The organism is Cellulomonas sp. (assembly GCF_017744555.1).
Lineage (GTDB): Bacteria > Actinomycetota > Actinomycetes > Actinomycetales > Cellulomonadaceae > Cellulomonas.
This window is the reverse complement of the sequence record NZ_JAGIBD010000011.1, coordinates 69,304-119,805: the sequence shown is the minus strand read 5'-3', so window position 1 is coordinate 119,805 and position 50,502 is coordinate 69,304. Positions and strand designations below refer to the sequence as shown.

General features: G+C 73.9%; 47 protein-coding genes and 4 tRNA genes (1 of these 51 only partly in view). 28 read left to right on the top strand and 23 right to left on the bottom strand.

Annotation, left to right across the window (positions count from 1 at the left end; genetic code table 11):
• Positions 1–156 precede the first annotated feature (156 nt).
• Both J7523_RS09595 and J7523_RS09590 read right to left on the bottom strand, forming a co-directional pair.
• Positions 157–600 (bottom strand): PTS glucose transporter subunit IIA, encoded by a 444-nt coding sequence (locus tag J7523_RS09595; protein WP_363266761.1) that lies wholly within the window; start codon positions 598–600, stop codon positions 157–159.
• Positions 601–643: 43 nt separating this feature from the next.
• Positions 644–1,048 carry a PTS glucose/sucrose transporter subunit IIB gene (locus tag J7523_RS09590; RefSeq protein ID WP_291885468.1) on the bottom strand — a complete coding sequence of 135 codons (405 nt, stop codon included), beginning with the start codon at positions 1,046–1,048 and terminating at the stop codon, positions 644–646.
• Between J7523_RS09590 and ptsP the strand changes: the two genes are divergently transcribed.
• The 3 genes from ptsP to J7523_RS09575 all read left to right on the top strand — a co-directional run bounded on the left by ptsP (position 1,023) and on the right by J7523_RS09575 (position 4,047).
• Positions 1,023–2,714, top strand: a complete 1,692-nt coding sequence (ptsP, locus tag J7523_RS09585; protein ID WP_291885442.1) for a phosphoenolpyruvate--protein phosphotransferase — start codon at positions 1,023–1,025, stop codon at positions 2,712–2,714. The genes J7523_RS09590 and ptsP overlap by 26 nt on opposite strands.
• Positions 2,715–2,792: 78 nt before the next feature.
• A complete protein-coding gene (locus tag J7523_RS09580; RefSeq protein ID WP_291885439.1) occupies positions 2,793–3,176 on the top strand; it encodes a globin in 384 nt (127 codons plus the stop codon).
• Positions 3,177–3,180: 4 nt separating this feature from the next.
• Positions 3,181–4,047: an acyl-CoA thioesterase II gene (locus J7523_RS09575; RefSeq protein ID WP_291885436.1), complete on the top strand. Its 867-nt coding sequence runs from the start codon at positions 3,181–3,183 to the stop codon at positions 4,045–4,047.
• 49 nt (positions 4,048–4,096) lie between these two features.
• On the opposite strand, the gene J7523_RS09570 is transcribed toward J7523_RS09575, so the two are convergent.
• A complete protein-coding gene (locus J7523_RS09570) occupies positions 4,097–4,759 on the bottom strand; it encodes a hypothetical protein (protein WP_291885433.1) in 663 nt (220 codons plus the stop codon).
• A 122-nt stretch (positions 4,760–4,881) separates the two neighbouring features.
• Here J7523_RS09570 and J7523_RS09565 point away from each other — a divergent pair, with 122 nt between their 5' ends.
• Both J7523_RS09565 and J7523_RS09560 read left to right on the top strand, forming a co-directional pair.
• Entirely contained in the window at positions 4,882–5,880 is a 999-nt protein-coding gene (locus J7523_RS09565; protein ID WP_291885428.1) for a DNA topoisomerase IB, read from the top strand.
• Positions 5,877–7,526, top strand: coding sequence for an SDR family oxidoreductase (locus tag J7523_RS09560; RefSeq protein WP_291885425.1), 1,650 nt, complete (start codon positions 5,877–5,879; stop codon positions 7,524–7,526). The genes J7523_RS09565 and J7523_RS09560 overlap by 4 nt, the downstream gene beginning before the upstream one ends.
• Here the strand turns inward: J7523_RS09560 and J7523_RS09555 are convergent.
• The 7 genes from J7523_RS09555 to J7523_RS09525 form a co-directional block, all read right to left on the bottom strand.
• Positions 7,504–7,998 carry a thioesterase family protein gene (locus J7523_RS09555; protein ID WP_291885422.1) on the bottom strand — a complete coding sequence of 165 codons (495 nt, stop codon included), beginning with the start codon at positions 7,996–7,998 and terminating at the stop codon, positions 7,504–7,506. The two genes, J7523_RS09560 and J7523_RS09555, sit on opposite strands and share 23 nt — an antisense overlap.
• Positions 7,999–8,050: 52 nt before the next feature.
• A complete protein-coding gene (locus tag J7523_RS09550; protein ID WP_291885419.1) occupies positions 8,051–9,832 on the bottom strand; it encodes a dynamin family protein in 1,782 nt (593 codons plus the stop codon).
• Positions 9,829–11,697: an ABC transporter gene (locus J7523_RS09545; protein WP_291885417.1), complete on the bottom strand. Its 1,869-nt coding sequence runs from the start codon at positions 11,695–11,697 to the stop codon at positions 9,829–9,831. The genes J7523_RS09550 and J7523_RS09545 overlap by 4 nt, the downstream gene beginning before the upstream one ends.
• Before the next feature lie 184 nt (positions 11,698–11,881).
• Entirely contained in the window at positions 11,882–13,564 is a 1,683-nt protein-coding gene (ettA, locus tag J7523_RS09540) for an energy-dependent translational throttle protein EttA (protein WP_291885415.1), read from the bottom strand.
• Between the two features lie 213 nt (positions 13,565–13,777).
• Positions 13,778–14,296: a single-stranded DNA-binding protein gene (locus tag J7523_RS09535; RefSeq protein WP_291885412.1), complete on the bottom strand. Its 519-nt coding sequence runs from the start codon at positions 14,294–14,296 to the stop codon at positions 13,778–13,780.
• A gap of 148 nt (positions 14,297–14,444) precedes the next feature.
• A complete protein-coding gene (locus J7523_RS09530) occupies positions 14,445–16,016 on the bottom strand; it encodes a GTPase (protein WP_291885410.1) in 1,572 nt (523 codons plus the stop codon).
• On the bottom strand, positions 16,013–17,770 hold the full coding sequence (locus J7523_RS09525; RefSeq protein ID WP_291885408.1) for a GTPase domain-containing protein: 1,758 nt from the start codon (positions 17,768–17,770) through the stop codon (positions 16,013–16,015). Before J7523_RS09525 ends, J7523_RS09530 begins: the two co-directional genes overlap by 4 nt.
• 159 nt (positions 17,771–17,929) lie before the next feature.
• Between J7523_RS09525 and J7523_RS09520 the strand changes: the two genes are divergently transcribed.
• From J7523_RS09520 to orn, 5 genes are all read left to right on the top strand, one after another.
• Positions 17,930–18,002 (top strand) — tRNA-Arg (locus J7523_RS09520).
• A 57-nt stretch (positions 18,003–18,059) separates the two neighbouring features.
• Complete coding sequence (locus tag J7523_RS09515) at positions 18,060–18,503, top strand: META domain-containing protein (RefSeq protein WP_291885406.1); 444 nt, start codon at positions 18,060–18,062, stop codon at positions 18,501–18,503.
• 131 nt (positions 18,504–18,634) lie between these two features.
• A complete protein-coding gene (locus J7523_RS09510) occupies positions 18,635–18,838 on the top strand; it encodes a hypothetical protein (RefSeq protein WP_291885403.1) in 204 nt (67 codons plus the stop codon).
• A 199-nt stretch (positions 18,839–19,037) separates the two neighbouring features.
• On the top strand, positions 19,038–19,289 hold the full coding sequence (locus J7523_RS09505; RefSeq protein WP_291885400.1) for a hypothetical protein: 252 nt from the start codon (positions 19,038–19,040) through the stop codon (positions 19,287–19,289).
• A gap of 61 nt (positions 19,290–19,350) precedes the next feature.
• Entirely contained in the window at positions 19,351–20,022 is a 672-nt protein-coding gene (gene orn, locus J7523_RS09500) for an oligoribonuclease (protein ID WP_291885398.1), read from the top strand.
• A 67-nt stretch (positions 20,023–20,089) separates the two neighbouring features.
• Here orn and J7523_RS09495 read toward each other — a convergent pair.
• From J7523_RS09495 to J7523_RS09485, 3 genes are all read right to left on the bottom strand, one after another.
• A tRNA-His gene (locus J7523_RS09495) sits at positions 20,090–20,165 on the bottom strand.
• 76 nt (positions 20,166–20,241) lie between these two features.
• On the bottom strand, positions 20,242–21,168 hold the full coding sequence (locus J7523_RS09490) for a hypothetical protein (RefSeq protein WP_291885395.1): 927 nt from the start codon (positions 21,166–21,168) through the stop codon (positions 20,242–20,244).
• Positions 21,165–22,295, bottom strand: a complete 1,131-nt coding sequence (locus tag J7523_RS09485) for an ABC transporter ATP-binding protein (RefSeq protein WP_291885392.1) — start codon at positions 22,293–22,295, stop codon at positions 21,165–21,167. The genes J7523_RS09490 and J7523_RS09485 overlap by 4 nt, the downstream gene beginning before the upstream one ends.
• A 145-nt stretch (positions 22,296–22,440) precedes the next feature.
• Here J7523_RS09485 and J7523_RS09480 point away from each other — a divergent pair, with 145 nt between their 5' ends.
• The 8 genes from J7523_RS09480 (at position 22,441) to J7523_RS09445 (ending at position 33,210) form a co-directional block, all read left to right on the top strand.
• Entirely contained in the window at positions 22,441–23,112 is a 672-nt protein-coding gene (locus J7523_RS09480) for an ABC transporter permease subunit (protein WP_291885389.1), read from the top strand.
• Between the two features lies 1 nt (position 23,113).
• Positions 23,114–23,926, top strand: coding sequence for an ABC transporter permease subunit (locus tag J7523_RS09475; RefSeq protein WP_291885386.1), 813 nt, complete (start codon positions 23,114–23,116; stop codon positions 23,924–23,926).
• Between the two features lie 36 nt (positions 23,927–23,962).
• Positions 23,963–24,967: a glycine betaine ABC transporter substrate-binding protein gene (locus tag J7523_RS09470; RefSeq protein WP_291885383.1), complete on the top strand. Its 1,005-nt coding sequence runs from the start codon at positions 23,963–23,965 to the stop codon at positions 24,965–24,967.
• Between the two features lie 160 nt (positions 24,968–25,127).
• Positions 25,128–28,874: a nitrate reductase subunit alpha gene (locus tag J7523_RS09465; RefSeq protein WP_291885380.1), complete on the top strand. Its 3,747-nt coding sequence runs from the start codon at positions 25,128–25,130 to the stop codon at positions 28,872–28,874.
• A 3-nt stretch (positions 28,875–28,877) separates the two neighbouring features.
• The gene (gene narH / locus J7523_RS09460; protein WP_291885377.1) at positions 28,878–30,584 is read left to right on the top strand and encodes a nitrate reductase subunit beta; all 1,707 of its coding nucleotides are present in this window, start codon (positions 28,878–28,880) and stop codon (positions 30,582–30,584) included.
• Complete coding sequence (narJ, locus tag J7523_RS09455) at positions 30,581–31,237, top strand: nitrate reductase molybdenum cofactor assembly chaperone (RefSeq protein WP_291885374.1); 657 nt, start codon at positions 30,581–30,583, stop codon at positions 31,235–31,237. The genes narH and narJ overlap by 4 nt, the downstream gene beginning before the upstream one ends.
• Positions 31,234–31,977: a respiratory nitrate reductase subunit gamma gene (narI, locus tag J7523_RS09450; protein WP_291885372.1), complete on the top strand. Its 744-nt coding sequence runs from the start codon at positions 31,234–31,236 to the stop codon at positions 31,975–31,977. Before narJ ends, narI begins: the two co-directional genes overlap by 4 nt.
• 15 nt (positions 31,978–31,992) lie before the next feature.
• Positions 31,993–33,210 carry an MFS transporter gene (locus J7523_RS09445; protein WP_291885370.1) on the top strand — a complete coding sequence of 406 codons (1,218 nt, stop codon included), beginning with the start codon at positions 31,993–31,995 and terminating at the stop codon, positions 33,208–33,210.
• Positions 33,211–33,214: 4 nt separating this feature from the next.
• Here J7523_RS09445 and J7523_RS09440 read toward each other — a convergent pair whose 3' ends face one another.
• Positions 33,215–34,651, bottom strand: coding sequence for an NAD(P)/FAD-dependent oxidoreductase (locus tag J7523_RS09440; protein WP_291885367.1), 1,437 nt, complete (start codon positions 34,649–34,651; stop codon positions 33,215–33,217).
• Positions 34,652–35,133: 482 nt separating this feature from the next.
• Here J7523_RS09440 and J7523_RS09435 point away from each other — a divergent pair, with 482 nt between their 5' ends.
• Both J7523_RS09435 and J7523_RS09430 read left to right on the top strand, forming a co-directional pair.
• Complete coding sequence (locus tag J7523_RS09435; protein WP_291885366.1) at positions 35,134–35,856, top strand: hypothetical protein; 723 nt, start codon at positions 35,134–35,136, stop codon at positions 35,854–35,856.
• Between the two features lie 5 nt (positions 35,857–35,861).
• Positions 35,862–36,044: a hypothetical protein gene (locus tag J7523_RS09430; protein ID WP_291885365.1), complete on the top strand. Its 183-nt coding sequence runs from the start codon at positions 35,862–35,864 to the stop codon at positions 36,042–36,044.
• Between the two features lie 188 nt (positions 36,045–36,232).
• Here the strand turns inward: J7523_RS09430 and J7523_RS09425 are convergent.
• From J7523_RS09425 to J7523_RS09415, 3 genes are all read right to left on the bottom strand, one after another.
• Positions 36,233–36,305 (bottom strand) — tRNA-Lys (locus J7523_RS09425).
• A gap of 66 nt (positions 36,306–36,371) precedes the next feature.
• Positions 36,372–36,575: a hypothetical protein gene (locus tag J7523_RS09420; RefSeq protein WP_291885364.1), complete on the bottom strand. Its 204-nt coding sequence runs from the start codon at positions 36,573–36,575 to the stop codon at positions 36,372–36,374.
• 67 nt (positions 36,576–36,642) lie between these two features.
• Positions 36,643–36,984, bottom strand: coding sequence for a co-chaperone GroES (locus J7523_RS09415; RefSeq protein WP_363266750.1), 342 nt, complete (start codon positions 36,982–36,984; stop codon positions 36,643–36,645).
• A 65-nt stretch (positions 36,985–37,049) separates the two neighbouring features.
• On the opposite strand from J7523_RS09415, the gene bcp reads away from it, so the two are divergent.
• The 3 genes from bcp to J7523_RS09400 all read left to right on the top strand — a co-directional run bounded on the left by bcp (position 37,050) and on the right by J7523_RS09400 (position 38,180).
• On the top strand, positions 37,050–37,517 hold the full coding sequence (gene bcp, locus J7523_RS09410) for a thioredoxin-dependent thiol peroxidase (RefSeq protein ID WP_291885362.1): 468 nt from the start codon (positions 37,050–37,052) through the stop codon (positions 37,515–37,517).
• Between the two features lie 48 nt (positions 37,518–37,565).
• Positions 37,566–37,651: transfer RNA gene (locus J7523_RS09405), tRNA-Leu, on the top strand.
• Positions 37,652–37,676: 25 nt separating this feature from the next.
• Positions 37,677–38,180 (top strand): nucleoside kinase, encoded by a 504-nt coding sequence (locus tag J7523_RS09400; RefSeq protein ID WP_291885359.1) that lies wholly within the window; start codon positions 37,677–37,679, stop codon positions 38,178–38,180.
• Positions 38,181–38,199: 19 nt separating this feature from the next.
• On the opposite strand, the gene J7523_RS09395 is transcribed toward J7523_RS09400, so the two are convergent.
• Complete coding sequence (locus J7523_RS09395; RefSeq protein ID WP_291885357.1) at positions 38,200–39,330, bottom strand: ATP-binding protein; 1,131 nt, start codon at positions 39,328–39,330, stop codon at positions 38,200–38,202.
• Complete coding sequence (locus tag J7523_RS09390; RefSeq protein WP_291885354.1) at positions 39,327–39,989, bottom strand: response regulator transcription factor; 663 nt, start codon at positions 39,987–39,989, stop codon at positions 39,327–39,329. The genes J7523_RS09395 and J7523_RS09390 overlap by 4 nt, the downstream gene beginning before the upstream one ends.
• Before the next feature lie 163 nt (positions 39,990–40,152).
• Between J7523_RS09390 and J7523_RS09385 the strand changes: the two genes are divergently transcribed.
• Genes J7523_RS09385 through J7523_RS09370 form a run of 4 tightly spaced genes read left to right on the top strand, consistent with a single transcriptional unit; the run spans position 40,153 to position 43,753 of the window.
• The gene (locus J7523_RS09385) at positions 40,153–40,764 is read left to right on the top strand and encodes a hypothetical protein (protein ID WP_291885352.1); all 612 of its coding nucleotides are present in this window, start codon (positions 40,153–40,155) and stop codon (positions 40,762–40,764) included.
• A gap of 3 nt (positions 40,765–40,767) precedes the next feature.
• Positions 40,768–41,823, top strand: a complete 1,056-nt coding sequence (locus J7523_RS09380; RefSeq protein ID WP_291885350.1) for a peptidoglycan-binding protein — start codon at positions 40,768–40,770, stop codon at positions 41,821–41,823.
• Positions 41,820–42,515: an ABC transporter ATP-binding protein gene (locus tag J7523_RS09375; protein WP_291885347.1), complete on the top strand. Its 696-nt coding sequence runs from the start codon at positions 41,820–41,822 to the stop codon at positions 42,513–42,515. The genes J7523_RS09380 and J7523_RS09375 overlap by 4 nt, the downstream gene beginning before the upstream one ends.
• Positions 42,512–43,753, top strand: a complete 1,242-nt coding sequence (locus J7523_RS09370; protein ID WP_291885345.1) for an ABC transporter permease — start codon at positions 42,512–42,514, stop codon at positions 43,751–43,753. The genes J7523_RS09375 and J7523_RS09370 overlap by 4 nt, the downstream gene beginning before the upstream one ends.
• A 100-nt stretch (positions 43,754–43,853) precedes the next feature.
• Here J7523_RS09370 and J7523_RS09365 read toward each other — a convergent pair whose 3' ends face one another.
• Positions 43,854–47,012: a glycosyl hydrolase gene (locus J7523_RS09365; protein ID WP_291885343.1), complete on the bottom strand. Its 3,159-nt coding sequence runs from the start codon at positions 47,010–47,012 to the stop codon at positions 43,854–43,856.
• Positions 47,013–47,197: 185 nt separating this feature from the next.
• Positions 47,198–47,563, bottom strand: coding sequence for a thioredoxin (trxA, locus tag J7523_RS09360; RefSeq protein WP_291885342.1), 366 nt, complete (start codon positions 47,561–47,563; stop codon positions 47,198–47,200).
• Between the two features lie 117 nt (positions 47,564–47,680).
• Here trxA and J7523_RS09355 point away from each other — a divergent pair, with 117 nt between their 5' ends.
• Positions 47,681–48,235, top strand: coding sequence for an NUDIX hydrolase family protein (locus J7523_RS09355; RefSeq protein WP_291885340.1), 555 nt, complete (start codon positions 47,681–47,683; stop codon positions 48,233–48,235).
• Positions 48,236–48,242: 7 nt separating this feature from the next.
• Here J7523_RS09355 and J7523_RS09350 read toward each other — a convergent pair whose 3' ends face one another.
• The gene (locus tag J7523_RS09350; protein WP_291885338.1) at positions 48,243–50,012 is read right to left on the bottom strand and encodes an ATP-binding cassette domain-containing protein; all 1,770 of its coding nucleotides are present in this window, start codon (positions 50,010–50,012) and stop codon (positions 48,243–48,245) included.
• Between the two features lie 6 nt (positions 50,013–50,018).
• Positions 50,019–50,502, bottom strand: the 3' portion of a protein-coding gene (gene rdgB / locus J7523_RS09345; protein ID WP_291885462.1) for an RdgB/HAM1 family non-canonical purine NTP pyrophosphatase. Its footprint extends 143 nt past the window's final position; 484 of the gene's 627 nt are visible here — the last part of the coding sequence; its start codon lies beyond the right edge, outside the window; its stop codon occupies positions 50,019–50,021.

The following is a 50,502-nucleotide window of genomic DNA, read 5'->3' as shown; positions in this document are numbered from 1 at the left end:
GGTGCGGTCGGGCTGGTGCGGTCGGGCTGGTGCGGTCGGGCTGGTGCGGTCCGGCCGGTGCGGCGCGGCCGGCCCGGTCGGACCGGTCCCGTCGGGCCGGTCCGGTCGCAGGCGGATCGGTCCAGGTCGACTCAGGTCGGCGCCGGTCGAGCCGGGTCAGTGCCAGTCGAGCAGCGGGTCTCCGGCCCGGACGGTCGCGCCGTCCTCGACCAGCAGCTCGAGCAGGTCGCGGTCGGCCTGGAGCGCCACGACGGGGCACACGGTCGCGAGCCCGGCGGCCGCGACGTCGACGGGCGACCACGTGACGAGCGGGTCCCCCGCGGACACCCGCGTGCCACGCTCGACGTGCAGCGTGAACCCCTGCCCCGCGAGGCGCACGGTGTCGATCCCGAGGTGCACGAGCACCGACCTGTCGTCGGGGAGCTCGAGCGCGAACGCGTGGGCGTGGAGGGCGCCGACGATGCCGTCGGCGGGGGCGACGACGACCTGGGACTGCGTCCGCAACGGTTCGACGGCCACCCCGGGTCCGACGATCTCGTCCGCGAACACAGGATCGGGGACGGCCGACACGGGGCGCACGACACCGGCCAGCGGACTCACGATCCGCAGCGTGCTCATCGGGGGGCGACCCGGGTCGGGACGGTCAGCGCAGCGTGTCGAGCTCGGCTGCGAGGTTGTCAGCCTCGGGACCGACGATCACCTGGACGATGCGACCGGAGCGGACCACACCGAACGCACCGCTGGCCTTGAGGGCCGCCTCGTCGACGAGGTGTGCGTCGGTGACCTCGACGCGCAGCCGCGTGATGCACGGCTCGAGGTCGACGACGTTCGTGTCGCCACCCAGCGCTGCGAGGATCTGCTCTGCCTTGCTCATGGAACTCCCCGGATCGACCGGCGCCGGCTGGTCGGCGCACGGTGTCCAGCGTAACCCTGACCTGCCGGTCCTTCGCGGTCGTTCCGGCTTTGCACCGGCGCGGCCGGAAGGGCGAGACTGCCTCAGGTCGACGAGGAGGTCAGTCCAGGTGAGTCCGCACCCCGCCACGGTCATCAGCGGCATCGGTGTGAGCCCGGGTCGCGTGGTCGCCCCCGTGGCCCTGCTGCCCGACCCGGTCGCGGAACCCCCGTCAGGCCGCCGCCTGCCGCCGGGCACGGACTACGCCGCCGAGGCCGCGCGCATCGCCGTGGCGTCCACGCGCGTGCAGGCCGAGCTCGAGGCCGCGGCCGACCGCGCGACCGGCGACGCCGCGGGCGTCCTGCGGGCGACGGCCGCGATCGCCACGGACCCGACGCTCGTCGCCGACGCGACGCAGCGCGTGGTCGACGACCGGCTCGTGCCGGAGCGTGCCGTGTGGGAGGCCGCGGACGCGGTCGCCGCGCAGTTCGAGGCGCTCGGCGGCCATCTCGCCGACCTCGCGCGGGACATCGCCGACGTCCGGGACCGCCTGGTCGCCGACCTCACGGGGCGTCCGGCGCCGGGTCTGCCGGTCCGCGACGAGCCGTACGTCCTGGTCGCGACCGACCTGGCGCCGGCGCTCGTCGCGACGCTCGACCCGAGCACGGTCCGCGCGGTCGTCACGTCCGAGGGTGGTCCCACGTCGCACACCGCGATCCTCGCGCGCTCCCGCGGCATCCCCGGCGTCGTGGCCGCCCGCGGCGTCGACGTGCTCGTCGGCGAGGGCGACGTCGTGCTCGTGGACGGCAGCGCGGGGACCGTCACGCTCGCGCCGGACGACGACCAGGTCGCTGCCGCGCTCGCGCTCGCCGGTCAGGTGCGCACGTTCGACGGGGTGGGCCGCACCGCGGACGGGCACCGCGTCGAGCTGCTGGCCAACGTGGGCGACCCCGCGGACGCGGCGCCGACCGCCGCCGCCGGCGCCGAGGGCGTCGGGCTGTTCCGGACCGAGTTCGCGTTCCTCGACCGTGCCGAGGCTCCCACGCTCGACGAGCAGGTCGCGGCGTACCGGCAGGTGCTCGCCGCGTTCCCGGGCCGCAAGGTCGTCGTGCGGACGCTCGACGCGGGTGCCGACAAGCCGATGCCGTTCCTCGCGGGCGACCCCGAGACGAACCCGGCACTCGGCGTGCGCGGCCTGCGCACCGCCGTCGGGCACCCGCGTGTGCTCGAGGACCAGCTCGCCGCGATCGCCCAGGCGGCGAAGGCCGAGTCCGCGCAGGTATGGGTCATGGCGCCGATGGTGGCCACGGTCGACGAGACGGAGCATTTCGTCGCCGCGTGCGCGCGGCACGGGCTCACGACCGCCGGCGTGATGGTCGAGGTGCCCAGTGCGGCCCTCCTGGCAGGCCCGATCCTCGCGCACGCGGGGTTCGCGAGCATCGGCACCAACGACCTCACGCAGTACGCGATGGCGGCCGACCGGATGCTCGGCGCGGTCGCGCACCTGTCCGACGCGTGGCAGCCGGCGGTCCTGCAGCTCGTCGCCGCGACGTGCCGGGGAGGTGCGGCCCAGGGCCGCCCGGTCGGCGTCTGCGGCGAGGCCGCGGCGGTGCCGGCGCTGGCCGTCGTGCTCGTCGGGCTCGGGGTGTCGTCGCTGTCGATGACGCCGCGAGCGCTGCCCGACGTCGCGGCGGTCCTGGCGTCGACCACGATCGACGAGTGCCGTCGCCTGGCGCAGCTCGCGCTCGCGTCCCCGACCGCGCAGGACGCTCGGGCGGTCGTCCGTCAGGGTCTGCCGGTGCTCGAGGAGCTGGGCCTGTAACGGGGCTCACGGTCGTGGCCACCGGTTCGCCCTCCCGGGGCGCCGGACGGGTCCTGCGCACGTGTGAGGATGGTCGCCGTGAGGCCTGACTCCTTCTACGACGCCGTCGGTGGTCACGCCACGTTCGTCAAGCTCGTCGACGAGTTCTACCGCGGTGTCGCCGACGACCGGGTGCTGCGGGACATGTACCCCGAGGACGACCTCGGCCCGGCGGCCGAGCGGCTCACGATGTTCCTCGAGCAGTACTGGGGCGGCCCGACGACGTACTCGGACCAGCGCGGCCACCCGCGCCTGCGCATGCGGCACGCCCCGTTCAAGGTGAACCCCGACGCCCGCGACCGCTGGCTGCTGCACATGCGCGCCGCCGTCGACTCGCTCGACCTCGCCCCCCTGCACCGTGCGGAGCTCTGGGACTACCTGGAGCGCGCGGCGCACTCGATGCTCAACACCTTCGAGGACTGACCCGATGACGATCGACCCCACCGCTCCCGTGCTCGACATCCTCGACCTCGAGGCCGACGCGGGGTCGCCGGACACGTTCACCGGGCGAAGCCTGCAGCAGCCGGGCGGGCGGGTGTTCGGCGGCCAGGTGCTCGCCCAGGCGCTGCTCGCCGCGGGGCGCACGCTCGACGCCGACCGGCTCCCCCACTCGATGCACGGCTACTTCCTGCGCCCCGGCGACGTCCGGGAGCCCATCTGCTTCGCGGTGGAGCGGCTGCGGGACGGACGGTCGTTCTCGGCCCGGCGGACTCACGCGCTGCAGGGCGGGGTGCCGATCCTGTCGATGATCGCGTCGTTCCAGGAGGAGCAGCCCGGCCTCGACTACGCCGACGAGATGCCCGCCGACGTGCCGGGGCCGGAAGGGCTGACGTCGGTGCACGAGCGGCTCGACGGCATCGACCACCCCGTCGCGCGGTTCTGGGCGCACGAGGCGGCGTTCGACGTGCGGCACGTCGGCGACAACGTGAACCTGCGGCCCGCGCGCGACACGTCCGGACAGCAGAAGGTGTGGTTCAGGTCGCGTGGGCCGGTGCCCGCCGGCGACCAGCTGCTGCAGCGCGCGCTCCTGGCGTACGCGTGCGACCAGGTGATGCTCGAGCCGATCCTGCGCCGGGCCGGCCGTTCGTGGATCTCGCCCGGGCTGTCGATCGCGAGCCTCGACCACGCGATGTGGTGGCACCGCGACGTGCAGGTCGACGAGTGGTTGCTGTTCGTGCAGTCGACACCGAGCGCCCAGGGCGGGCGCGGGCTCGGTGCCGCGCGCGTGTTCACGCGGGACGGCGTGCTCGTCGCGTCGATCGCCCAGGAGGGCATGGTCCGCTTCGCCGACTGAGGTCGGGTGAGGTCGATCGCCGCGGACCGACCGCACGCCCGCACCGTCGTCAGCCCGCGACGACGGACCCGTCGGGCGCCTCCAGGTGGGCGTCGAGCAGGCACACCCACCCGTCGTCGTGCAGCGAGTACCAGTAGCCCGGCACCCAGGCGGCGAGGTCCTGCGGGCAGCACGCCGGGTCGTCGATCGAGCGTTCGACGACGACGTCGTGCGGCGCGACGCACAGGACGAGGTGCACGTACTCGTCGACGACCGCGCACGTCCCGTCCGTCGGCTCGAGCAGAGCCGTCTGCACGACCACCGCGCCCGCACCGACGCCCACGACCACCACGACCGAGGTCGCGACCGCGAGCGCCCACCGCAGCCCGCGTCCGGGCCGCGGAGCACCGTCCAGGCGGACCCCGCGCAGCTTCCGGACGCCGACGACCGTGACCGCGACGCCGAGAACGGCGAGCACGACCCAGCCGAGCCAGGACTCTCCGCGCAGCGCCGCCACCGCGGCACCGATCACGCCCGCGAGCGCGACGGCCTCGCCGGCGCCGAGCACGGCGGCCGCACGGAGCTGGTCGCGCCGGAGGACCACGTGCGGCTCGTCGGGCAGCCAGGTCCGCCAGCCGGCGGGCGGTCGTGGCCACGCAGGGTCGGGCTCCCAGCCGCGCGGCGGCGTGAAGCCGGGCTCGACCGGCCAGTTCGGCGGTGGGTTGAAGCGCACCGCGCCACCGTCCCGTCCGTCGTCCGTCGGCCCCGCGGCCGACCCCCGTCCCGACGGTGGCGGCGCGCAGCCTAGCAGCGGCCGACGCGCGCTCCGGACAACCGCAGGTGACACTGAGCGGCATGGCCAGGCTCCGACGTGTCCGCATCGACGCGCCGGGGTGGACCCGCCGCCGGGCGGGCCGAGGTTTCGTGTACCTCGACCTGGACCGCGCGAGGATCACGGACGACGAGCACCTGGACCGCATCGTCGCGCTCGCGATCCCGCCGGCCTGGAAGGACGTCTGGATCAGTCCCTGGCCCAACGGCCACATCCAGGCCGCCGGCCTCGACGACGCCCTGCGCCGGCAGTACCTGTACCACCAGCAGTGGCGCGTCCGGCGCGACCGGCTCAAGCACGACCACGTGCTCGACGTCGCGCGGCACCTGCCGGCCGCCCGGCGGCGCGTGCGCCGCGAGCTCGCGCTCGACGGCATGCCTCGGGAGAAGGCGCTCGCCCTGGCGTTCCGCCTGCTCGACCTCGCATACCTGCGCGTGGGCGGCGAGGGGTATGCGGCCCGGCACGGTTCGTACGGCCTCGCGACGCTGCTGCGTGAGCACGCGACGGTGCTGCCGCCGGCACCGGACGGGACGGAGGGCCGGGTGCACCTGCAGTTCCCCGCGAAGTCCGGGCAGGTGCGGGACACGGTCGTGGAGGACGACCAGGTCGCGGCCGCCGTGCGGCTCCTGGTGCGGCGCGACGACCCCGGGGCCGAGCTGCTCGCGTGGCAGGACGGGTCGGGCTGGCACGACGTCACGAGCGCCGACGTCGGCACGGCCGTCAAGGAGCGGCTCGGCGCCGACGCCACACCGAAGGACTTCCGCACGTGGCACGCGACCGTGCTGGCCGCCCGGGGGCTCGCGGCCGCCGGCGCGCCGCCGCGGTCGGAGCGCGGTCGCCGACGCGTCGTCACGCAGGTCGTCAAGGACGTGGCCGAGGAGCTCGGCAACACGCCGGCCGTCTGCCGCGCGTCGTACATCGACCCGCGCGTCGTGGACCTCTGGGCGCAGGGCACGACGATCCGGCCGACCCGCTCGCAGGCCGTCGCCGAGCGCGAGACGTTGAGGATGCTGACGCCATGAACCACGCCGATCCCGCTCGTCCGCCGCGCACCGGCGTCGTCGCTCCCGACGACCTCGCACCCGAACCGGTGGCACGGACGCTCACCGGCCTCGCCCCCGGTCCCGGACCGGACGGACGGCCGCGGCCCGACGCCCCGCTCGCGGCCGTCACGGGAGTCACCGGGTACGTCGGCGGGCGGCTCGTGCCCGAGCTGCTCGCCGCCGGGTACCGGGTCCGCGCCGTGGCACGCAACCCCGACCGCCTGCGCTCCCAGCCCTGGTACGACGACGTGGAGGTGGCGACGGCCGACGCGTCGGACCTCGGTGCGGTCCGGCCCGCCCTGGAGGGCGTCGACGTCGCGTACTACCTCATCCACTCGCTCGGGTCGGGCCGCTCGTTCGAGGCCCGCGACCGGCACACCGCGCTCGTGTTCGCGCAGGCGGCGCGGGAGGCGGGTGTCGGGCGGATCGTGTACCTGGGCGGGCTCCACCCCGAGGGCGAGGAGCTGTCGCCGCACCTGCAGTCACGCACCGAGGTCGGCGAGATCCTGCTCGCGTCTGGCGTCCCGACGACGGTGCTGCGAGCCGCCGTCATCCTCGGCTCCGGCTCCGCGTCGTTCGAGATGATGCGCTACCTCACCGAGCGGTTGCCTGCGATGACGGTGCCGCGGTGGGTCGACAACCGCATCCAGCCGATCGCCATCCGCGACGTGCTCCGGTACCTCGTCGGCAGCGCCGCGATGCCGCCCGACGTGAGCCGCGGCTTCGACATCGGTGGGCCCGACGTGCTCACGTACCGCGACATGATGCAGCGGTACGCCGCGGTCGCCGGCCTGCCGCGTCGGGTCATCGTGGGGGTCGGCGTGCTGACGCCCCGCCTGTCGAGCCTGTGGGTCTCGCTCGTGACGCCCGTGCCGTCGGGCCTCGCCCGGCCGCTCGTGGAGTCCCTGGTGCACGAGGTCGTGTGCGACGAGCACGACATCGCCGACCACGTCCCCGACCCGCCGGGCGGCCTCGTCGGGTTCGACCGGGCCGTGCGGCTGGCCCTGCAGCGTGTGCACGACGCGGCCGTGGCGACCCGGTGGACGTCCGCGTCCGTCGCGGGCGCGCCGAGCGACCCCCTGCCGACGGACCCCGACTGGGCGGGCGGGTCCCTCTACGTCGACGAGCGCCGCACCGAGGTCGACGCGTCCCCGGCCGCGCTGTGGCGCGTGCTCGAAGCTCTGGGCGGCGAGCGGGGCTGGTACTCGTGGCCGCTCGCGTGGCAGGTGCGCGGCCTCGCGGACCGGCTCGTCGGCGGTCCCGGCCTGCGGCGCGGGCGGCGCGACCCGTGGACGCTCCTCGTCGACGACGCGGTGGACTTCTGGCGCGTGGAGGCCGTCGAGCCTGTCGCGCTGCTCCGGCTGCGTGCCGAGATGCGGGTCCCGGGCCTCGCGTGGCTCGAGCTGCGCGTCGAGGGCGACGACCCGCGCCGCGCGCCGACGACGTTCGTCCAGCGCGCCCTGTTCCATCCGCGCGGGCTCGCCGGCCAGCTCTACTGGTGGTCCGTCTACCCGTTCCACGGGATCGTGTTCGGCGGCATGCAGCGCAACATCGCGCGGGCCGCGGAGCGCGTCGAGCGGGCCCGCACCGACGTCGGGCCGGTCAGCGCCGCCGACGGAACGTGAGCGGCTCCTCGACGAACGGCTCCCACGCCGCCCGCTCCGCGGGGCCGATCCGCTGCGGCCGGCCGGTCGTGGTGTCGACCAGCACGATCGTCGTGGTCGCACGCGCGTGCACCGCGCTCCCCTCCTCGGCCGCGGGACGGTCGCGCACCTCGTAGCAGACCTCGAGGCTCGCGCCGCCGAGCCGCCCGATCCACATCTCGACGACCACCGGGCGGCGCTGGTAGCCGAGGGGCAGGAGGTACTCGATCTCCTGGTGCGCGATGAGCGTCGACATCGTGGCCCGCGGCCCCGCGTCGAGCACGGCCGTCGACCAGGCACCGTCGGGGCGCGTGCCGTCCGCGTCGACCGGGTGGCTCCAGAACGCCTCGATGCGCGCTTCTTCGAGGAGCCGCAGCATCTCCACGTTGTTGACGTGCGCGTACGCGTCCATGTCGGACCAGCGCAGCTGCACCGGGACCTCGAGCCGAGCCATCCGACCTCCTTCGACCGGCCGATCCTATGCGGGGTCGTCGGTCCTGCCGCGCTCAGCGTCGGCCGGCCGCCCGGGCCGCCGCCTGACGGCAGCCGTCACGTGCCGCCTGGTCGGCCGCGAGGGGGTCGACGACCAGTCGGCCGGCGACGTCGTCCACCGCGGCCCGCAACGCCCGACGGACGCCGGCCGCCCGGCGCCGCGCACCGACCGACGCCGCGACGCGGGCCACCAGGGCGACGAGCACGCCGAGCGCCGCGCCACCGACCGCGAGCACGGTGGGCCACGGGACCGTGCCCCACGTCGGCGTCGGCGGCTCGGGCAGACGCAGGTACCCGACGACGGCGAGCGCGACGAGCCAGAGGACACCCGCGAGCGCGACGCCCAGCACGGCCCACTGCACGACAGCCACCGCCCGCCACCACCGCGGGTCCGGCCCGGACGCGGCGTCGACGCGGACGACGGCCTGGTCGAGCGCGTCGACGAGGTCCTCGGCCCCGACCGTGCCGCGCGCCTCGAGCACCCACGCGTCGGGTGCGCCCGCCGTGGCTGCGTCGACGTAGCCCCGGACCGCGAGGGCCGCGCGCGCCCGTGCCGGAGCGCCGGGACCGGGGAACGAGCTCCGCCGGGTCGCCGACGTGTCGGGTGCGCCGTCCGGCGTTCCGCGGCGCGCGACCGGCGACCGGCGGGCACCGCCCAGGCCGAGCCGTCGCAGCGGGTCCGCCCGCCAGCCACCGATCCAGCGCGTCGGCGGCCATCCGGTGGCGGCGCGGGCCCGACGGACGGACGAGACTCTCGTCGCCTCGACGACGGCCCGCACGCCGGCCGCATCCTCGAGCGCGTCGACGAGGGCCGCCCGCGCCTGTCGCGGGACCGACTGCCGGGGTGCGTCGCCGCACGCCTCGACGACGGCCTCGGCGCTCGACCGGACGTCCGCGAGCACCCGGTCCGTCGCGGCTCGGCGCCGACGCGCGGCCTCCGCGAGCAGCGCCCGGAGCTCGTCGACGCCCTCGCCGGTCGTCGCGCTCACGCCGAGCACCCGGGCACCCGCGAGGCCGTCGGCCGCGACGATGCGCCGCAGGTCCGCGAGGCACGCGCGCGCGTCGTCCGGGGCCAGCCGGTCCACCTGGTTGAGCACGAGGACGACGACCGTCTCGTGGCCCGCGAGCGGCCGCAGGTACCGCACGTGCAGGGCCGCGTCGGCGTACTTCTGCGGGTCGACGACCCAGACGAGCAGGTCGACGCGGTCGTACAGGCGCTCCGCGACCGCCCGGTGCTCGGCGACGACCGAGTCGTGGTCGGGCAGGTCGAGCAGCACGAGGCCCGTGGCCAGCGACAGCGGCGAGCCCACCGGGTCGACGACGGTCCGGTCGTCGACCTCCAGCCAGTCCAGCAGCTCGTGCGGCCCGGCGGGCGGCGTGGACGCGGGCGTCCCGGCCCGCGCGCGCCGTCGCCAGGGGCGGTCCCGGGTGCTCGTCGACGCAGGCTCTCGCTCGTGGCCGGGTGTCAGGCCCGCGGACGGCGCCGTCTGCGTCGCGTCCGGGACGAGCACGGCGAGCGGACGTCCCGTCGTGGGCCGCAGGATCCCCGGGCGGGCCACTGCCGTCCCCGCGAGCGCGTTGACGAGCGACGACTTGCCGGCGCCGGTCGGCCCCGCGAGTGCGACCACGGTGTGCTCGCCGGACAGTGCCAGCCGCCGCCGGGCACGCTCGACGACGGCGTCCGCGCGGACGAGCACCTCGGCCGGGAGCCACCGGCGCCCCAGTGCTGCCGCCTCGTCGAGGGCGTCGACGCGGGCGCGCGCGTCGGTCGGTCGGGACGCGCTCGACGGGCTCACCCCGACCTCCCGCGGCGCCACCGCCGCCACCAGCCCTCGCGCGGTGCGTCGCCCTGCGCGTCCGCCTCGCCGGCCGCCGGGACACCACCGGCCGCGGCGCCGCGCAGGCCGGGACCCGTGGAGTTCCTTCGCCCGGTGGCCTCCGGCGGGACCACCGCAACCGTGCGGGCGGCCGTCTCGACGAGCGAGGCCCGCGACCGCACTGCACCGCCGTCGCGCACCAGCGCGGCCACCGGGTCGAGCAGCGCGAAGTAGCGGGCCGCCTCCGCGTCGAGCAGCTCACCGACGCGCTGGTCCAGCCGCTCGTGGGCCGTCCGGGTCAGGCGTCGCACCGCCTCGTCGCCGAACACCGCCTCGAGCAGCCGCTGCGCGAGCAGCGCCGTCCCGCCGACGATCCCCACCTCGGCGCCCGTGAGTCCGCCGGTCGAAGCGAACACCGCGACCATCAGGGCGGCGCCGAGGCCGTTGACCCCGAACGACAGCGCGCGGGCCGTCGAGCGCCGGCCGGCGCCCTCCTCGCGGACCAGGTCCAGCACGTCGCCCTGCCAGGCGCGCACGGCCGCGTCCACCCGTTCCCGCAGGTCGGCCGACGCGCGCGACAGCGCGAGACCGTCGAGCAGCGCGTGCCCGGCGGGGTCGTGGTACCAGTCGGCGTGCGCCCGGGCCGCCGCGTCCTGCGCCGCGTCCAGCACGACCGCCTCGAGCCCGTGGCCGACGGCCTCGGCCATCGTGGGGTCCGCCGCCCGCCGGCCGCGCAGGCCCGCCGAGATCCGGTCCCGCAGCCGCGCCACCCCGCTCTCGATCGACCGCACCCACTCACCCGTGCCGACGACGTCCTGCCACCGGGCGAGCACCTCGCCGCGCAGCATCGACCCGTCGGACGTGCGCTCCGCGACGAGCTCGCGCGCCGACGCGTAGGACGCGACCACGGCGCTCCGCAGCCGGTCGGCGGCCGCGCGCTGGTCGTCGGCGGCGTCGGCGAGCGCCCTCGCGGCGCGGGCCGCCTCCTGTGCGGAGCCGTCCCGCGTCGCCGCGAGCGCCCGCTCCCGGATCGCCGGGTCGAGCGCCAGGTCGGTCGCCCACGACGCGACGGCCGCGACGGCCTGCTCGGGAAGCAGCCCGTCGTCGTCCGGTCGGGACTCCGGGACCAGCAGCACCGGCGTCCCGGCGAGCCCGCGCTCGTCGAGCATGACCCGCAGGTGCGCCGCCACCGCGGGGGCGTCGGCGGCGTCGACGCGGTCGAGCACCAGGGCCAGGTGGGTCCGGCGCCGCGAGGCGTCCGCCAGCAGCTCCCACGGCACCGCGTCCGCGTACCGAGCGGCCGTGGTCACGAACAGCCACGCGTCGGCCGCACCGAGCAGCTGGACCGCGAGCGTGCGGTTCGCCTCCTCGACGGAGTCGATGTCGGGGGCGTCGAGCAGCGCGAGCCCGGGCGGCACCGCCTCGGACGCGACGAGCCGCACCCCCCGGCCTCCCGCTGGGCCGGCGCCCGTGACGCGCGGCAGCCCGGGCAGCACGCGGTCGCCCGTGAACTGGTCCGCGTCGTCCGGGTGGTGCACCAGCACCGGCCACCGGGTCGTCGGCCGCAGCACCCCCGCGGGGCTCACCGGCTCGCCCACGAGCGAGCTCACGAGCGTCGACTTGCCCGCACCCGTCGACCCGCCGACCACCAGGAGCGTCGGGGCGTCGGGATGCCGCAGCCGTGGCAGCAGGTGGTCGTCGAGCCGGTCTAGCAGCCGACGCCGCTCGTCCCGGGCCGCCTGCGCCGACGCGACCTCGAACGGCAGCGCGACGTCGTCGACGGCGGCACGCAGACCGGTGACGGCGTCGACGAGGGCAGCGACCTCGTTCACCGCCACAGGCACGCTCCCGTCCCGCGACGCTCGGGACGCGCCGCTCCTGGTCGCCCAGGATGCCCCGCGCACGCGCAGGTCGCGCGTCGGCGGCGACCACCGCGCGGGCGCGGAACGCCGCGGAGGGGCCGCGATCGGGTCGCGGCCCCTCCGGGTCGTGTCGTCGCGGGCCGTGGCCAGCACGGCCCGGCGGGCGTCAGTCGCGGCGGAGCTTGCGGTACGTCACGCGGTGGGGACGGGCCGCGTCGGCGCCCAGGCGGGCCACCTTGTTCTCCTCGTACGAGGCGAAGTTGCCCTCGAACCAGTACCAGTTCGCGGGGTCCTCCTCGGTGCCCTCGTACGCCAGGATGTGCGTGGCCACCCGGTCGAGGAACCACCGGTCGTGCGACACGACGACCGCGCAGCCCGGGAACTCGAGCAGGGCGTTCTCGAGCGAACCGAGGGTCTCGACGTCGAGGTCGTTGGTGGGCTCGTCGAGCAGCAGCAGGTTGCCACCCTGCTTGAGGGTGAGCGCGAGGTTGAGGCGGTTGCGCTCACCACCGGACAGCACGCCGGCCGGCTTCTGCTGGTCCGGACCCTTGAACCCGAACGCCGCGACGTACGCGCGGGACGGCATCTCGACGTTGCCGACCTTGAGGAAGTCGAGCCCGTCGGACACGACCTCCCACAGGGTCTTCTTCGGGTCGATGCCGCCGCGCGACTGGTCGACGTAGGAGATCGAGACGGTCTCGCCGACCTTGAGGTCGCCGCCGTCGAGCGGCTCCAGCCCGACGATCGTCTTGAACAGCGTCGTCTTGCCGACGCCGTTCGGGCCGATGACGCCGACGATGCCGTTGCGCGGCAGCGTGAAGCTCAGGCCGTCGATGAGCGTGCGCCCGTCGAAGCCCTTCTCGAGGTTCTTGGCCTCCAGCACCACGTTGCCCAGGCGCGGGCCCGGCGGGATCTGGATCTCCTCGAAGTCGAGCTTCCTGGTGCGGTCGGCCTCCGCCGCCATCTCCTCGTAGCGCGCGAGACGGGACTTCGACTTCGTCTGGCGGCCCTTGGCGTTGGACCGGACCCACTCGAGCTCGTCCTTGAGGCGCTTCGCGAGCTTGGCGTCCTTCTTGCCCTGGACCTGGAGGCGCTCCTGCTTCTTCTCCAGGTACGTCGAGTAGTTGCCCTCGTACGGGTACAGCCGGCCGCGGTCGACCTCGCAGATCCACTCCGCGATGTTGTCGAGGAAGTACCGGTCGTGGGTCACCGCGAGGATCGCGCCCTGGTAGTCCTTGAGGTGCTGCTCGAGCCACAGCACCGACTCGGCGTCGAGGTGGTTGGTCGGCTCGTCGAGGAGCAGCAGGTCCGGCTTCTCGAGCAGGAGCTTGCACAGGGCGACGCGGCGGCGCTCACCACCGGACAGCACCTTGACGTCGGCGTCGGCCGGCGGGCAGCGCAGCGCGTCCATCGCCTGCTCGAGCTGCGTGTCGAGGTCCCACGCGTCGGCGGCGTCGATGGCCTCCTGCAGCTGGCCCATCTCGGCGAGCAGGGCGTCGAAGTCGGCGTCCGGCTCGGCCATGAGCGCCGAAATCTCGTTGTACCGGTCGAGCTTGCCCTTGATCTCGGCGACGCCCTCCTCGACGTTGCCGAGCACCGTCTTGTCGTCGTTCAGCGGCGGCTCCTGCATGAGGATGCCGACCGTGTATCCGGGGCTCAGGCGCGCCTCGCCGTTCGACGGCTGGTCGAGACCGGCCATGATCTTGAGGATCGTCGACTTGCCCGCGCCGTTCGGGCCGACGACGCCGATCTTGGCGCCGGGCAGGAAGTTCAGCGAGACGTCGTCGAGGATGACCTTGTCGCCGTGCGCCTTGCGCGCCTTGTACATGGAGTAGATGAACTCAGCCACTGGCTCTTCGTCCGCCTCGGTGCTCGGGTGCCCGACCGGCGCGTGCGGGGCGCCGCCGCTGGGCAGGTGGGGCTGTCTCCAGCCCACGGTCCTGCCCGCAGCGTCGTCCGCGGCGACGTCGGGCGTCGTCGGATGGTGGTTGCCGGTCCCCCAGCCTAGGCGATCACGGCTGGGGAGCCCGGCTCCACGTCGTCCGGCCCGGTCGGGCGTCTGTCAGCGCGCGCCGACGAGCACCGCCGCGTCCTCGAGCTCGACCGCGACGTCCTCGGCCGGCACCAGCGCGTCCTCGTCCGTGACCTCCGGGAACCCGGACACGTCGGCCGGGGCCACCCCGTCCTCCGCGGCCTGCTCGGCCGCGGCGGGGTTGAGGGTCCGGCGGAAGTGCGTCGTGCCGAACGTGAGGTCGTGGCCGACGGCCGCGGCCTCGATCACGAGCGTGGTGCGCGGCCCTTCCGGGGACGCCCACTCCTCCGTGGACAGCCGGCCGTGCACCACGACCGGGTCGCCCTTGCGCAGGCTGTGCCCGGCGTTCTGCGCGGCCTGCCGCCACAGCTTGACGGTGAACCACTCGGTCCGGCCGTCCTTCCAGACGTTCTCGCGGCGGTCGAACCACCGGCGGGTGCTGGCCATCCGGAACGACGTGAACTCCGTCGAACCGTCGGTGCTCGGGTAGTTGCGGACCTCGCTGCCGATCCAGCCGACGAGGGTCAGGTCCAGGGTGTGCGTGCTCATGGCGTCCTCCGTGCCGCGTGCCCCGCGGGATGCGGGACGGGTGCGGCCAGCGTCGGCGACACCGAGGCGCCGGCGTCGGGCACCTCGGCCCCGCCGGGAACGCGCGCGACACCACCGGGGCTGTGGGCGGCTCGCGGCCGCCCGCGGATCAGTCCCGCGCGCTCGCGACGAGCTCGCGCACCCTGCGGTGCTCGGCCAGCACCGCCTGCGTCGGCTCGAGCAGCCGCCCGCGGGCGACGCCCTCGAGCGCGGACCGCCCGTCCCGCAGCACCCGCGCGGCCCGTCGACGCGCCGCCGCACGCCGCGTGGAGGCAGCCGCGATCCCGACCAGCACCGCCGCGACGGCGAGCGCCACCGCGAGCACGGGCGCCCACGGGTTCGCGCGGACCGACGACAGCCCGGACCCGACCGCGACCCCGCCGATCACGACAGCCGCGAGCCCGAGCAGCAGGGCGAGCGCGACCAGCCACGCCGCGAGCAACGACCGCCGGGCCGCCACGGTGACCTGCGTGAGCGCGTCGGAGACCGCGAGCCGCAGCTCGGCGGTCGTCGCGACCCGGTTCGCCACGTCCTGGCCCCAGCGCCGCGGCAGGCTCGGCGTCACCGCGTCGAGCCACTGTCCGCGCGCGAGCCCGACCGTGTCCTCCTGCACCGCCCCGAACGCGGGCCGGTCGGACGACCCGCCGCGCACCACGGCCGCGACGGCACCCGCGACGGCCGTGAGCCCGGCGGCGTCGGACAGCGTGTCGACGACCTCGGCCACCGAGAGTGCCGACGGCGGCGGCTCGGTCGCGGCGACCTGGGCGGCGAGCAGCCCGGCGGCGTCGTGGACCTCCGCCCCCGCCCGACGAGCGGCGAGCGACCGGGTCTCGACGCCCTCGGCGAGCCGGGCCCGCAGTCCGGCCACGCCCTCGCCCGTGCGAGCCGACACCTCGTGCACCGGCACGCCGACCAGTCCGTCGTCGACCAGCAGCCGCGCGACGTCGCGCGCCAGCTCGGGGCGCACGTCGGCCGGCACGGTGTCGACCTGGTTGAGCACGACGAGCATCGACGCCTCGTGCCCCACGAGCCCGCGCAGGTAGCCGGTGTGGAGCGCGTCGTCCGCGTACTTCTGCGGGTCCACGACCCACACCAGCACGTCGGCCTGCGGCAGCATCCGGTCGACCGTCTCGCGGTGCTCGGGCGCGATCGAGTCGTGGTCGGGCAGATCCAGCAGCACCAGGCCGCGCAGGACGGCCTCGGACTCGCCGTCGAGCAGGCTCTCGCGCTCGATGCGCCGGTCGGGCACGACACCGAGCCAGTCGAGCAGCGGCCCGCCGTCCTCGCCCCACACGCAGGCGGTGACCTCGGACGTCGTCGGCCGCTTGACGCCGACGTCCGCGAACTGCAGGCCGCTGATGGCGTTGAACAGGCTGGACTTGCCGGACCCGGTGCCGCCGACGAGCGCGACGACCGTGTGGTCGACCCCGAGCTCGAGGCGCTCGCGCACCCGGTCCACCGCCGTCACGACGCGCCCCACGACCGGCTCGTCGAGCCGCAGGCCGCCCACCACGAGCGCGGCGTCGAGGGCGTCGACGCGCGCGTGCAGCAGCTCGGTCTCGCGCCCGTGCAGGGCGCCGTGCAGCACATCGCGGTGCACCCCGTGGTGCACGCCGTCGGACGTCGTCGACGACGGACCGGCCCCGGCCGCGTCGTCGTGCCTGGTGTGGGCCCCGGTCACGTCAGTCCCTTCAGCACGGCGAGCCGCAGCCGCAGCCGCGACGCGGCGTCCTCGGCCAGGTCGGGGTCGTCGAGCACGCTGCCGACCGAGGTCCTTTCCAGCGCGACCTGCGCCCGGACCCGGTCGCCGAGGTCGGCGCGCAGCTCCGCGACGGCCTGCTCCCCCGCGGCGCCGAGCAGGTCGACGAGCAGGTCACGCGCCTCGTCGACCCCCGCGGCGCCGGCGAGCGCGACGGCGCCGAGCCCGGCCTCGCCGAGCGCGCGCTCCGCCTTCTCGCGCCGCTTCGCCTCGCGCGCCACGTCCCGCGGTCGACGCGGCGTGGCGTCGGCCGGCGGACCCGCGACGAGCGCGGCCCGCACGGCGCGCGCACCCTGCGACGTCCAGCCGCGCGCCGACAGGTCGGCGGCCTGCACGCGCGTCCGGCGCAGCCCGTCGCTGCTCCACGCCGCGTCGACGGACGCGCCGCCGTGCGGCGCACCCGGTCCCGTGAGCGCCGCACGCAACACGTCCTCCGCATGCGCTCCGGCCGCCGCCAACGAGGCCGCCGCGGAACGCGTGAGGTCGTCGACGAGCGGGGCGACGGCGGCGGAGCGGGCGCGGCCGTCCCGGGCCGAGCCGCGGATGCGCCCCGACGAACGCACGACGTCGGCGAGCACCGCGCCGTCGGTCGTCAGCTCAGCCCACCGGGCCCGCACGGCCCCGTCGGCCAGCGCACCGCCTCGCAGCGACGCGGCGGCCTGCCCCGCGGGCCCGTCGACGGCCTCGTCGAGCGCCCGGCCGATCCGCACCGCGGCGTCCGCCTGCGCCTGCACGGCCTCCGCGAGCTCGTCGACCCACGGCCGCAGCGCGGCGAGCGACCCGCGCAGCGTCCGTCCGATAACGGTCCGCGACCGGTCCGGCCCAGCGAGCATCATGAGCCAGCGCTGCACGGGCGCGACGACGGCAGGGGCGAGCAGCCCCTCGTGGGGACCGAGGTCCGGCACGACGAACAGGGGCGAGCCCGCCAACCCGTGCCCGCGCAGGCGCTCCAGCAGGTCCCCGCGCACGGTGGGCAGCGACGCCGGCGGGACCCGGTTGAGCACCATCGCGATCGACGTGCCCCGTTCGACCGCCGCCTCGAGCACCTTCCACGGCAGCGCGTCGCCGTAGCGGGCAGCCGTCGTCACGAACAGCCACAGGTCGGCGGCCTCGAGCAGGCGGTGGGCCTGCTCGCGGTTCGACTCGAGCACCGAGTCGAGGTCGGGGGCGTCGAGCAGCGCGATGCCGCGCGGCACGGCCTCGTCCGCGACCACCTGCACGGACTCGAGCACGGGGTGGTGCGACAGCAGCTCCGTGTCCAGCGGATGGTGCACCAGGACGGGCTGCCGCGTGGTCGGCCGCAGCACCCCGGCCTGACTCACCTCGCTGCCCACCAGCGAGTTCACGAGCGTCGACTTCCCCGCGCCGGTCGACCCCGACACGACGACGACGGCCGGCGCCGACAGCTCGGTGAGCCGCGGCACGAGGTGCTCGCCGAGCTGGTCGACGAGGCGCGCCCGCGACTGCCGGGCGGACGCCGTGCCCTCGATGTCGAGCGGGAACCGGGTGCGCTCGACGTCGCGGTGCAGGTCCTTGACGGCGTCCAGCAGCGACTGCGCCGCGAGCGGTCGCGCCAGCACCTCACGGGGGTCGCTCGCGGCATGGCGCGCGCGCACCGCCAGGGGCAGCGCAGGGGTCGCTGGCTGCGCTGGCACGGTGCCGGGCTGCGCGCTCACGGGGCCATTCTCCCGGGCGCATCTGACCAGGCCAAACGCAACGCGCGGAGAATCCGTCCCGACCAGGGTGAACCGGACGATCCGCCGGGGTGCCGCCGAACGGGTTCAGCGTGCACCGCGCGGGCCGCCTGGTCCGTCTAGGCTTGGGCCGCACCTCAGGCCCCCGTAGCTCAACGGATAGAGCAACGGCCTTCTAATCCGTCGGTTGCAGGTTCGAGTCCTGCCGGGGGCGCAGACCGGGTCGATCCTGACCAAGCAGACATCCCGGACCGCTGCTAGCGTCCGGGACATGGGACGCCGTGCGGCCGTGCTGACCCTGGTGACCGTCTTCTCGTTCGGAACGCTCGCCGCGTGCGCGAGCGACGACGACCCGGGCGGGGGCGAGACGAGCGCGGGAGTGACCACGAGCCCGACGAAGGCGAGCCCGCAGGCCGCGAGCGCCGGCGACGCGGTCGGCACCTGGGGCGAGCCCAACACCACGGGCAAGCCGTCGCTCACCCTGGCCGAGGACGGCACCGCGACCGGGAACGACGGGTGCAACCAGCTGTCCGGGACGTGGGAGGCCGGCGACGACGGCTCCGTGACGTTCTCGCCGTTCGCGGCGACGCAGATGTTCTGCGAAGGCGTCGACACGTGGCTGTCGATGGCCGCGTCCGCGACGGTCGACGGCGACCAGCTGGTCGTCCTCGACGCGAGCGACAAGCAGATCGGGACGCTCGCCAAGTCGTCCTGACGAGTGCCCGTATCGGGACAGGACGTCACGAAAATCGTGTGACGTCGGTATCACCGACGTGGTCTGGTTCTCCTACACCACCGATTGCCAGGGCCGTCCGGGCCCTGGTTCGCCATGTCCAGGAGCCGACCATGCATCCCACCATCACGTTCGAGCTCGCCCGGCAGGACGCCGCGGCCCGCCTCGAGCACGCCGAGACCATGAGGTCCCGGACGCGCATCCTGCGCGCCCGCCATGCCAGCGACGCCTCGCGGCGTCCACCGGATCCGCAGCGCGTCACCGTCCCGTCCTGGCTCCTCGCGGGGACCACGGCCGGCACGGCGTTCGCGCGCTGACCCCACGCCCGCCCGACGGGCACGACGAGGCGGGGCCCGACATCGGGCCCCGCCTCGTCCGCGTCTCCTGCCGCGGCGTCCCTGCGTCTCCCGGCACCGCGTCACCTGTCACGGCGACTCCCGCCACCCTGGCGCCGTGCCACCATGACGCCATGCCGTCGAGCGCCACCGCCCCCCACCCGTCCTCCGGGGCTCGTTGATGGGGCGTCACGCCACCCCCGCGCCCGACGCGGCGCGCCCGCCCCGCGAACGGTTCGTCTCGCGCGTCGTCACCTGGCTCGAGCGGATCGCCCTCGGCGCGGCCGCCGGTGCCGTCACGTACGGCGTGCTGCACTGGGCGGGGCTCGACCCGACGACCACAATCTGGTGCGCCGGCATCGCGGCCGTCGTCGTCGTGGCGGCCACCTGGCTCGCGTCGACCGTGCCCGGGCACCACGACACGTCCGTCTGACCGCCGTCGCCCACACAGCACCGACCCCTGCCTGCGACCGGTCACCCCGTAGGCTGACCGCGTGACGAGCACACCGACACCCGAGGGCGCTCCCTCGAACGGCCACGAGAGCGCCGAGCGCATCGTCTGGATCGACTGCGAGATGACGGGTCTCGACCTGAGCGCCGACGCGCTCGTCGAGGTCGCAGCCGTCGTCACGGACTCCGAGCTGCGGGTCCTCGGCGAGGGAGTCGACGTCGTCGTCGCGCCGCCCGTCGAGGCCGTCGACCAGATGAGCGACTTCGTCCGCACCATGCACACTACGTCCGGGCTGCTCACCGCGCTGTCGGCAGGCACGTCGCTCGCGGACGCCCAGGCGCAGGTCCTCGACTACATCCGCACCTGGGTGCCCGACCCCGGCAAGGCCCCGCTCGCCGGCAACTCCGTCGGCACCGACAAGGCGTTCCTCGACCGCGACATGCCCGAGCTCGTCGCGCACCTGCACTACCGCGTGATCGACGTCTCGTCGATCAAGGAGCTCGCGCGCCGCTGGTACCCGCGCGTCTACTTCGCGTCGCCGCGCAAGAACGGCGGCCACCGCGCGCTCGCGGACATCCTCGAGTCGATCGACGAGCTGCGGTACTACCGGGCCGCCCTCCTGCCCGCCCAGCCGGGTCCCGACTCCGCGTCGGCGCGACGGATCGCTGCCGAGATCGTCGCGACGTCCGTCAAGGGCCCGGCTCCGACGGCCTGACCTGCGGTTTCGTTCTCCCACGACGACGAGAGGCGCCGACCGTGACGGTCGGCGCCTCTCGCACTCATGGGGTGGCTAACGGGACTTGAACCCGCGACCCCCTGGACCACAACCAGGTGCTCTACCACCTGAGCTATAGCCACCACGTGACGGACCAGGCGCGAACGCCTGGGCCGACGAAAAGTGTACCGGGTGCTGCGGTGTGCCCCGGACACGAAATCAGAGCCGGGCTGCCAGGGCGTCCACGAAGCGCTCGACGGACCCCGGCGCGTAGCCGAAGAAGAACGACGGCTCGGTCAGCTCGACCTCGAGGATCACCGGGTTGCCCTCGTCGTCCGGCAGCAGGTCGACCCGCGTGTAGAGGAACGGCCGGCCCGAGTCGGGGAAGATCTCCTCGACCGCCGCGACCACCCGGTCGGCGACGTCGCGCTCCGCGTCGGACGCCTCACGCGGTGTCATGACCTCGCGGCGGTACAGCACGCCCTCGGTCTCGCCCTCGCGGTACGGGCCCTCGAGCAGCGCACCCTTGCGGACCGCGTGGCTGAACTGCCCGTCGATGTAGATGAGCGCCGTCTCGCCGACCGTGTCGACCTGCTTGAGGTACCGCTGGATCATCACGCGACGGCCGACGCCCAGCAGGTTCTTCGCGTGCGTGATCGCGAGGGACCGGCTCGAGGTCACGTCGGCGGCGTAGCGACCCGTGTCGCGCGACCCCGCGCTCACCGTGGGCTTGACCACGAAGTCGCCGAACGCCGGGAAGCGGGTGTGGATCGCGCGCGCGTCGAAGTTGCGCTCGGGATCCAGCCAGATGGTCGGGACGATCGGCAGGCCACGCTGCTCGAGGTCGCGCAGGTACGTCTTGTCGATGTTCCACTGCACCACGTCGGCCGGGTTGATCAGCTCGCTGGTGCGGGTCACCCGGCGGGTCCAGTCCGCGAACTGGGCCGGCCGCTCGGTGTAGTCCCACGTCGAACGGATCAGGACGTGGTGGTACGTGGCCCAGTCGATCGTCGGGTCGTCCCAGACGACGACGTCCGTCGCGATGCCGCGCTCGACGAGCAGCTGCAGCAGCGGGTGGTCGTCGGGGTCGAGCTCGGGGAGCTCGGCGCAGGTGGCGAGCGCGAGTCGTGCGGTCGGAGTCGTCACGTGGGCAGCGTACCGACGGGGTCCTGCTCAGCATCAGGGGCCCGGCCGGGGGCCTGCGTCACAGTCGGCGCACCGTCGACGGGGTGCTCGGTCAGCCGGCGCAGCGCCTCGAGGACGCTCGTGGGGGTCACCCAGCCGATCGTCCTGCCCTCGTCGGTGACGGCGAGCCGGCCGTCCGGGCGGCCGACGAACGACGCGAGGACGTCGCCGAGCTCGGTGCCCAGCGGGACCGACGCGGCGTCGGCGCCAAGCGTGACGGTCGACGCGCCGTCGCCCGCACCCGCCCTGGTCGGAGCCGGGATCGCCTCCGACGCCACCTCGGCGAGGTCGTCCCGCTCCAGCCGCCCGAGCGCGAGCAGCCGTGCCATCCGCCCCCGGCCGACGAGGTCCGCCACCGCTGGGCTCGCCGGGCGGGCCACGACGTCGAGCGGAGAGGCCAGCTGCTCGACGTGCGCACCGGTGCTGAGCACCGCGACGCGGTCGCCCATGCGGACGGCCTCGTCGATGTCGTGCGTGACGAGCATCACGGTGGTGCCGACGGCCCGCTGGATGCGGGCGAACTCCGTCTGCAGCCGGCGGCGGCCGACCGGGTCGACCGCGCCGAACGGCTCGTCCATGAGCAGCACGGGCGGGTCGGTGGCGAGCGCGCGGGCCACGCCGACGCGCTGCCGCTCCCCTCCGGACAGCTCGTGCGGGAACCGCTTGGCGTAGCGGGCGGGGTCCAGGCCCACGAGGTCGAGCAGCTCCTCGACGCGCGCGGCCGTCCGACGGCGGTCCCAGCCGAGCAGCTTCGGGACGGTCGCGACGTTCTGCGCCACCGTGCGGTGCGGGAACAGGCCGACGTTCTGGATGACGTAGCCGATGCGGCGGCGCAGCGTGACGGGATCGGCGGTCGTGACGTCCTCCCCCTCGAGCAGGATGCGCCCCGACGTCGGCTCGACCAGGCGGTTGGCCATCCGCAGCGTCGTCGACTTCCCGCAGCCCGACGGCCCGACCAGCACGAGGACCTCGTGCTCGTGCACGTCGAGCGTCAGGTCGTGGACGGCGGCACCGTCGCCGGCACCACGCCCCTGCTCGGAGGCGTAGTCCTTGCTGACGTGCTCGAACCTGATCGCGCTGGCTGCCACCCCAGGGACGCTAGCCCAGGGCGCCGACAGGCGCTTTCGGACGGGGTACCGACACACGCCGTCGCACGCGGCCGGCCCGTCCCGCGCGGTGCACCTGCGCGGACGCCCGCGGGCGGGTGTCGGAGGTGGCAGGTACGTTCGCGGCATGCGGCTGGCAGCACCGTCCAACCCGTGGTTCTCCTGGGAGTACCTCCAACGCAACAGCGCCGACGTGCTCACGGCGCTGCAGCAGCACACCACCCTCACGCTCGAGGCGGTCGTCCTGGCGTTCGCGCTCGCGCTGCCTCTCGGCGCGCTCGCGCACCTGCGGCCCCGGCTCGGCGCCCCCTTGCTGGGCGTCGCGGGCGTGATGTACACGGTGCCGTCGCTCGCGCTGTTCGCGGTGCTGGCCCCGTACACGGGCGTCGGGCGCACGACGGTGCTGGTCGGGCTGGTCGCGTACGCGCTGCTGGTGCTCATCCGCAACGTGCTGGTCGGGCTGCAGGGGGTGGACCCGGCCGTGCGTGACGCCGCGCGAGGCATGGGGTACGGCCGGGTGCGGCTGCTCCTGACGGTCGAGCTGCCGCAGGCCGTGCCGAGCATCGTCGCCGGTCTGCGGCTCGCGACGGTGTCCACGGTCGCGCTCGTGACGGTGGGCGTGGTGGTGGGCTACGGCGGGCTGGGACAGCTGATGTTCCGCGGGTTCCGCAGCAACTACCACGCCGAGATCATGACGGCGACGGTGCTGTGCCTCCTCCTTGCGCTCGTGTGCGACCTCGTCATCGCGGGCGTCGGTCGGCGGCTCACCCCGTGGGCCCGTAGCACCAGGCCGGTGTGACGTGGACGTCCTGCAGCAGGCGTTCGCCTGGCTCAACGACCCGCTCAACTGGACGGGCCGCAACGGCGTGATCGCGCTGACCGTCGCGCACGTGACGGTGTCGGTGCTCGCGGTGCTGCTCGCAGCGGTCGTCGCGCTGCCGGTCGGGCTGTGGCTCGGCCACCGGGGCCGTGGCGGCACGGCCGGCGTCGTCGTCGCGAACACCACACGCGCGCTGCCGACGCTCGCCCTGCTGACGCTGCTGGCGGCGAGCGGGTTGTTCGGCAACACCGCGACCGTCCTCGCGTGCGCGGTGTTCGCCGTCCCTCCGCTGCTGTCGGGGGCGGTGACGGGCCTGGGCGACGTCGACGCCGACGTCCGTGACGCGGCCCGTGGCACGGGGATGTCCGGCGCGCGCAGCCTGTGGTCGGTCGAGCTGCCGCTCGCGGTGCCGCAGCTCGCGGCGGGCGTCCGCACCGGGGCCGTGCAGGTGCTCGCGACGGTCCCGCTGGCGGCGCTCGTCGGCGGCCGCAGCCTCGGCTCGATCGTCGTCGAGGGTTTCGGCACCCAGAACTACGGGCAGGTGCTCGCGGGCGGCATCCTCGTCGCCGCGCTGTGCCTGGTCGCCGAAGGGCTGCTGGCAGTCGCCCAGCACCTCGTGACGCCCGCCGGGCTGCAGGCCCTCAGCCGCGACGGGCGCTCCTCGGGACGTCGCCGGCCGTCCCGCCGCAGCGCCGGCTCCACCGCCCCACCGTCTCCCCCGACCGACGACGCGCACGCACCTCTTGCCGTCGCGACCTCGAACGACTCGAATGGTTCAGGCTCCCCCGTCTGACCGGCCCACCCTCCCGTCCTGCCCCAGGAGTGACCGATGAACACCAGACGCACGACCGCTCTCAGCCTGCTCGCCGCCGCGACGCTCGTCCTCGGTGCCTGCGGCACCCCCGGGTCGGGCGGCGGTGAGGCGGACTCCCAGGCCACCAGCACGTCCGGGCTGGCCACGTGCGACCCCGTCAAGGGCGACAAGCTCGTGGTCCTCGAGGACGACAAGGGTCTGCAGAACGCCGACAACATCATCCCGGCGGTGAACAAGGCCGCAGCCGACGCCAACCCGGCGATCCTGCAGGTGCTCGACGAGGTCTCCTCGAAGCTCGACACCGAGAAGCTCATCGAGCTCAACAAGGCCGTCGACATCGACCGGCAGACGTCGAGCGAGGTCGGCGGGAAGTTCGTGACCGACGAGGACATCGCAGCAGACGACCCGTCCGCCGGCAACGGGACGTCGCTCGTGGTCGGCGCCGCGAACTTCTCGGAGAGCGCGACGCTCGCGGAGATCTACGCGGCGGCCCTGCGCACGGCCGGGTTCACGGTCGAGGTCCGCACGATCGGCAACCGCGAGCTGTACCTGCCGCAGATCACCGACGGCACGCTCACGGCGGTCCCCGAGTACGCGGCGACGCTCGCCGACTTCCTCAACGCGCAGCAGAACGGCGCGGACGCGAAGTCGGTCGCGTCCGACGACGTCGACGCGACCGTCACCGCCCTGACGCCGCTCGCCGAGGCCGCCGGGATCACGGTCGGCAAGCCGTCGGCCGCGCAGGACCAGAACGCGTTCGCCGTGACGGAGGCGTTCGCCAAGGAGCACGACGTCACGACCCTGAGCGACCTCGCGAAGGTGTGTGGCGGGCTCGTCCTCGCGGGTCCGGCCGAGTGCCCCGACCGTCCGTTCTGCCAGCCGGGCCTCGAGGACACGTACGGGCTCGAGTTCGCCGAGTTCAAGTCGTACGACTTCGGCCTGATCGGACAGGCGGTCCGCCAGGGTGACGCCGCGATCGGGCTCGTGCTGTCGAGCGACGGGTCCCTCGCGTCTGACTGACAGCTCGTCCGACGAGGGCCGCGCCGTGACGTCGGTGCGGCCCTCGTCGTGCGTGCGGCACCTCGACGAGGGCCGCGGCCCGACAGCGCAGTCGAGCGGTCCGGACCTGGTCTTTCACCCACCTCATGCGACCTCCGACCGGCCTCAGTAGGGTCGGCGCATGGACGGCAAAGGCGCTCGTCTGGACGGTCCGGCGGCCGACGCACTGTTGCGGACGGGCCGGTTCTTCACGCGGTGGGACCAGACCGAGGACTCGCGGGCCGTCTTCCGGGAGGGCGGCCGTCGCGGGGACGTCTTCTACCGGGACCGCTGGCGGCACGACAAGGTCGTCCGCTCCACGCACGGCGTGAACTGCACGGGGTCGTGCTCGTGGAAGGTGTACGTCAAGGACGGCATCATCACGTGGGAGGCGCAGCAGACCGACTACCCGTCGCCCGGTCCCGACCGGCCGGACTACGAGCCGCGGGGTTGTCCCCGCGGGGCGGCGTTCTCCTGGTACACGTACTCCCCCACGCGCGTGCGCTACCCGTACGCGCGTGGGGTGCTCGTCGAGATGTACCGCGAGGCCCGCGCCCGCCTGAAGGACCCGGTGCTCGCGTGGGCCGACGTGGTCGGCGACCCCGAGCGGCGTCGTCGCTACCAGCAGGCGCGCGGCAAGGGCGGGCTGGTCCGCGTCGGGTGGGACGAGGCCGTCGAGATGGTCGCGGCGGCGCACGTGCACACCATCAAGACGTACGGCCCGGACCGGTGCGCGGGGTTCTCGCCGATCCCGGCGATGTCGATCGTGTCGCACTGCGTCGGGACGCGGTTCATCCAGCTCATCGGCGGCGTGATGACGTCGTTCTACGACTGGTACGCGGACCTGCCGGTCGCGAGCCCGCAGATGTTCGGCGACCAGACGGACGTGCCGGAGTCGGGCGACTGGTGGGACGCGACGTACCTCATGATGTGGGGCTCGAACGTCCCGGTGACGAGGACGCCGGACGCGCACTGGATGGCCGAGGTGCGCTACCGCGGCACGAAGGTCGTCACGGTCTCGCCCGACTACTCGGACAACACGAAATTCGCCGACGAGTGGCTGCCCGCGCAGGCAGGCACGGACGCCGCGCTGGCGATGGCGATGGGTCACGTGATCCTGCGCGAGTACCTCGTCGACCGGAAGGTGTCGTTCTTCGACGACTACGTGAAGCGCTACACGGACCTGCCGTTCCTGGTGACGCTGCAGCCGCGCCCGGACGGGGACGGCTACGTCCCCGGCAAGTTCCTCCGCGCTGCGGATCTGCCGGCGGGGGCGGGGACAGGAGCGGGTGCGGACGAGGGGGCCGACTGGAAGACGGTGCTGCTCGACTCCGCGACGGGTGCGCCGGTGGTGCCGAACGGCTCGATGGGGTTCCGGTACACCGACTCGGGCGAGGGGCGCTGGAACCTCGACCTGGAGGGTGTCGAGCCGGCCCTGAGCATCGCGGACGCCGCCGGCAGCACACCGGCCGGGACCCCGGAGGCCGCGACCGTCCTGCTCCCCTGCTTCGAGGCCCCCGACGGCTCGGGATCGGTGCTGCGGCGCGGCGTCCCCGTCCGGCGCATCGGTGACCACCTCGTCACGACGGTGTTCGACCTGACGCTGGCGCAGTACGGGGTCGGGCGCGACGGTCTGCCGGGCGAGTGGCCGACGGGCCTCGACGACGCGAGCGTGCCGTACACGCCGGCGTGGCAGGAGTCGATCACGTCGGTGCCGGCGGAGGCGTGCACGCGCATCGCCCGCGAGTTCGCGACGAACGCCGAGAAGTCCCGCGGCCGGTCGATGATCATCATGGGCGCGGGCATCTGCCAGTGGTTCCACGGCGACGTGACGTACCGGGCGGTGCTGGCGCTGCTGGCGTTCACGGGGTGCTTCGGCCGTAACGGCGGCGGCTGGGCGCACTACGTCGGGCAGGAGAAGTGCCGTCCGCTGACGGGGTGGCTGTCGCTCGCGAACGCGCTCGACTGGTCGCGGCCGCCGCGGACGATGACGGGCACGTCGTACTGGTACATGCACACGGACCAGTGGCGGTTCGACGGGTACCGGGCGGACGCGCTCGCGTCCCCGCTCGCCGAGGGCAACCTCGCGGGGATGCACACGGCGGACACGATCGCGCAGTCGGCCCGGCTCGGCTGGATGCCGTTCTACCCGCAGTTCGACCGCAACCCGCTGGACCTCGCGGACGAGGCGCGTGCGGCCGTCGAGGCGGGGACGGCGACGGACGCGACGGAGCACGTCGTCCAGCGGATCGCGGACAGGGACGTGAAGTTCGCGATCGAGGACGTCGACGCCCCCGAGGCGTGGCCGCGGACGCTCGTGCTGTGGCGGGCGAACCTGCTGGGCTCGTCGAGCAAGGGCAACGAGTACTTCCTCAAGCACCTGCTGGGCACGCACTCGAACGTCGCCGCGACCGAGACTGCCCCGGAGCTGCGCCCGCAGGAGGTGGCGTGGCGCGACGACATCCCGGAGGGCAAGCTCGACCTGCTGGTCAGCGCCGACTTCCGGATGACGTCGACGACGATGCTGTCCGACGTCGTCCTGCCGGCCGCGACCTGGTACGAGAAGCACGACCTGTCGTCGACGGACATGCACCCGTTCGTGCACGCGTTCACACCGGCGATCGACCCGCCGTGGGAGGCGCGCAGCGACTTCGACGCGTTCCACCTGGTCGCGCGACGGTTCTCCGAGCTCGCGCGCACCCACCTGGGCGTGCGGCACGACGTCGTGAGCGTCCCGGTGCAGCACGACACCCCCGGCGAGGCGGGGCAGCCCGGCGGGGTCGTGAGGGACTGGCTGCGCGGCGACGCACCGGCCGTCCCGGGGAAGACGATGCCGCTGATCCAGGTCGTCGAGCGGGACTACACGGCGATCGCGGACAAGCTCGCGACGCTCGGCCCGCTCGCCGACCGCCTGGGGTTCACGATCAAGAACGTCACGTACCGGCTCGAGCACGAGGTCGAGCGGCTCGGCAAGCTCAACGGCGTCATGCTCGGCGGTGCGGGCGACGGGCGGCCCGCGCTCGACACCGACGTCAAGCTCGCGGAGGCGATCCTGTCGTTGAGCGGGACCACCAACGGTGAGCTCGCCGTGCAGGGCTTCCGCAGCCTGGAGGCGAGGGTGGGCAAGCCGCTCGCGGACCTCGCGGAGGGCAGCGAGGAGAAGCGGATCACGTTCGCCGACACCCAGGCGCGGCCGGTCCCGGTCATCACGTCCCCCGAGTGGTCGGGTTCCGAGACGGGCGGCAGAAGGTATGCGCCGTTCACGGTCAACGTCGAGCGCCTCAAGCCGTGGCACACGCTGACGGGCCGGATGCACCTGTTCCTCGACCACGACTGGATGCGCGACCTCGGTGAGGCGCTGCCGATCTACCGGCCGCCGCTCGACCTGCACCGGCTGCTGGGCGAGCCCGAGCTGGGCCCGGACGGCGCGAAGCAGGTGACGGTCCGCTACCTGACGCCGCACTCCAAGTGGTCGATCCACTCGGAGTACCAGGACAACCTGCTCATGCTGTCGCTGTCCCGGGGCGGGCCGACGTGCTGGATGAGCCCGCAGGACGCCGAGGCGATCGGCGCGGCGGACAACGACTGGATCGAGTGCTCGAACGCCAACGGGATCTACGTCGCGCGGGCGATCGTGAGCCACAGGATGCCCGCGGGCGTCGTCTTCGTGCACCACGCGCAGGAACGCACGATCGACGTCCCGAAGACGGAGAAGACGGGCCGCCGCGGTGGCATCCACAACTCGGTGACCCGGCTGCTCGTGAAGCCGACGCACCTCATCGGCGGGTACGCGCAGCTGTCGTACACGTTCAACTACCTGGGCCCGACGGGGAACCAGCGGGACATGGTGACGACCATCCGGCGGCGCAGCCAGGACGTGAGGTACTGACCGATGCGTGTCATGGCCCAGATGGCGATGGTGATGAACCTCGACAAGTGCATCGGGTGCCACACGTGCTCGGTGACGTGCAAGCAGGCGTGGACGAACCGCGCCGGCGTCGAGTACGTGTGGTTCAACAACGTCGAGACGCGGCCCGGCCAGGGCTACCCCCGGCGGTACGAGGACCAGGAGCAGTGGCGCGGCGGCTGGACGCTCAACAAGCGCGGCCGGCTGGCCCTCAAGGCGGGCGGGCGCGTCAAGAAGCTCCTGACGATCTTCGCGAGCCCGGTGCAGCCCAAGCTCGAGGACTACTACGAGCCGTGGACGTACGACTACGAGACGCTCGTCGACGCCCCGCTCGGCGACGACTTCCCGGTGGCCCGGCCGAAGAGCCTCATCACGGGCGAGGACACGAAGATCCGCTGGTCGGCGAACTGGGACGACGACCTCGGCGGCGTCACCGAGGTCGGGCACCTCGACCCGATGGTCGAGAAGGTGCGCCAGGAGTCGGAGGACCGGATCCGCTTCGAGTTCGAGCGCACGTTCATGATGTACCTGCCGAGGATCTGCGAGCACTGCCTCAACCCGTCGTGCATGGCGTCGTGCCCGTCGGGAGCGATCTACAAGCGCGCCGAGGACGGCATCGTGCTCGTCGACCAGGACCGCTGCCGGGGCTGGCGGCAGTGCGTCACGGGCTGCCCTTACAAGAAGATCTACTTCAACCACAAGACCGGCAAGGCCGAGAAGTGCACGTTCTGCTACCCCCGCATCGAGGTGGGGCTGCCGACGGTGTGCTCGGAGACGTGCGTCGGGCGGCTGCGGTACATCGGGCTGGTGCTGTACGACGCGGACCGGGTCACCGCCGCCGCGTCGGTCAAGGACGAGCGTGCGCTCTACGAGGCGCAGCTCGACCTCATGCTCGACCCGAGCGACCCCACGGTCGTCGCCGCGGCGCGCGAGCAGGGCATCCCGCAGGACTGGCTCGACGCGGCCGTCCGGTCGCCCGTCTACGCGCTGGCCAAGACGTACCGGGTCGCGCTCCCCCTGCACCCCGAGTACCGGACGATGCCGATGGTCTGGTACGTCCCGCCGCTGTCGCCCGTCGTCGACCTGCTGCGCGAGCAGGGGCACGACGCCGAGGACCACGGCAACCTGTTCGGGGCCATCGAGGCGCTGCGCATTCCCGTCGAGTACCTGGCGTCGCTGTTCACCGCGGGCGACACCGACGTCGTCACGGGCGTGCTGCGGCGGCTGGCGGCCATGCGCGCGTACCTGCGGGGCATCACGCTCGACGGGACGTCGGACGAGGCGGTCCCCCGGTCCGTCGGCATGACGGCCACGACGATGTACGCGATGTACCGGCTGCTCGCGATCGCGAAGTACGCCGACCGGTACGTCATCCCCGCGGCCCACGAGGAGCGCGGTCACGAGCTCGAGGAGCTCGGCTGCTCGCTCGACTACGACGAGGGGCCGGGCATGTACGAGTCGGCGGCGTTCGGCGAGGCGTCCGGACGGCCCGTGCCGGTGGCCGTGGAGACGTTCCACGCGCTCAAGCAGCGGCAGACGTCCGAGGGCATCGCCCCGAGCGAGGACATGCGCGGACGGGTCAACCTCCTCAACTGGGACGGCGTCGGGACGCCGCCGGGACTGTTCCCCGCGCACCAGGTGCCGGAGCACACGGCGCCCGAACCGCAGCGTCCGGACGAGGTGGCACCGTGAGGGCCCCGCGGACCCGGTCCGGCGCCCGGGTCGTCCACCAGGTCGCGTCGTGGTGCCTGTCGTACCCGGACCGCGCGTTCGCGGAGCGGCTGCCGCTGCTGCGGGACGCGGTCGACGAGCTCCCGGCAGCGACGTCGCGCGGCGGCCTGCGCACGTTCCTCGACCACGCCGGCACGGTCCCGCTCGCGGACCTGCAGCGCGAGTACGTCGACCTGTTCGACCTGTCGCACCGGCAGCCGCTGTACCTGTCGTACTGGACCGACGGCGACACCCGACGTCGCGGCGAGGTGCTGGGCCGGTTCAAGGAGCGGTACCGCGCGAGCGGCTTCCTCGTCGACACGCACGGCGAGCTGCCCGACCACCTGCCGCTCGTGCTCGAGTACGCGGCCGTCGCGGACCCCGTCGACGGGCCCGTGCTGCTGCAGGAGTACCGGGCCAGCCTCGAGCTCGTGCGGCTCGCGCTGCACGAGGCCGGCTCGACGTACGCGGGCGTGCTCGACGACGTGTGCGCGACCCTGCCCGGCGAGTCGCCGACCGACCGGGCCGCCGTGCACCGCATGGCGGCCGCCGGGCCGCCCCGCGAGGACGTGGGGCTCGACTCGGCCGAACCCCGCCTGCTGCCGCTGGCGAGCGGACCGGGAGAGCACCGATGAGCGTCGTGCTGTGGGGCGTGCTCCCCTACCTCGCGATCGTCACGCTCGTCGGCGGGACCGTCTGGCGCTACCGGTACGACCAGTTCGGCTGGACCACCCGCTCGTCGCAGCTCTACGAGTCCCGGCTGCTGCGGATCGGCAGCCCGCTGTTCCACTTCGGGCTCGTGTTCGTCATCGTCGGGCACATCGGCGGCCTGGTCATCCCGATGTCGTGGACCGAGGCCGTCGGCATCACGCAGGAGCAGTACCACGCGGTCGCACTGTCGGTCGGGGGCATCGCGGGGTTCTGCACGCTCGTCGGCATCGCGATCCTCGTCTACCGGCGACGGCGGACCGGCCCGGTGTTCATGGCGACGACGAAGAACGACAAGCTCATGTACGTGGTGCTGGTCGGTGCGATCGTGCTGGGCCTGTGGGCGACGATCGCCGGCGCGAACGCCGGTCACGAGGGCAACTACCGCGCGACGGTGTCGCCGTGGTTCCGGTCGATCTTCCTGCTGCAGCCCGACGTCGAGTCGATGGCCGAGGCGCCGCTCACGTTCCAGATCCACACGCTCACCGGGCTCGCACTCATCGCGATCTTCCCGTTCACGCGGCTCGTGCACGCGTTCACGGCGCCGCTGCACTACCTGTTCCGCCCGTACATCGTCTACCGCAGCCGCGACGCGCGGCCCACCCCCGGGGCGAGCGCGCCTCGCCGGGGCTGGGACCCCGTGGGGACGCGGGACAGGGACCGCTGAGCACCGGAGGGCACGTTGGCCGAGACCGCCGCCACCAGCACGAGGACCAGCAGCCGCACGACGAACCTGGTCCTGGCCACGTGGACGTTCGCGATCACGTTCTGGGCGTGGAACCTCATCGGCCCGCTCGGCACCCGGTACGCCGAGGACCTCGGCCTCACGTCGACGCAGAAGTCGCTGCTCGTCGCGATCCCGGTGCTCGTCGGGGCCGTCGGCCGCATCCCTGTGGGCGCGCTGACCGACCGCTACGGCGGCCGGCTCATGCTCGGCACCCTCAGCCTGGCGAGCATCGTGCCCGTGCTGCTCGTCACGTGGGCGGGGAACCAGGGGTCGTACCCGCTGCTGCTGGTGTTCGGGTTCCTGCTCGGCATCGCGGGCACGACGTTCGCGGCCGGCATCCCGTTCGTCAACGCGTGGTTCGAGCCGACCCGTCGGGGCTTCGCGACGGGCGTGTTCGGCGTCGGCATGGGCGGCACCGCGCTCTCGTCGTTCTTCACGCCGCGGTTCGTCGAGCGCTGGGGCTACACGACGGCGCACCTCGTCGTGGCGGCCGCGCTCGCCGTCACCGGCGTCGTCGTGCTGCTCGTCATGCGCGACGCGGCGGCATGGAGGCGCAGCACCGAGTCCGTGCTGCCCAAGCTCGCGGCGGCGCTCCGGCTCCCGGTCACGTGGCAGATGTCGTTCCTGTACGCCGTGACGTTCGGCGGCTTCGTCGCGTTCTCGACGTACCTGCCGACCTACCTCAAGGACGTCTACGGGTTCGACCTGGCCGGCGCCGGCACCCGGACCGCCGGGTTCGCGATCGCGGCCGTCGTCGCGCGGCCGATCGGCGGCATCCTGTCCGACCGCTGGCACCCGAAGCCGATCGTCCTCACGTCGCTCGGTGCCGTCGCCGCGCTCGCCGTCCTCGTGGCGGCCAAGCCGGCGCCCGAGATCCCTGCCGGAACCGAGTTCGTGCTCATGGCCTTCTTTCTCGGCCTCGGCACCGGCGGCGTGTTCGCGTGGGTGGCGCTGCGGACGCCCGCCGAGCGGGTCGGTGCCGTCGCAGGCGTGGTCGGCGCCGCGGGCGGGCTCGGCGGGTTCTTCCCGCCGCTCGTGATGGGCGCGACGTACGACGAGGCGACGCACAGCTACACGATCGGCCTGCTCCTGCTGTGCGCGACGGCCCTGGCGGCGTTCTTCTACGTGCTGTTCAGGCTGCGCAAGGAGACGCCCGCGGCCGCTGCGACCTGAGCCGTCACAGCCCCGCGGCCTCCAGGAACCGCAGCCACACCTCGCTGAGCGTCGGGTACGACGGCACCGCGTGCCACAGCCGGTCGAGCGGCACCTCACCGACCACCGCGACCGTCGCGGCGTGCAGCAGCTCGGCCACGTCCGGCCCAGCGAACGTCGCACCGACGACGACACCCCGCGCCCGGTCGACGACCAGCCGCCCCCGACCCTCGTACTCGGGCGACAGGACCGTCGCGCCGGCGATGTCCTCGAGCTTGTAGTCGAGCACCTGCACGTCGATCCCCGCGTCGCGGGCAGCCGCCTCGGTCCGGCCGACCCACGCGACCTCGGGCCGCGAGAACACGACCTGCGGCACGGCCGCCTTGTCGGCGGAGGCGCGGAACCGGCTCCACGGTGCCGCGTCCCGCTCGGCGTCCGCGTCCCCGTCCGGTCCGAACCGGTGCGCGACCACGTCCCCCGCAACGCGGGCGTCGTACTTGCCCTGGTGAGTCGTCGCGGTCCGCCCGGAGACGTCTCCCACCGCGAACAGCCAGCCGTCCTGCACGCCCGTGACGCACAGCGCGTCGTCGACCTCGGTGGGCTTGCCGGGCGTGAGGCCGATCGTCTCGAGCCCCACGTCCGACGTCCGCGGGCGCCGCCCTGTCGCGGCGAGCACCTCGGTCACGTCGAGCCGTCCGCCGGTGCCCAGGTCGAGGTGCACGCCGTCGCCGTCGCGGGTCGCGGCCTTCACCTCGGTGCCGAACCGCACGTCGACGCCCGCCGCCCGCAGGGCGTCCGCCACGAGCTCGCCCGCGAACGGCTCCGCACCAGCCAGCAGCCGGTCGCCGCGGACCAGCAGCGTCACCTCGCTGCCGAAGTCCGCGAACGCCGTCGCCATCTCGACGCCGACCACGCCGCCGCCGAGGATCGCGAGGCGTGCGGGCACCTGCTGCGCGGACGTCGCGTCGCGGCTGCTCCACGGGCGCACGTCCGCGAGGACCGGCGGGACCACCGGCTCGGACCCGGTCGCCAGCACCACGGCGTGCCGCGCGACCACGTCCGTCGTGCCCCCGTCGTGGACCACCGTGAGCGCCCGCGGGCCCGTGAACCGCGCGCTCCCGCGCAGCAGCGTGATGCCGACGCCGTCGAGCCAGCCGACCTGCGAGCCGTCGTCCCAGTGGTGCGTCACCTCGTCGCGCCGCGCGAACGCCGCCCCCACGTCGACCGTCCCCGTCACCGCGGCCGCCGCGCCGGGCACCGCACGGGCCGCCGCGAGCGCCGTGCCGGGCCGCAGCAGCGCCTTCGACGGCATGCACGCCCAGTACGAGCACTCGCCGCCGACCAGCGCGTGCTCGACGACCGCGACGCTCAGACCCGTCCGCCCGGCCCGGTCGGCGGCGTTCTCGCCGACCGCACCGCCGCCGACGACGACCACGTCGAACTCCTGCACCTGCTGCGCCATCGCGGGGCTCCGTCCGTGCCGAGGGCCGCCCCGGGGACGTCGCGGGCGGTGCCTCCCATGCTGGCCGCGCGTGCGGACATCCGCAGGCCGAGCCGACCGAGACCGTGTGACGCGGCCGCGCACGAGCCGACAACAGCGCCGAAGTGACCCAGCCTGTCCACAGGACGCACAGGCGACGGCATGCCCGTTGCGCACCCTTGGCTAGTTTCCGTCGAGCCGCTCGTCATCGAGCGGCGTCACCTTGGTGACGACATTCCGAGCAGGAAGGTGAGTACATGCGACCAGTCATTCGCATGGCCCGTTCAACCGCCCTCGTCGCAGCCACTCTGGCACTGAGCATCGGGGTCAGCACGAGCGCCAACGCGGTCCCGTCCACGCCGGACCGCGTCGCTGGCCAGATCGAGCGAGTCGCGCCGAGGGCCTCCCTCAAGGCCTTCTCACGAGGCGGAGACGGCCGGATCACAGCGCGAGGGCGGGTCAGCGTGGCTGTCCCCGAGTCTCCTTCAGGTGCGATCTCGCTGAGCAGCATCAAGGGTGCGTCGATGGTCTTCGGGCTGCCCGATGTGGCGGCGGATTCCGTTCGCGTTGCGGACGACGGCACGGCGGTCTACGACGGCGCGTCGGTCGACGTGGCAGTCCAAGCGACTGCCACAGGCGCGCGAGTCCTCACGGTCCTGGCTGATCCGGGTGCAGCGTCGTCCTACACCTACAGCCTCGCCGAGGGCGTACTGCCGGTCATCAACGCGGACGGCTCCGCAACCCTGACGGTGCCGGTTGCCGAGGGCGCAGTGGTCGAGCTGGCGACCATCGCACCTCCGTGGGCGAAGGATGCAGAGGGCAAGGCGGTGCCGACGCACTACGAGGCAAACGCCGATGGACTGGTCCAGGTCGTCGAGCACAAGGGAGCTGATGTCGCCTACCCAGTCGTGGCGGACCCGCACGTCGACCTGAACTGGGCGAACTTCGTCGTCACGCTCAGTCAGGCCGAGCAGCGCATCCTGCTCGCGGGCGGCATCACCGGCCTGGGCACGGCGATCTGCGCGGTGGCGGCTCCCGTCTGCGTACCCGCGGCGGCTCTCCTCGCCGCAGGCCTTCAGTGGCTCGTCGACCGGGGCTCCGTCTGCACGGGTTCGAAGCCACGCCTCCGCATGGTGGCTCCCTACACCTTCCCGATCGGGGGTGCGGTCTTCGGATGCGTAAAGTGACGGCCATGAAGCCGGACGTGCGAAGGGCTGTGGGGATCGCGATCCTGTTCGTCGGGTGCGTCACGGCGATGTCGTGGGCGGCTCGGCGAGACGCACAGGAGGCCGCGCTGACGGCGGTCGCCGCCGCCGTGATGGCGGGACTCGGCAGCTGGGTCGGAATCTCGGTGCAGCGGAATCGGCGCCGCTGACGCCTGACCCGCGCGGCTTCGGCGGACGTCGGAGGCCGGTCATCTAGGTGGCCACCGTCTCTCGTCCGATGGCACCTTGCCCGCCGTCGTCTTCGTGGTCGTCTCGACGCATTCAAGGCAGCGAGGTCGGCGCCGCGTACGACGAAGACCCCCGACCGGCGTTTCCGCTGGTCGGGGGCCTTCTCCTGTGCGCCATCAGGGACTCGAACCCCGAACCCGCTGATTAAGAGTCAGCTGCTCTGCCAATTGAGCTAATGGCGCGCGGTTGAGAACGTTAGCAGGCTCGAGGCGGTGCAAGCGAACCGGAACGGGTCGCAGTGACGACCGTCACGCCTCGGGCTCGGCGGTCGTCCCCGTCTTGGGGGCGTCCTGGTCCCACCAGGCCGTGTCGGGCAGGCCCTCGGACTCGAGGATCTCGGCCGACGGCGGGGCGGCGTCCGTGAGGAGGTCCACCAGGAGCGTCAGCGGCACGTGCGCGTCGAGCAGGTCCTTGACCGGCTCGATGTTGTCGGGGGTGGCGTCGGTGTTCACGGCGTCTCCTCCTTCTGTCTCGGTCGTCCAGCCCAGCACGATGGGCACGGTGGTGCAACCGTGCCGCCTACAAGTACAACCCCGTTCCCTCCCCGATGGTTCCCGGGGCGGCGACCGCGTGCACGTCCTTCTCCCTGAGCAGCAGGTAGGTGGTGCCCGCGAGCTCGACCTCCGCGCGGTCCTCGGCGTCGAACAGGACCCGGTCGCCGACCTCGACCTGACGCACGTGCTGACCGACGGCGACGACGGCCGCCCACGACAGGCGCTTGCCGACCGCGGCGGTGGCGGGGATCACGATGCCCGACGACGAGCGCCGCTCGGCCGTCTCGCGGTCGATCGTGACGAGCAGGCGGTCGTTGAGCATCCGGATCGGCAGGTGCCCTTGGGGGTCGGTGTTCTGTGCGCTCACGGGCCCGACGGTACCCGGCCGACGTAGGCTGACGCCGTCCCCACCTCGCCTCGTCTGGAGCTCCCGTGCCTCGTCTCGCCGTCGGCGACCTCGCCCCCGACTTCACGCTCCCGACCGCCGACGGCGGCAGCGTCACGCTGTCCGACCTGCGCGGTCAGCACGTCATCGTGTACTTCTACCCGGCCGCGATGACCCCGGGGTGCACCACGCAGGCGTGCGACTTCCGTGACTCGCTCGCGTCGCTGCAGGGCGCCGGGTACGCCGTCGTCGGGATCTCCCCCGACCCCACCGAGAAGCTCGCGGCGTTCGTCGAGCAGGAGCACCTCACGTTCCCGCTCGCGTCCGACACCGACCGCACCGTCCTCGAGGCGTGGGGCGCGTGGGGCGAGAAGTCGCTGTACGGCAAGACGGTGACCGGCGTGATCCGCTCGACGGTCGTCGTGGACCCCGAGGGGCGCGTCGAGCTCGCGCAGTACAACGTCAAGGCGACCGGGCACGTCGCGAAGCTGCGGCGGGACCTCAAGGTCGCCTGAGCGGCGGCATCCGGTGCCCACGGGCGTGCCTGTGGGACACTCGGCCGCGCGGGAGTGGTGAAACGGCAGCCACGCCAGGTTTAGGTCCTGGTGCCCGAGAGGGCGTGCGGGTTCAAATCCCGTCTCCCGCACCACGCGGGCGCGAGTACGGTCCGGTCGATGGGCGTCAGGAACTACCTCGTCGAGGGCGGCTCGGGCACCGGCAAGACCGCCGTCGCCGAGGAGCTGCAGCGCAGGGGCTACCACGTGGTCCACGGCGACCGGGTGCTCGCGTACCAGGGCGATCCGGTGACCGGGGAGCCCACCCCGGGCGCGTCGTACGAGCATCACGTCTGGGACGTCGCGAAGGTCCGCGCTCTGGTCGCCGACCGGGGCTCGCCGGTCACGTTCCTCTGCGGCGGGTCCCGGAACTTCGCCTCGTTCGTCGACCTGCTCGACGGTGTGTTCGTGCTCGACGTGGACCTCGCCACGGTGCTGCGACGGATCGCGGAACGCGTGCGCGTGGACCCGACCGACTTCGGCGCGCGGCCCGAGGAGCGTGCGGACGTCGTGCGGATGCACCGGGCGCCGGGCGCGGTGCCGGACGGCTGGGTCGTCGACGCGTCACCGCCCGTCCGCGAGGTCGTGGACGAGATCCTGCGACGGGTCGAGGCTCCGTCGTGACGTGCGCGGCCTGCTGAGGTCACGCCGGGAGCCACAGCTCGCAGACGAGCCCGCCCTCCGCACCGGGGTCGAGGACGAGCCTGCCGCCGTGGTGGTCGGCGACGGCACGGACGACCGTCAGGCCCAGCCCCACGCCGCTGCCGTTCGTCGTGCGGTCGGCCGACCCGCGCCGGAACGGCAGGACCAGGTCCGCCGCGGCGTCCGCGGGCACCGGAGGGCCGCTGTTCGCGACGACGACGCGCGCACCGTCGGGGCCGGGCTGCAGCGCGACGGACACGCGGCCGCCCGGGACGTTGTGGTGGGCCGCGTTGTGCACGAGGTTCGCGACCGCGCGGCCGAGCAGGGCGGGCTCGCCGGGCACGGTGACGTCGGTGAGCCGCACGTCCCAGGTCAGTCCGTCGTCGTCCCGGCGGACCTGGTCGACGGCCTCGGTGACGACCGCCCGCAGGTCGACGGGCACGGGCGGACCGACGGCCTCGCCGGACTGTGCGCGGGCCAGCACGAGGAGCGCATCGATGGTGAGGGCCGCGCGGCGGCTCTGGTCCAGGGCGGTCGACCCCGCGGCGCGCAGCTCCCCCGCGGACGCGTCCGGGTCCGCGAGGGCGACGTCGAGCGCGGCCTGCTGGTTGGCGAGCGGCGTGCGCAGCTCGTGGGACATCGTCGCGACCAGCCGCCGCTCGGAGCTCACGGTCTGCTGGACGCGGGCGAGCAGCGCGTCGAACGTGTCGGCGAGCTCGCGGAGCTCGTCGCGGGGTCCGCCGAGCGCGATCCGCTCGTCGAGGGAGTCCGCCGAGATCCGCTGCGCGCGCGCGGTGATGGTGTGCACGGGCGCGAGCACGCGGCCCGCGACGAGCCACCCGATGCCCACCGACGCCCCCGTGACGAGCACGAGGCCGAGCCAGGAGTTCCGCAGCAGCTGGTCCATCGTGGAGCCGATGGCGTCCTCGCGGACCTCGGTGACGGTCGGCGGGGGCGGTGCGCCCATCTCCACGCCGGCGCCGGGCAGCGTGTGCTGCTCCACGTGCACGCTGCGGCGCTGCGCCTGCGTGACGAGCCCGTAGACGAGCGCGAGCAGCACGGCACCCGAGACCGCGACGACGAGCGTGTAGAACAGCGTGAGCCGCCACCGCACGCTCAGCGAGCGCCTCACGGCACCACGACGCGGTAGCCCGCGCCCCGCAGGGTCTCGATCACCGGCGGGTCGCCCAGCTTGCGCCGCAGGCCGACCATCGTGACGCGCACCGCGTTGGTGAACGGGTCGGCGTGCTCGTCCCACACGCGTTCGAGCAGGTCCTCGGCCGAGACGACCGCGCCGTCGGCCCGCACGAGCTCGACGAGCACGCCGTACTCCTTGAGCGTGAGGTCGACCGGCCGCCCCGCCCGCGTCACCGCACGCCGGGAGACGTCGACGCGCAGGTCGCCGGTCGTCAGCACGGGCGGCTGCGCGGGCGCGGTCCGCCGGGCGAGCGCCTGCACACGGGCCAGCAGCTCGGCGAACGCGAACGGCTTGGCGAGGTAGTCGTCGGCGCCGAGCGCGAAGCCGCCGACCTTCTGGTCGAGACCTCCGGCGGCGGTGAGCATGAGGATCCGTGCGGGCGACCCGGCGTCGACGAGCGCGCGGCACACGTCGTCCCCGTGCACCACGGGCAGGTCGCGGTCGAGCAGCACGACGTCGTACCGGTTCACGCCCGCGAGCTCGAGTGCGGTCGCGCCGTCCCCGGCGACGTCGGCGGCGTACCCGGCCCGCCGCAGACCGCGCGCGAGCGCGTCGGCCATGACCTCCTCGTCCTCGGCCACGAGCACCCGCACCCAGCACCTCCGTCGCGATCGGACTCGTCTGCGCAGCATCGGACCGGCTGTGTTCAGCCAGCGTAAGCGCGCAGGCAGTCGCGGGTCTCGGACCCAACGCTGGCCGAACCGGCGCGGCGGTGGGCTGGGGCCGTCCCCTCCCGACGAACCCGAGGAGCCACACATGACCACCGCCGCACGGTCGACCGCCCGGAGCTCCGGCCGGACCCGTCTCCGCTCCGCCCTGCTCGCCCTCGGTGCGCTCGGCGTCGCGCTCACCGCCGCCGCGTGCACCGCGCCCACGCCGTCCTCGGCCCTCCCGGGCGCGTCGGACGGCACCGACCCGGCCGGCACCCCGTCGGCGACCGCGTCGCTCGACCCCGAGGACGCGATGCTGCAGTGGGCGCGCTGCATGCGCGAGCACGGCGTCGACGTGCCCGACCCGGTCGACGGGAAGGTCACCGTCGACGGCAAAGGGCTGACCGAGGAGCAGATGAAGGCGGCCGAGAACGCCTGCGCCAGGTGGCAGGAGATGGCCGAGCCGCAGGACGACGGGCACGAGCTGTCCGAGGAGGAGAAGCAGGCGTTCCTCGACCAGGCGCAGTGCATGCGCGACCGCGGGTGGGACGTGTCCGACCCCGAGTTCGACGGCGGCCGCGTGACGCAGCACCACCGCCGCAGCCCCGATGGGGCCGCGACGCCCGGCGAGCCGAAGCCGGGCGACCCGCAGTTCGAGAAGGACATCCAGGAGTGCGCCGACCAGGCCGGCATCGAGCCTCCGACGAACGAGGGCTGACCTGTGACGACCACCCCGCGTCTCGTCCCTGCGCTCGTGCTGCTCGCCGTCGGTGGCCTGCTCGCGGCGTGCGGCTCCCCCGCCGACCCCGCGTCGGACGCGTCGGCGTCCCCGTCGGCGTCGGCGACCCGCCCGACCGCGACCATCACGCGGTCCGACCTCGTCTCGAGCACGACGACCGCGTGCGAGCTCGGCCACGGGGAGACCATCCCCGTCGAGGCCCGCGGCTCGGGCACGGTGACAGCGCTGGCCGCCGTCGGCAGCACGGTCGGCCAGGGCGGCGTCCTCTACGCCGTCGACACCCGGCCCGTCATCCGGCTCGCGGGTGCGCTGCCCGCCTGGCGGGACCTCGGCCCGTCGTCCACCGACGGCGCCGACGTGCAGCAGCTCGAGCAGGCGCTCGTCGACCTCGGCTACACGACGGGGCTCGGCCTCACGGTCGACCAGGACTGGACGTCCGCGACGACCACCGCGGTCAAGCGGTGGCAGAAGGCGCTCGGTGAGACGCAGACCGGGACCGTGACGCTCGGTGACGTCGTGTTCACGCCGCAGGACGTGCGCGTCGCGGAGCACCTCGTCGAGCTCGGCGCCCCGGTCGAGCCGGGCAAGGAGGTGCTCGGCGTGGGCGGGACGCAGATGCTCGTCTCGTGCGCGCTGCGTACCAGCCAGGCGGCGCTCGCGCCCGTGGGGGCGACCGCGCACCTCACGCTGCCCGACGGGACGACGACCGACGGCACGGTGTCCGCCGTGGAGCTCGTCACGACCGACGACCAGCAGCAGCTCGACGTCTCGGTCACCGCCACCGGCGACGCGGTCGCGGCACTGCTCGAGGGCGCTCCCGTGCAGGTGGTGCTCGACCAGGTCGTCGCGACCGACGTGCTCGTCGTCCCGGTCACCGCGCTCGTCGCGCTGACCACAGGTGGGCACGGCGTCGAGAAGGTGCTCGACGACGGCTCCACGCGGTACGTGCAGGTCACGACCGGTGCGTTCGCCGGCACCGACGTCGAGCTGACCGGTGGCGACGTCGCCGAGGGCGACGAGGTGGTGGTCACGCCATGAGGGTCCTCGACCTGCAGGGCGTCACCAAGACGTACGGTGCAGGCCCGGCCGCGCTCACGGTGCTGCACGACCTCGACCTCGGCGTCGAGGCCGGCGACTACATGGCGGTCGTCGGGCCGTCGGGCTCAGGCAAGTCGACGCTGCTCCACGTGATGGGCGCGCTCGACCGGCCTTCGACGGGGCGCGTGCGGCTCGCGGGCGACGACGTCACGGCGATGTCGGACGCCGCCCTGTCCCGGGTCCGGGCGGTGCACCTCGGGTTCGTGTTCCAGCAGTTCTTCCTGCTGGACGGGCGGTCCGCGCTGGAGAACGTCGCGGACGGGCTGCTGTACCAGGGCGTCCGCCGGCCCGACCGGCTCCGGCGGGCCCGCGAGGCGCTCGACCGCGTCGGCCTCGGCGCCCGGGCCCGGCACACGCCCGGGGAGCTGTCCGGCGGCGAGTGCCAGCGCGTCGCCGTCGCCCGCGCGCTCGTGCACGCGCCGCGCATCCTGCTGGCCGACGAGCCCACGGGGAACCTCGACCAGGCGTCCGGCGCGGCGGTGCTCGACCTGTTCGACCGGCTGCACGACGAGGGTGCGACGATCGTCGTCGTCACGCACGACGAGCACATCGCCGGGCGGCTGCCGCGGGTCGTGTCGATGCGCGACGGCCGCGTGGAGCACGACTCGTGCCCCGCGGTGGTGACGTCGTGACCCGCACCGAGGTCGGGCCGCGGGTCGCGCACCCGACGCCCGACGCCCGGACCGTCGTGCGCCGCATGTCCGCGGGCGACCGGCTGCGGCTCGGCGCGCGCGGGCTCACGGTCCGCAAGGGCCGCACGGCGCTGTCGGCGCTCGGCGTCGCGATCGGCATCACCGCGCTCGTCGGCGTGCTCGGGCTGTCCGAGTCGTCGCGCGCCGACCTGCAGGCGCAGCTCGACGCGCTCGGCACCAACCTGCTCACCGTCGCGCCGGGACAGGGGGTCATGGGGGACGATGCGACGCTGCCCGACGAGTCCGTGGGGATGATCGCCCGCATCCCCACGGTCGAGTCCGCCGCGGCCGTCCGGAAGGTCGACGCGACCGTCCGCCGCAACGCGCTGGTCCCGACGAGCGAGACGAGCGGCATCGGCGTCGTCGCCGCCGACCTGGACCTGCTCGGCACGGTCGCGGCGACGCTCCGCGAGGGGCGCTGGCTCGACGACGCGACCTCGCGCTACCCCGCCGTGGTGCTCGGCGCGACGGCCGCGCGACGGCTCGCGATCGGGCCGCTCGACGGCGGCGTCGACGTGTGGATCGGCAGCCGGCCGTTCACCGTCGTCGGCATCCTCGACCCCGTCGTCCTCGCGTCCGAGCTGGACTCCGCGGCGATCATCGGGACGACGGTCGCCGATGCGGTCTCCGACGACGACCTGCCGCCCTCCGGCGTGTACGTGCGGGTCGATCCCGACCAGGTCGTGGCCACGCGCGCGCTGCTCGCCCGGACCGCGAACCCGTCGGCGCCCGACGAGGTCCGGGTGTCCCGCCCGTCCGACGCGCTCGCCGCGCAGGACGCCGCGACCCGGTCGTTCACGCTGCTGGCTCTCGGCCTCGGCGGTGTCGCGCTGCTCGTCGGCGGTGTCGGGATCGCGAACGTCATGGTCGTGTCCGTGCTGGAGCGCCGCCGGGAGATCGGTGTGCGCCGGGCGCTCGGGGCTACGCGCGGCTCGATCGGCGGGCAGTTCCTCGTCGAGTCGGTGCTGCTGTCGTCGCTCGGCGGGCTCGCCGGCGCCGTGCTCGGCGTGGCCGTGACCTGGGGGTACGCCAGCGCGCAGGGGTGGGCGCTGATCGTCCCGTGGAAGCCGGTCGCGGCGGGGCTCGCGTGCTCGCTCGTCATCGGGTCGCTCGTCGGGCTGTACCCCGCGCTGCGTGCGGCCCGGGTGCCGCCGACGGAGGCGCTGCGAACGGCCTGAGGCCGCCGCAGCGCGCACAGCCGGGCCGCCGGTCCTCAGAAGGTCCGGCGGCCCGTCCGTGCGGTGGGTCAGGTCAGCGGTCGAGCAGCTGAGCGGTCGGTCAGCTCAGCGGCAGCCTGATCACCGTCTCCGGCACCCCCACGCTCGTCGGGCCCGACCCGATCGCGTTCCACAGCGCGACCCTGACGGTCCCGCCGTGCAGCGCACCGAGCGTGCCGGTCGCCGACTGCAGCCCGACGGCCTCCGTCAGGTGCTCGAACCCGGGGACCGGGTCGGTCGCGAAGTACCGGTAGATCTCCACCCGGTCCCACGTGCCGTCACCTGTGAGGTCGTACGAGATCCCGATCCGGGTCCCGTTGTCGACGACCATGCCCGCATCGAGCGCCACGTCGAACGTCGGGCCCGCGCCCGTCGGCGTGCCGTTCAGCCCGCTCGCGGTCCAGACGAGTGCGTTCGGTGACTCCTGGCCCGTGTCGATCCCGAACGCCTGCGGGACGACCACCGTCGCGGGGCTCGTCGGCTGCTGCGCGACGAGTGCGCCGTTCGTGCCGAGGTACCGCGTGAACACGCTCGGCTGGGGACCGGTCGGGGTCGGCGTGGGAGTCGGCGTCTTCGTTGGCTTCGGCGTCTTGGTCGGCTTGGGCGTCTTCGTCGGCGTCGGCTTCGGCGTCCGGGTCGACGTCGGCGTGGGCGTCGGCGTGACGGTCGGCGTCGGGGTCGGTGTGACCGTGGGCGTCGGCGTCGGCGTCTCGGTGGGCGTCGGTGTCGGTGTCGGTGTCGGCGAGGTCGTCGGACCGCCCGGGGCCCCGCCGCCGCTCCACGTGAAGGCCCCGGACGTCACGGTCTTCCCGGCGGGCACCGCGAGAAGCGTCCCGTCGCTGAACGTCACGGTGAGCGGCGTCGACGTGACGTTCGACGCCACGTACGTCCGCCCTGCCGCGGCCTTGAACACGACCGCGAGTGCATGGTCCGCACGCACCGTCGGGTCGACGTGACCCAGCGACGCGAGGTTCGCCACCCAGTGCAGCGTGTGCGCGCGGCTCTCCCCCTCCTCGACCGCGTACCCCGGGTTCGCGAGCAGGCTGGTCAGCGCCGCCGGCCCGTCCGCGAGCGCGAGGTAGCTCCACAGGATGTCCTGCCACACGGACGGCTGACCGCCGTTGGCCTTGACGAGCTCGGCGTAGTTGGCCTCGACGTCGTCGGGCCGCAGGCCGAGGTACAGGTGGCCGCCGGTGACCGGCAACGTGTTGATGCCCTGGATCATCTCCGGCTCGCCGCTGAACCACGTGGCGTACGCGGCGCCGTCACCCCACACCATCCCGACCGTGGAGTGGCCGAAGCCCTGCGGCATGGCACCCGACCCGTCGAACCAGTAATCCTGGATCGCGGCGGCCTGCGTCGCGTACAGGTACGCGCCTGCGTCGCGGACGGTCGTGTTGCCGGTCGCCTCGCCCCACTCGACGAGCCCGGCGGCGAAGTTCATGCCCTCGGAGCTGGACTCCTGGTTGTTGCCGGCGTCGAACGCGCCGTGCCCCGACGCCCAGTCGTGGCCGGCGTAGATGTCGAAGTCACGCAGGTACGGGAACCGCGTCTCGGTGCGGTCGTAGCTGTTGGCGTCGCGCACGAGCGTGTCGACCATCCCGCCGTACGCGTCCTTCGCGGCCCACTCGGGGTCGAACCGCGCGAGCGTCGCGGCGGCCACCACGAAGTAGCCGTAGTGGAAGTGGTGGTCGTTGAGCTCGGTGTCGGAGCCGTAGGAGGCGGGGTAGCCGATGAGCGTGCCCCAGTCCGCGTCGTACGCGAACACCTGCTCCGTCTTGCCGGGCGTCGCGGTGAACCAGTCGGTGAGCGTGGCCTTGATGGTCGCGAGCGTGCGGTCGCGCACGTCCGTGTCACCGAGCTGGTCGGCGATCTCGACGATGCGCGTCGCGCGGCCGAGGGCCTTGCCCGTCCAGTAGGTGTCGGCCTTGAGCGCGCCCAGGCTGTCGGGGTTCTCGGCGGCGAGCAGGTCGTCGAGCCGGGCGCGCAGCGAGCCGGTGCTCGTCGCCACCGCGGGGATCTCGGGCAGGACGCCGGTGAACGGCGTCGCGGTCGTGAACGACTGCGACCCCACGTACGCCGTCATCGGACCGCGCGGGGAGACGTACGTCGACGAGAGCTTGCTGCCGCCACCCGCGTTCGTGACGTACTGCTGCTGGTGCGGGTAGAGCGCGACGACGGTGCCCTTCGCGGAGCCCTCGTTCGCCTCGGTCGTGAGTGCGTACGTGGTACGGACCACGGACGCGGACTCGTCGTAGGTGTAGGTGGCCCGGGTGCCCGTGACCTCCGCGTACGCGTACGGCGCGAACGCCGTCGCCTGCGCGACCCGGTCCGCGTCGGTGCTCGACGCGCCGGTGGTGAGCGACGCGACCGACAGGTAGCCCTTGCCGGCGAGCGTGCTGGTCAGCGTGCCGCCCTGCACGGTCCACGTCGACCCGGTGGGCGCGTACGCCACGTAGTCGTGGCCGCCTGCGGTGAACCCCACCGTCGGTCCGTCCTTGAGCCAGACGGCGGCCCCGCTGGTGCTCAGCGTCGCCGCACCACCGCTCACGTGGTACCAGCTGAAGGGCAGACCGTGCCCGATGGTCGCGGTGAGCGAGCGGGTCCCGTCCGTCCACGACGGTGTGACCGTCCAGTCGCTCCAGCCCGCGACCTTGACCTCGGGTGCGTCCAGGCCCGCGACGCCCACGAGGACGTCCTGCGAGTACGGGTAGTGGAACTCACCGACCCCGCCGGGGGTTCCCCCGACGACCGGCACGCGGGTCGACGACAACCCGAGCCCGCCCGCCGACGGCAGGTACGACACCGGGTGCGCGTGCAGCGGCTGGCTCCAGCGGCAGTCGAGCCGCTTGTACAGCAGCGACGACCACCAGTCGTTCGTCGGGAGCGCGCCTTGTGGGGCGTCCGCGGTCAGGGAGGATCGCGGGTCCGTCTCGATCGCGTCGCACCCCTCGGGCGTGGGCCCGACGGGTGTCGCGACGTACCCGCCCTGGCCGACGGGGACGGTGGCGGCGGTCTGCACGGCCGCGGCGCGTGAGACCGACCCCCACGCCGCGGGTGCCGCCGTGAGGGCGAGCGCGACCGAGGCGATCAGGGCGACGAACAGGGCGAGCGGACGGGACGTCCGTGGCGCAGGTTGCATGGTGAGTGGCCCCCAAAGGGCAGCGGCGACCGTCTCGGCGGTGAGGGCGGCGGCGAGCTGCGAAGTCGCGGAGACCACGCCGACGCGGTCTGCCTCCGCGGACCTCCCCCCGCACGGCCCCCATTGGACGTGCTGCTGTGAGGGAGATCACAGCCACGTTAACCACGTGTGTGAAGTTTATGCAAACTCAACACAAAGGGAGCCGGTGACTCGTGTGAACGACCGGCTCCCTTTGGAGGTGACTCGTGTCAAACGCCCGAGCGCTACTCGGACGTGGAGGCGGCGATCTTCTCGCGCACCTCGTCCATGTCCAGACCCTTGACGGCGTTGACGACCTGCTCCAGCGCGGGCGCGGGCAGCGCACCGGCCTGGTTGAACACGAGGATGCCGTCGCGGAACGCCATCAGGGTCGGGATCGAGAAGATCTGCAGCTCCTGCGCGAGCGCCTGCTCCGCCTCGGTGTCGACCTTGGCGTGCACGACGTCGGGGTGCTCCTGCGAGGACGCCTCGAACACCGGGCCGAAGCGCTGGCACGGACCGCACCACTCCGCCCAGAAGTCGACGAGCACGATCTCGTTGTCCTTGATGGTCTGACCGATGGTCTCGGCGGTCAGGGTCGTGGTGGCCACGTCATACCTCCCGTGATGAGTGTCGCGTGGTAGAGCGTCACGCCGCCCGTGACTATTCCCCTGGCTCGCCCGCGCGCCCGTTACCGGCGCGCGCCGGGTGCGGGGTAGAACTGCACGGTGACCGAGACCGCCGACTTCCCCTCCGGCCCCGAGCGTCCCGCCGGCTGGCTCAGCCCCGAGCAGATCGGCGCCGTGCGGCGCCAGCTCCCGATCCTGTACGTGGACGCCGTGCCCGTCCGCGTCGACGACTCGGGCGACGTGGTCGCCGTCGGGCTGCTGCTGCGCGTGACGCCCGAGGGCGTCATGTCCCGCGCGCTGGTCTCCGGGCGCGTCATGTACCACGAGCGGGTCCGCGATGCGCTCGTCCGGCACGTCGAGAAGGACCTCGGACCCGTCGCGCTCCCCCAGATCCCTTCGTCGCCGCAGCCGTTCACCGTCGCCGAGTACTTCCCGACCCCCGGCGTCACCCCGTACCACGACCCGCGCCAGCACGCCGTCTCGCTCGCGTACGTGGTGCCCGTGCTCGGCGACTGCCGGCCGCAGCAGGACGCCATCGACCTCGCGTGGATGACGCCCGAGGAGGCCTGCGCCGAGCAGGTCCAGGTCGAGATGAACGGCGGCCAGGGCCTGCTGCTCCGGCAGGCGATGGGGCACGTCGGCCGGCTGCCCTGACCTGCCTTCAGGCGAGCGTCAGCTCCGGCCAGTCGGCCAGGTCGGCGCGCATCTTGCGGTCGTGCGTCGCGACGACGACGGCCGCGGACGTGAGCCGGAGCGCCTCCGTGAGCTCGTCGACCAGCCCAACCGACAGGTGGTTCGTCGGTTCGTCGAGGATCAGCACGTGCGGCGCGGCCAGCAGCGCACACGCCAGGTCGAACCGTCGTCGCTGACCCACGGACAGGTCGCGCAGGGGCCGGTCGAGGTCCTCCTCCGTGAGCAGGCCGAGCGCCGCGACGGGGACGAGCTCGTCGGGGTCGAGCAGACCGCCGTGGAGCAGGTCGAGCGCGTGACGGGCGTACGCGTCGAAGGCAGACACCGGCGGTGCGACCCCGGGGCTGCTCGAGAGCGCCCGCGCGAGGTTCTCGGGCGCGTCGGGGTCCATCCGTCCCGCGTCGCGAGCGTGCTCCGTCGGTCCCTCCTGCATCAGCACGCCGAGCCGCACGCCCGCCGCGAGCGTCCGCGTGCCGCGGTCGAGGGGCAGGCGCCCGGCGAGCGCCGCGACGAGCGTCGACTTGCCCGAGCCGTTCGGCCCGGTCACGAGCAACCGCCCGCACGGCGGCACGTCGATCCGGACCCCGGGCAGGTCGAGCCGCGTCCCGACACGTGGCGCCCGCACCTCCAGCAGCGGGCCCCTGACCTGCGGCGCAGCCGTGTCCGGGTCGTCGTCGCGCGACGGACGGTCCGGGTCCTGCACGCCTGCGTGCCGCGGGATCGACGGCAGGTCCGGGAACGAGAGCGCGAGCGGCGGCACGGGCACCTCGACGGCCTGGGCCTCGAGGCGCTCGACGAGCCGGTCCGCGGCCTTCACGTGGATCCGCGCACGCGTGGCCCGGCGGTGCGCGTTCGACCCCTTCGGCGGTCGCCACTCGTCGGACAGCCCCTCGTACGCCTGGTCGAGCCGCTCGGCGAGCTGCAGCGCACGCTTGCGCTCCGCGCGGTAGCGGGCCCGCCAGCGGCGCAGCATCTGGTCCTTCGCGAACCGGTAGTCGGCGTAGCGCGTCGCCCCGTACAGCGCGGGGCGGCCGTCCATCGCCGGGTCGAGGTCGAGGATCGCGGTCATGACGTCGTCGAGCAGCCGGCGGTCGTGCGTGACGATGACGAGCGCGCCCGGCCAGCGCTGCAGCTGCACGGTGAGGTGCTCGATGCCCGCAGCGTCGAGGTGGTTCGTCGGCTCGTCGAGCAACAGCAGGTCCGCCCGCTCCCCCAGCCTGCACGCGAGCCGGACGCGGTACCGCTCCCCCACGCTGAGCTCCGCGAGCCGGCGGTCGTGGTCGCGCGGGGCGCCGAACCGGGTCAGCGCCTCGTCGATCCGCCGGTCGGCGTCCCAGGCGGCCAGGTGCTCGTAGCGGTGCATCGCGGCACCGAGCGCGGCGAGGTCCCCGGACTCGTGGTCGAACTCGTCGACCGCGGAGGCGAGCGCCTCGGACGCCGCCCGGACCGTCGACAGCGCACCCGCGACCATCGACCCGATCGTCTCGTCCCCGCTGACGTCGAGCTCCTGGTCGACGACCGCGAGGGACCCGACCCGCCGCACGCTGCCCCGCGACGGCACGAGGTCGCCCGCGAGCACCTTGAGCAGCGTCGTCTTGCCCGCGCCGTTCTCGCCGACCAGGCCGATCCTGTCCCCGGCCGACACGACCAGGTCGACCGCGTCGAGCACGGGGTGCCCCGGATAGCCGAACGTCACACCATCGGCGACCAGCTGGACGTCCGCCGCGCCCGCGTCAGCCACGAGCCGTCATCCGCCGAGCGCCCGCACCACCGCCGGCACGAGCGCGCGGAACGCCTGCCCGCGGTGGCTGATCGCGTTCTTCTCCTCGGGGGCCAGCTCCGCGCACGTCCGGGACTCGCCGAGCGGCACGAGCACCGGGTCGTACCCGAAGCCGTGCGCACCGCGCGGGCTCGTCGCGAGCGTCCCGACGAGCGCGCCCGTCTCGACGTGCTCGAACCCGTCGGGCGTCACGAGCGCCGCCGCGCACACGAACCGCGCGCCCCGGTGCTCGGGGGCGATGTCGGCGAGCTGCGCGAGCAGCAGGTCGAGGTTCGCCTGGTCGTCGCCGTGCCGCCCCGCCCACCGCGCCGAGAAGATGCCGGGCGCGCCGCCGAGCACGTCGACGCTGAGCCCCGAGTCGTCCGCCACCGCGGGCAGGCCCGTGAAGGCGGCCAGCGCACGCGCCTTGATGAGCGCGTTCTCGGCGAACGTCACGCCGTCCTCGACCGGC

Excerpts from the sequence above, each read along its gene's own strand:
- J7523_RS09590 (WP_291885468.1), bottom strand. The coding sequence starts at position 1,048 with ATGACCGTGGCGGGGTGCGGACTCACCTGGACTGACCTCCTCGTCGAC.
- J7523_RS09575 (WP_291885436.1), top strand. The coding sequence starts at position 3,181 with ATGACGATCGACCCCACCGCTCCCGTGCTCGACATCCTCGACCTCGAG.
- J7523_RS09565 (WP_291885428.1), top strand. The coding sequence starts at position 4,882 with ATGGCCAGGCTCCGACGTGTCCGCATCGACGCGCCGGGGTGGACCCGC.
- J7523_RS09560 (WP_291885425.1), top strand. The coding sequence starts at position 5,877 with ATGAACCACGCCGATCCCGCTCGTCCGCCGCGCACCGGCGTCGTCGCT.
- J7523_RS09555 (WP_291885422.1), bottom strand. The coding sequence starts at position 7,998 with ATGGCTCGGCTCGAGGTCCCGGTGCAGCTGCGCTGGTCCGACATGGAC.
- J7523_RS09535 (WP_291885412.1), bottom strand. The coding sequence starts at position 14,296 with ATGAGCACGCACACCCTGGACCTGACCCTCGTCGGCTGGATCGGCAGC.
- J7523_RS09515 (WP_291885406.1), top strand. The coding sequence starts at position 18,060 with ATGGGACGCCGTGCGGCCGTGCTGACCCTGGTGACCGTCTTCTCGTTC.
- J7523_RS09510 (WP_291885403.1), top strand. The coding sequence starts at position 18,635 with ATGCATCCCACCATCACGTTCGAGCTCGCCCGGCAGGACGCCGCGGCC.
- J7523_RS09505 (WP_291885400.1), top strand. The coding sequence starts at position 19,038 with ATGGGGCGTCACGCCACCCCCGCGCCCGACGCGGCGCGCCCGCCCCGC.
- J7523_RS09480 (WP_291885389.1), top strand. The coding sequence starts at position 22,441 with ATGCGGCTGGCAGCACCGTCCAACCCGTGGTTCTCCTGGGAGTACCTC.
- J7523_RS09470 (WP_291885383.1), top strand. The coding sequence starts at position 23,963 with ATGAACACCAGACGCACGACCGCTCTCAGCCTGCTCGCCGCCGCGACG.
- J7523_RS09465 (WP_291885380.1), top strand. The coding sequence starts at position 25,128 with ATGGACGGCAAAGGCGCTCGTCTGGACGGTCCGGCGGCCGACGCACTG.
- narH (WP_291885377.1), top strand. The coding sequence starts at position 28,878 with ATGCGTGTCATGGCCCAGATGGCGATGGTGATGAACCTCGACAAGTGC.
- narI (WP_291885372.1), top strand. The coding sequence starts at position 31,234 with ATGAGCGTCGTGCTGTGGGGCGTGCTCCCCTACCTCGCGATCGTCACG.
- J7523_RS09440 (WP_291885367.1), bottom strand. The coding sequence starts at position 34,651 with ATGGCGCAGCAGGTGCAGGAGTTCGACGTGGTCGTCGTCGGCGGCGGT.
- J7523_RS09430 (WP_291885365.1), top strand. The coding sequence starts at position 35,862 with ATGAAGCCGGACGTGCGAAGGGCTGTGGGGATCGCGATCCTGTTCGTC.
- J7523_RS09400 (WP_291885359.1), top strand. The coding sequence starts at position 37,677 with ATGGGCGTCAGGAACTACCTCGTCGAGGGCGGCTCGGGCACCGGCAAG.
- J7523_RS09385 (WP_291885352.1), top strand. The coding sequence starts at position 40,153 with ATGACCACCGCCGCACGGTCGACCGCCCGGAGCTCCGGCCGGACCCGT.
- J7523_RS09375 (WP_291885347.1), top strand. The coding sequence starts at position 41,820 with ATGAGGGTCCTCGACCTGCAGGGCGTCACCAAGACGTACGGTGCAGGC.